The organism is Streptomyces sp. GMY02, assembly GCF_019056675.1.
In the GTDB taxonomy this organism is placed as follows: Bacteria; Actinomycetota; Actinomycetes; order Streptomycetales; family Streptomycetaceae; genus Streptomyces; species Streptomyces odonnellii.
Genome location: NZ_CP077658.1, coordinates 3,972,670 through 4,030,340 on the forward strand (window position 1 = coordinate 3,972,670; position 57,671 = coordinate 4,030,340).

Sequence of the window (57,671 nt, forward strand, 5' to 3'; positions counted from 1 at the left end):
GTGCTTGGCGATGTTCGTCAGAGCCTCCGCCACGACGAAATAGGTGGTCGCCTCGACGGAGGCGGCGCACCGTTCGGGTACGTCGACATCGATACGGCAGGGCACCGCGCAGTTCGCGGCCAGCCCGGAGAGAGCCCCGGCCAGCCCTCGGTCGTCCAGGACCGGAGGCAGGATGCTGCGCGAGACGCTGCGCAGTTCGGCCAGCGCCTGTTCGGCGGCGGACTGGGCGCGTTCGAGGATTTCGTCGGCGCGCGACGGGTCGCGGGCCATCTGGCGGCGGGCGGCGCCGAGCAGGACGGTCACCGAGACGAGCCGGTTCTGTGTGCCGTCGTGGAGCGCGCGCTCGATACGGCGCAGTTCGGTGGCGTGGGCGTCCAGGGCGGCGGCGCGGGTGGCGGTCAGTTCCGCGACGCGGAGCGACAGGTCGGTGTCGGGGCCCGCCGCGAGGAGACGCCGTCCGGGGCCCGCCTGAAGCCGTGCCATGCCGGGGGCCAGGCCCAGGAGGATGGCGATCCAGCCCACCCCGAGCAGGGTCACGGCGAGGGCGTCCGGCCAGGAGTGCGCGGAGCCGAAACCGAGGGACGTGGCGGTCGCGTTCCGGGGCATGAGCCGCCAGTACAGCGGAAAGGCCGTGTCGCGTACGGCCATGACCGGCAGCAGTACGCCGAGCAGCCCCAGGAGCAGCCCAGAAGTGGCGTGCCGGCCCAGCCAGCGCAGTTCGCGGCGGGTGGTGGCGTCGACGAGTGCGAGCCGCAGCCGTGTGGGCGGGGGTTCCGGGGCGATGACCTCGGGGCCCCGGCGGGCGAGCCGTGCGCGTTCCCGGCCGGCCAGGGCGTGCAGCGCGCGCAGCACGAGCGGCGCCAGGAGCAGGCCCACGCCGACGAGTGAGGCCACGGCCGTCACCGCCAGCAGGAACAGGACGCCGAGTGCCATGGCGGCGGTACCGAGTCCGCCGGCGAGTTGTGCGAGCGCGGCGCCGGAGGCTCTCAGCGTCCGTACGGCGGTGTGTACGGCGTTGTGTACGGCGGTGTCGTTGAGGCCGTCGGCCGCGGTTCCGGCGCCGGTCTCGGCTGGGGTCCTGGTCCCGGTCTCGGCTGCGGTCTCGGTCTCGGCTGGGGTCCCGGTCTTGGCTCCGGCTGGGGCCCCGGTTCCGGCTGCCGCTGCGGTGTCCTGCTGCGTCGCCATCCGCCCTGCCATGCGCTCTCCCTCTGGTCGCGAACGACCTTAGGCGTACGGGCGTTCGCCGTGGGCCCAGGGGTCGGGAAGTACGGCCCGGAGGGCGCGGGGCCGGCGGAGGCGGGCAGCGGGGGTAAGGCGTACCCGGGCTCGGGGGTAAGGCGCGCTGGGGCTCGGGGGTACAGCCTGCTGTACCCCGGATAGGGCGGTCCACGGGATCGTCCAAGGGTGGTCACGCTCCGTAACGTCGGTGACGACAACAGCGGCGATCCCCGCAGGAGGAAGTCCCCATGGCGCACACCGATCCGTACCGCCTCACCACCGCCCCCACCCCTACCCCGACCGCCACGGCCGGAGGCACGAGCGGCGTCACCCGCGGCGACGTCGTCCGTACGCTGCTGTGGACGGTGGTGGTGATCAGCGCGGTCGCCAACACCGTGGCCTCGTACGGCGGCGTCAGCACCTGGGTGCATCTGTCCTGCGGCACCGTCACCCTGCTCGCCGCGTCGACCCTGGTCGTGCGCAGTCTGCGAGGCCGTCGATGAGGCTGCGAAGCAGGTCGCAAACATCGATGGAGCCGGTGCGGTCGACGCAGCCGATGTCGTCGCTACGCCAGGGGCAGTCGGTGAGTACGTCCGCCGTCGGTGTCGCGCAGCGGACGCCCGCCATCGCGCTGGGTCGCGTCAGCAAAACGTACGAGGGTGGCGTACGGGCCCTCGACGACGTGTCGTTGACCGTGGAGCACGGCACGTTCCTCGCCGTGATGGGGCCGTCGGGTTCCGGCAAGAGCACGCTGATGCACTGCGCCGCCGGGCTCGACTCCCCGACGTCGGGCAGTGTCCGTATCGACGGCCAGGAGATTGCCGGGCTGAACGAGACCCGCCGCACCGAACTGCGCCGGGAGCGCGTCGGTTTCGTGTTCCAGGCGTACAACCTGATCCCCTCGCTCTCCGTCGCGGACAACATCACACTGCCGCTGCGGCTGGCCGGGCGGCGCCCGGACCGGGCCTGGCTGGACACACTGGTCGGGCGGGTCGGGCTGGGCGACCGGCTCGGCCACCGCCCGGCCGAACTCTCCGGCGGCCAGCAGCAACGGGCCGCTGTCGTACGGGCGTTGGCTGCACAGCCGGCCGTCGTGTTCGCCGACGAGCCGACCGGCGCGCTCGATCTGCGGAGTGCACACCAGGTGCTCGACCTGCTCCGCGGCCTCGTCGACGAGTTGCGCCAGACGGTGGTGATGGTCACCCACGACCCGGCCGCCGCGGCCCGCGCGCACCGCGCGCTGGTGATGGCCGACGGCCGGGTGGTCGAGGCCCTGGAGGCGCCGACCGCGCCTCAACTGGCCGACCACCTGGTCGCGTTGGGGGAGCGGTAGACCATGCTGCATCTCGCTCTGCGGATGACCGCGCACCGGATCACCGCGCTGCTCGCCGTGGCGTGCGCGGTCCTGGGCGGCGCCGTGCTGATCACCGCCACCGGTGTGCTGGCCGAGTCCGGGCTGCGCTCCCAGTTGCCGCCCGGCCGGCTCGGCGGCGCGGACGTCGTGGTCGCGGCCGACCAGGAGTACCACCGGGAGGCGGACCTGCCGATCCCGCTGCCCGAGCGCGCCACGGTCCCGGCGCGGCTCACGGACCGGTTGGCCGCGCTGCCGGGCGTGACGGCGGCGGTCGGCGACATCGGGTTCCCGGCCGCGCTCGTGGACGCGCGGGGACGGATCGTACCGTCGGCGGACGGCGACCCCGCGTCGGCCGGGCACGGCTGGTCCTCGACGAAACTGCTGGCGGATCCGCGTATCGAGGGCCGCGCGCCGTCGGGTCCCGGCGAGGTCGCCGTGGACGCCGCGACGGGCCTGAACGTGGGTGACCGCGTACGGGTCGTCGCCAACGGCCGCCCCGCCGCGCCCTATCGAGTCTCGGCGCTGGTCGGGACGACGGACGCGGACGCGGATGCGGGTGCTGGCGCGGGCACGGGCGCAGACGCGGGCACGGATGCGGGCTCGGACCCAGACATGGACCCGGGCTCGGGCGCGGACCCAGGCGCGGATACGAGCTCGGCCCCAGGCACGGCCCCGGGTACGAGCGCGGGCGCGGCCCCGGGTACGAGCGCGGGCGCGGGCGTGTTCTTCGCGGACGAGACCGCCGTACGACTCTCCGGTCGCGCGCGCCAGGCCGGCCACGACAGCCGCGCGAACCACGAAGGAGGTACGTCCCCGGCCGCCGGCCCGCGCGCCGGAACCGTCGACCTGATCGGCCTCACGACCGAACCCGGCGCCGAGGAACAGGTCGCCTCCGCGGTCCGCGGCCAGGTGGCGGGCACCGGGCTGAAGGTCCTCACGGGCGCGGACCGGGGCGAGACCGTGTCACCCGGGGTGGGCTCGGCCCGCTCCCTCCTCGTCCTGCTGTCGGGTTCGCTCGCCGGAATCGTCCTGCTGATCACCGGATTCGTCACCACGGGCGCGCTCGGCGTGTCGATCGCCGGGCAGCGCCGCGATCTGGCGCTGATGCGGGCCGTCGGCGCGACGCCGAAGCAGATACGGCACCTGGCCGCCGCCCAGTCCACGGTCGTCGCGGCCGTGGCCCTGGTGCCGGGCGTGGCCGTCGGCTATCTGCTGGCCGGGCAGTTCCGGGGCATGCTGGTGGACCGTGGTGTCCTGCCCTCCCAACTCCCCCTCACCATAAGTCCGTTGCCCGCCCTCGCCACCGTCCTCCTCATGGCGGCGGCGGTGCGGATCTCGGCCCGGTGCGCGGCCTGGCGTACATCTCGTATGCCGGCCACCGAGGCGGTCGCCGAGTCACGCAGCGAGCCGCGGAAACCGTCCCGGGCACGCACCCGTGCCGGACTGCTGCTGATCGTCGCCGCGTGCGTGATGTCGGCCGCGCCACTGCTGCAACGCACCCTCATCGGCGCCTCGGCCACCTCCATCGCGGGCATCCTCGCCGCGATCGGTCTGGCCCTGGCCGGCCCGGCGCTGGTCAAGGGCGTGGGCGAAGCGGCCGTACGACGGCTGCGCCCCGGCGTGTCCGCTCCGACCTGGCTGGCCCTGGCCAACGTACGGGCGTACGCGCAGCGCGTCACCGGGGTGGTCAGCCCGCTGGCGATGGCGGTCGTGTTCGTCCTGACGTACACGCTCGCGCAGACCACCGTGATGGCCGCGACCTCGCACGACACGGACGCCGGCACCCTCGCCCGGCACCGGCTGAGCGCGCCGGGCCTCGGCGGCCTGCCGACCGGCACGCTGTCCGACGTACGGGACCTGCCGGGCGTACGGGCGGCGGCACCCGTCAGTACGACCACGGTGGCGTGGCCCCAGAAGCAGTTCGGCGACACGGCGACCGAGTCCGCCTCCGCGATGATCCTGACACCGGCCGCCGCGGACGTCCTCGACCTCGGCGTACGGGAAGGCAGCCTGACGCGTCTCACCGGGGCCACGGTCGCCGTCAGCAGCGAGATCGCGCGCTGGCGCGGATCGGGAACGGGCCAGCGGGTACGGCTGATCCTCGGCGACGGCGCGCAGGTCGACGCCCGGGTCGTCGCCGTGTACGACCGCGGGCTCGGCTTCGGCCCGTTGGTCCTCTCGCGCGACCTGGCCTCGGGGCACACCACGGCGGGACTGGACCAGAGCGTCCTGGTCCGCACGGACGGTACGGCCGCCGCGGAACGGGCGCTGAGCACACTGGCGGCCTCGCGTCCGGGCCTGGCGCTGTCGGCCACGGCGCCGGCGCCGGGATCCGACGCGGAGTCCGGCGGGACCGGGGGCTCAGGCACCCCGCCCGAGGTGTGGATCAATCTGGCCGTCATCGTGGTGCTGCTCGCCTATCTCCTGCTGAGCATCGCCAACAAGCTCGTCGCCGCCACCGCCCAGCGCCGCACCGAGATCGCCGCCCTGCGCCTGGTCGGCACGACACCACGTCAGATCCGCGCGATGATGCGCCGCGAGGCCGCCGTGATAGCCACCGCCGCGCTCACCACGGGCCTGCTGCTGTCCGCCGTCCCGCTGGCCCTGCTGGGCCAGGGCTTCCTGGACCGCCCCTGGCCGTCGGGCCCCACCTGGCTGCTGCCCGCGACCGCGCTCACGGTCGTCGCCATGTCCTTCCTCACCATCGAACTGCCCACCCGCCAGGCCCTGCGCAGAGCACCGGCGGAAGCGGTCCGGACGGGGGCGTGAGGTATGCGGCCCGCAGAGAGCACCTGGAGGTTGGCGGTGCTCTCAGGTGGGGTTGGCCCGCTCCCACGCATCTCGGATCTCCGCACGGATACGCCCACGGTCGGGCACTTCATAACCGTTGGCGCGTGCCCATTGCCGGATGGTGTCAGTGGCGACAGGTTGCCTGGCCGGGGCCTGCGGGGGCGTCCAGGAGGCAGGGTCCGAAGGGGTGAAGCTTGTCGCCTGCTCCAGGAGGTCCTTGGGGAACGCGGGGACGGCTGTGCCTCCGCTCAGAACGGACGTGAGAAATCCGGTCAGAGTGCCCTCGAAGGTGAACCAACGGGGCCCGCGTGCTTCGTTCACGGCGATGCGCCAGGTGTCGGGGGCGTCCTGCGGCTCGCTGATCCAGAAGAGGTGTTCCCCGTTGTCCGTGACACCGATGGCGAAAAGGTTCCGGGGATCGTACGGGACGGGATGGGTGCCCTGGTCATAGTCCCGCTGGAGCTGCGCGCGGATCCTGCCCGGCATCGGTCCGGTGAGGTCGACAAATTCGGTGCGGCCGCAGGGGTGGTAGATGTGGATGTAGCCGGAGAAGACCCCGGGGCCGTAAACGGCCGCGAGCCGCTTGTAGTCCTCGGGGAGCCGCACGCCGAGGCCGGCCTCCACTCCGTCCCAGTCGACGGGGCGAGGCGGGCTCTGAGGGGGCGGGCAGAGCTGGGTCAGTGCGGCGATGTCAGTCACTGGATTCCTCTGCGGCGTCGCTCTTGCTGGGCAGCGTGTTCAGGGTTTTCGAGCAGTATGTCGAGACTGAAGTCGCGTTGGCTGACGACAGTGGGCGAACCGTCGGGCCTGCGGGCGAAGGCGATGCGGTTGGCGTTACGGTCCTCGATCGCGGTCAGCCAGTGGGCGGTCGAGGCACGGTACGGGCTGCCGGTGAACGACCGGATCAGCCCAGTACGGGTGTCGGTCACGGTGTACGTCGTCTCGTCCGCGTACTGGCCACCATGAGCGAGGGCCAGGCGCGGGCCCTCCAGCGGCAGGACCGGCTCGCCGCCGGGCTGCGGGAGGCGAGGGTAGAAGAAGAAGGGAGCCGTCCTCGCGGGCCCACACGGCGCCGGCACCGACCGGGTCGAGCTCGATGCGTTCGTCGAGCGTAGAGGCCCAAGTGCGGCCGAACCACTGGCCGTAGCGATATGTGGAGAGGTGGGTGCGGGTGAGGATGAGCGGCAGCACGCCGGGCAGCGAGATGTCCTTGTGCTGCAGTGTCATTTCGCCTGTCACAACATCGACCGGATCGTTCTTGCACGTCTTCTTGGTCAGCGGAATGCTGTGTCGGCGTGGGTCGTCCCCAACACCACGGAGCGAGTCCGGTCGGGTGCGTGTGGATGTGCTGTCGCCGCGGCGGGCAGTACGACTCGTCGGGCCACCGGTACCGCTGTCGTCGGCGCGCTCCCGGGCGAGGCGGGCGCGGATGTCGTCGGCGTTGTTCCTGTGGTCGTCGGATATCCGGCGGACGGCCTGGGGGAGGGTCTGGCCGACGTGGTCGCCCATGGTCCTGACGGCCTTTTCCAGCGCGTCCATGGCCTTGTCAGCCAGCGGATCGATGACTTCGGCTATGGAGTCCCGGCCACGGTTACGGCCGTGAGCCGTCCTGGCTTCGGTTAGCTTGCTGGCAGTCCTTCCATGGATGCTGACGCTGACGCCGTTGAGCTGAGTCGAGGCGAAGTCGTGCTCGGCGTGCTCGATATGGAAACCGGGACCACCCGCGCCACCTCCGCCGCCCGCTGAAGCCAGATGCATGGCGTCCTTCGAGCCCTGCACGCCCTCCCGGAAACCGTCCGTACCGGCCTGCCGCGCCTGGCCGAGGTCGACACCGTCCTGAAGCCCCATGGCCGTGGCACCGAGCTGGACCACCAGATCGGCGGCCAGGTTCTCCAGGGCCGCGACAGCCGGTTCGGTCATCGCCGCGACGATGTAACCGACCGCCTCGTCCGCCGCCTCCTTGATCAGCCGCCTCACAACCTCCTGCGTCGCCCGTATCGCGGCGGCACCGAACAGCGCCGACAGACCACCCGTGACCGGGATCAGCGACAGCGCGATCCCCGCCTCGGCCGCCAGATAGCCGAGCTGAACAATTGCCGCGCCCTTCATCACCTCGATCGCCGTGGCCGCCGTGTCCAGCGCACCCGCGATCGTCCGCGCCGCCGAGGCGATGTCGCTGATGTGCTTGTCCTTGACCTTCCCCCAATGCCCGTTCAGCGCATCGAGAGCCTCCCCGTGCCCGGACGAGATCAGGCGCTGCACATGGTTGTTCGCAAGTTGCCCGTCATCCTCCAGATCCTCCGCGAACTCTCGCAGAGCATCGGCCATGTCCCGGTAGGCGTCCTCATCGACGTTCGGCCAGGACACACCGATCAGATCCAGCAGAACGTCGGCCCACTCCGGCACCGTGACAGCCACGACCCTCAACCCCCCGTACATACGCCCGCGTTCACAGAATGCGCATGCAAAGACATTGTCATGGGCGCGCCGAACGGATCAAGGCCGCACCGACGGCCGACCACTGACACCGGCCAACACCCGACGGCCGACTGAACACAACAACATGCAAGGCCAGCGGGCTCGGACCTCTTCTGCTATCCGGGCCGCCCTGCCCTCCGTGCGCAAGCTCCGCAACCAACTGCCTGGCCCATCGGCCCCCAGCAGCCCAGTTCCGATCGAGGCATCATCCGAGTCCGGCAAGTTGGTCCACAACGAAGTTCATGTGCTGGATGTGTCCGACCTGCATCCACTTCTCGGCGTTCCCCGAGCCATCAGGCCCATCGCCATGAGCACTTGCGTGCAACCAGCGTTCGCCTTCGCTGCCGTGAATGCCGTCAGGCGCGCGGAAGGAGTCGGACTCCACGATCCAGCGCGCCCCGGCACGGGCACGGGAGACGTGCCCGGGGCCTCGCGTTGGAACCTGGGCGACGAGAAATGTGTCCGGTGCGGTGTAACGCAGGAGGCCCCAGCCTGGGCCACGATGCCGGACTGCGGCCATGTTGGCGCTGAAGACATGTTCCACGGAATAGTCGCCATAGATCACCCTGGACGAAAGGGCCGGGCGGGCATCGCGTACCGAACGGTAGAGATCCCAGTCATGGCGCCGGATGATGCGCCTGGGCTGGGTAGCGAGGTTCTCAAGAACGCGCGGGAAGGAACCGGACGTCAGGACGACCGTACGCCAGGGCACCAGGGGGCCGAGCAGGTCGAGAGCCATAAGGGCCGTCTTGCCGGCTTCAACAGGGTCATGGGCCGGACCCACGTCCAGGAGGAGATCCAATTGAGAGGGCGGCAGTCGGAGTCGTTCGATCAAAGCCAGCAACTGCGTCGAGCGGGGTTCGTCCGGTGGGTTGTCGAGCAGGACACGTATCCCGAGTCCTCGACCACTGAGGAAGGCAAGATCGGCGGCGTGGCGCTGGTGCCGGATATCCCGTTCCGGTCCGGTGATCAGACGTAAGCGGCTTGATGTCATCAGATTCCACAGACCGGTCGCGGAGGCGTCGACAAGGCGCTCCACGTGGGTGGCGTCCACCCAGCCGCCGTGGTCTCCCGTCGCCGCAACGAGGCCGTCGATGCGCGGCGTGAGCCATGTGTGAAGCCCTACCTGGCCGGCTTCCGGATCCGGGACGGGATGCAGTCCTCTTGCGCGCTCGGGCCCCAGACGTGGCACAACCGTCCAGAGCGGCGCGATCCGCTGTCGCACGCGACGATCCAGCCGCGTGTAAGCGGTCCGGGCTGCCCGTGTCGTAGGCAGCACGGGTACATAAAGTGGTTCGCCCATCGCGGCCCCCGTCGATCCCACAGCGTCGCCGTATGTCCCCTTACCGAAGGGTGAGACGCGTCACTTGGGACCGAAAGAGCACGATTCGAGCCACGGGCGTTATCAGGTCACCGCCGGGGACGAACTCTCAGGAGTCACAGGAGGGCGGGGCTGCAACCTGTCGTCGGGAGAGGGCCAGCCTGCGTCGCTCGCACGGACAGTCTGGCTTCTCCGTTCCAGGTGTCGAACTCCAGGAACTCGCATGAGACGCGCTGTCCGACCTTGAACGACGCCCGAAGCCGCTTCGAAACGCCGCCAGGACAACTCGGGGACCGTAATGAACCCGGCACCGGGGAAGACCGGATGGCAGGGACTGTCCTCCAGCGCCCACAACACACCGAACCGCTCGATCGCCGCGACCGTGCCGGAAAGGATCTCACCGCGGTGGAGCGACTTCAGGAACGTCCACAGTTCTGGGTTCTCGGTGGCGGCCATCGACAGCCGGACTCGGCCCTCATCCAGATCAACAGCAACCACCCCGGCCGTACTGCGAAGGCGACCAGGCGGCTCTCTGCGGACAGTTGGATGAACCATCTCAAGCCTTCAACTTCTCAATTCGCGACGCTGCGCGCGCAACGCGCGGGCTGTTGCGATCGTGTCGGGATGTCGAGGACCGAGTGTCTTGGTGCGGAATGCCAGGGTCTCTTCGTACTGCTCGCATGCCTTCGTTGGCTCGCCGGCCCTGCTGAGGGCCTGGGCCAGGAGATGGGTCGTAACAAGGGTGTGCGGGTGGCCGGGGCCGAGGAGATCGCTCTGTGCCTTGGCGATCTTTTCGATCCACTCGACAAGGCCGGGGCCGTGAAAGGACCGTTCGCGAAGCAGAGCGATGAAGGCCGAGATACGAAACGCGAGACGCTGATCCGGGATGGCCTCGGCGAGTGGCCGTAGCTCTTCCAGACGGTCGATACGGCAAGCGGCCAGCGCCCAGCGGGCGGCGCTGGCGATGGTGTCGGGGTGGTGGGGACCCTGCACAAACCGTCTGACTCGGAAAGCGGTCGCACCGTACCGGCGGGCCCGCGCGGTGTCGCCGAGCCGCCAGGAAGCTTGCGAGAGCAGATCGACGGCCCTCAACCGCAGATCCCACGGAACGTCCCGCGTACGCTTCCAGTCCGACCGAAGTGCCAGCAAACGGTCCCGAGCCTCGGCGGCGCGGCCTTGCTCCACGAGAAAGTCGCAGGCGGCGAGCAGTGCGTAGCGGCCCGGGGAAGTGGTCAGAAATTTTGGGTCGATGGACTGAAGGGCGTCCACGCTCGCCTCCCAGCACGGCCAGTCCTCCCAACGGGCAACGCCTCTGCTGGCGGGCACCGTGCCGAGCAGCATCGACTCGGCCACGCGCATGGCCCGTTCGAACTCGGCCGACGACATGGCGTGGCGCACCAACTGGCAAGTGAGCCAGACGACGTGAACTTCACCTTTGACGACCCGGACGAACTCGCGCTGTTCCAGATCCCTGAGCATCGCATCAAAGCGGTAGAGCGGCACACGCCGTTCGGACGGCAGTTCGTTGAGGGCGGAACGCCACCTGCGTCGATGTGGCTGGGTGTTGAGGAGCGAGATAGGGAAAGACACGCCGTCCATCAGGGCAAGTGCGCCCAGAACGTCACCGTGCGAGAGCAGATCGTCCGGTGGCAGGGCGTCCATGGCCCTGCGCATCTCGGTCACCAGCGAGGAGTGATAGTCGTCAGGCTTGCCGGCTCCGAACATGACAGGGGCGTGGTTCTTCACCTGATGGAGGAGGACCTCGGCCGTGACACCTGGTACGTACCAGTGGAGCAGGCATGTGAGCGCCAGGGGGAGATCACCCAGGTGCTCGGCCAACCGGTCGGCCTCTCCTCTGGACAGCCCCGTCAGATTGGAGGTGAGGAACCGGACCGACTCCTCGCGGGCGAAGGGCCCGACCGTCACCACCTTCGCCAGATGCCGCCAGCTGTCGGCTGCGGCACGGGAGACGACGACGAGTTGAGCACCGCTGTTCAGCAGGCTGTCGGGAAGGGACTCGGGGCCAGGAACGTCGTCGAGGAGCAGCAGCACCGGTGGGCGCAGATGGGGGACGAACTCGCTGGATACCGCATCGAGTTGCTGTAAGAGCTCACCAGTGACCGGCAGGACTTCCCCGAAGTGGTCGGCGCACTGGCGGGACACCTCTCGCATGACGAGGTGTGACTTGCCGACGGCGTTGGGGCCGTTCACAACCACGATGCGGTAGCGGTTCAGGCCCCGGACGACTTCGTCCGAGAGATACGGGCGGCTGACCGGAACGATTTGACCCGTCGGTCTCCACGACGACTTGCCGGCCTCGCCCTCTGGATGAGTCACTCAACTTGCCTCTCGTGCGTTCGGCTGCCGCCGGGGGTCAACTGGGTCATGCCGCTTCGGTCTCCGGTCGTCCCGATGAACGGCCCGGTCCCGGGTGGGGTTACGTCATCGCACGTCCGCGTGCCAACGCTCGTCGGTACTCAGGTGATCGAGGCCGACCCACTCCTGTGCCAGCCGCTCACCGCGCACCATGAGGTCGACAGCCTGGTCACGGTGTCGGGGGTCGAGCCAGGAGGCCAGCTCCTGAGCTTTCGCCGCCGATACCTTTGCCTCCTTGGGCGGGCAGCGGCCCGGTTCGCCCAACCGGAACAGCGCGTCGTACAACTCGACGGCGGGGCGGATCGGCGGCAGGTGAGAGTCACGTTTACCGGCATTGACTGGAATCCTCAAGCCGCTGACGTCGAGGTCCCCGAAGTAGACGATGTCGGATATCTCGTCTTCCGGGGTGATGCTGCCGATGGATTTCTGGAAGGTGCCGCCGATACCCCAGGCAACATGCCCGATCCGATGGTCGATGCGCTGAAGCATATGGGAGATCGACCAGTAGGTGGTGGAGTTCTCGACGACCAGAAGCCTGCGCCCCTCGCCGGGACTGTGGTAGCCGCTGTCCTCCTCCAATGGAACCGAATCGTATTCCTTGGTGAGCAACGGTGGATCCACATCGAAGGCGTTGATTATCTTTAGCAGCGTCGAACGGTCCGAGAAAAGGGGTTTCGCGTTCAATCCGTCGAAGACCTTCTCCGCCGGATGCTTTGGCTGCTGGAAATGGCGATCGCTTCCGAAGATCTTCAGGGCCCGCTCACGCAGCGGGACAGGTGTGCCCTTGTCTCCTCTGAGCAGCCAGGTGTTCAGTGCCGTATACGCCCTGCGGATGTGGTCAGTGGTGTGGGGCAAAGCCCAATAACCCTCGACACATGCGAGTTCTTCACACAAGGGAGGCATCGGCAGAATGGGCCTCACGGCGGAGGCGATGGGTGCCAGCGTGATGCTCATCGGCAGCGGTACCCGCTCACCATCCGTTCTGGGTGAGCGCTTCATATGGCCGGCCCCGGCCAATTGCCGCAAGTACTCCGAGAGTACACGGTTCGGAAGTTCCTTCTCCTTTCCGGGCGGCGGTGCCATACGGCGAAACGCCTCCTTCACATCCGCGATCGGTATGGTTTTCTTGGTAGTTCTCTTCCACTTGCGGTCGAGAGCCTGGTTGTGGAGCAGAGAGAGGAGTTCAAAGGCCTCCTCGCTCGGAGTCGCACCGGGCGCCTGAAGGTCATTCGCTGTCATCTGCACCGTCGTCTTTGGCGTAATAACGGGTCGCCGAGATCTGGGGACCACCGGTTTCTGGCAGCGATTCGTCCAGGTAGCGCCCGAAGACCTCCCCCACGGACAGGTACTTGCGTCGGGCGCGGAGGTCGGCGTCATTGCGCAGCCTGACCACCAGGGGAAACGTGTCCAGCGCCGTGGTGTCGAACAGACCTGTGGTGTACACGAGCTGGACGCCCAGCGCCCGGGCCACGGACTGCTGAAGCCGCAGCAGGTAGGTGGCCGAGGCACGGCCGATCGGGTTGTCGAGGAAGAGCACGCCGGAGTGCTGATTGCCCACACGGCCGCGATCATTGGCGCGCAGTGCCGCCATGGTGCAGTACAGAATGATCGCGGTGGTGAGGATCTGGCCGCCGGAGAACACCGCCCGGATGTCGGACACGGGAACCCGCTGGGTGCGCAGTACGGCGTCGGGCTTGAGGATCGTCACCTTGAATCCGCTCGGCGCTCCGGCCGCCGCCACCCCTCGAAGGATCAGGGAGATGCCGTCCCGTTTGGGCTCCCGGCCCGCCGCGACGGCTTCCATGGTGCTCTTTGCCATGTCGTCCACGATCTGGCCCATGCGGTCCAGCAGAGCCTCTTCGCCGATCTCCTTGAATCGGATCCTGAGGAACCTCTGGCCGGACCAGTCACCGAGTCCCTTCGGCAGCCGCGAAAGCCGCTCGGCCCGCCGCAGTGTGTCCAGTGCATCGGCGACCTGCTGGGCCAACTGCTGGACGATCGCCTTTCGATGGCGGTCGATCGTGTCCAGGTCATCAGTGAGCGACCGGACGCGTCCGCGCATGGCACCGGCCCACTCAGTGGCGCGCTTGGGCAGATCGGACCGCTCGCTTTCGAGAATGATCTGTCGGCTCTTCGTTTCCAGCGGCAGGAACGCTTCCCGGCCCGCATGCCGGACCAGCCGGTCGGAGTACCGGCGTTCGTCGTCCTCCGCCGCTGCCTTCCGTTTACGGGCGTCCTCGTGCTCCGCACGGGCCGCCTGATGCTCCGCCCTGGCGGCGGACAGATCGCCCTCGAACGGTTCGGGATCAACCAGTTCGGCGGGCTCGAATGCGGAAAACTCCTCCCACCCCAGCATGAGTTGTTCAAACCCCTGGTGTGAAACCTGTGCGTCTGCCAAGGACTCCTTCAATCGCCTGCCGTGCCCGTCCAGGTCCTGCACCACACGCCAGGCTTCTTCGCGCGCCTGCTTCGCTTCTTCCACGAGCCGTAGACCGTGGCCGAGATGACGTGGCTTCTCGAACGGCGTCAGGTCGGCCACGGCAACGGGAGCGGCGAACTTCTCGAACTCCTCCTTCCGGCCGGCCGCCCGTGCGCTCAATTCGGCAGCCCGGCTCCGCAGCTCCGGTGCCGCCTGCTCGGCGAGCCTGCGTGCCAGCTCGCGGGAGGCGGTGTCAGAGCCTTCCGGCCCGTCCAGCAGTTGTCGAGCCAGCTCGACCACAGCGTCCGGATGCTCCGCGAGTTCGGTAGCGATCTGGGTGGCGCCGCCCTCGGCCTGTTGCAGATCGGCGAGCAGCTTGTCCCCGACCGACGCCCGCAGGTATGCCTCGGCCGCGTTCGCATAGCCGCGTCGCAGCACCTCCAGCGGTACGCCCGGCTGTTCCGGTGCCACCGGTTCCGCATCCGCGGGCAGACCGGCCAGTTCCTCTCCGAGCCGGCTGGCGGAGGCTCGTAGCCCGTCCGTCTCACGCAGCAGACCGCCCGCCTGTTCGCGACCGTGCCCGGCTTTCTCCGCAGCGTGATGGGCCCTCTCCTGCTCACGTTCGCCGGCTTCCCGGTGCAGGACTGCGGTGGCCTCCCATCCGGGGACCCTCGACTCCCGATCGGCGAGCCCGCGGAGACGGTGGACACGTTCGTCGAGTCCCCGCTGGGCGGCTCGTACCGGTTCGGCCTCCTCCAGGACGGCCGTACGGCTCTCCCTCAGCGCCTCACGTACCGCGCGCCGCTCCTCGGCTTCGCGTTCGCCGTCTTCGACCAGTTGCCGCTGGGTCTCCAGCCGTTCCCGGAGTTCGGCCAGGCGGCCTGGAGGGAATTCCCTGCGCCACTCCTGGAGCCGCGCCGCCAGCGTGGCAGCGGAACTCCGCCGTTCGGTGAGTTCCGTCAGGCGTTCCCCGCGCCGGTGGTGGCGCTGTCTGACCAGTCGGCGTTCCGCGTCGGCGGCCCGCTCGTCGTACAGCGCCGGGTGCGGTGGGACGACGAAGTCGACACCGCTGACGGTGGGGTGCTCCTGGGCCACGGCTTTGGTGGTGCCCACCGCCAGGAAGCCGCTCGGGTGCGGTTCCCGGCTGCTGATCAGTTCGCGCGCCGCGTCGAGCTGCGCCGGATTGTTGAGCAGGACACCGCCGACGAGCTGCGGTACCCGCTCGACGAGAGCACGGCGGCGGTCCATGTCCGGGATGGCCGCAAGGTACTCCCAGCCGGTCCAAGCGGTGATTCCGCCCTCCGCGAGGATCTCCTTGACCTGCACCGCCTCTGGAGAGGCGGGCAGCAGCTCGGTGCTCTCCAGGGCGATGCGGGCGCGCTCGTCCTGTGCCTCGGCCACCCGCAGATCCGTGATCTCCGCGACCGCCTTGTCGTGCACCTCGGTCAGCCCGGCCCGAAGCGCCTCCGCAGCGGTTTCCAGGTCTCCGGGCCCGTGCCCGAGCAGGTCCACGAAGGCGGGATCGGCGCTCAGCGCGTCCTTGCGGGCGGCCGCCGCTCCGCAGTCCTGCTCGGCGGTATCGAGCACCCGGTGCAGTACGGCCACACTCGCTTCCGATTCCCGGACGGCTTGCGCGGCACGCTGCTGCTCGTCTTCGAGCCGCTTGGCCTCGGCCTCCAGCACGGCGAGCCGGCTCGCGTTCTCCTCGGCAGCGGTGGTCGCCTCCTTCAGCGCAGTCCCCGCAGAGGTGTCCGGTGGGAGCAGTCCGTTCCGGACTGCGATCGCAACCGCGTCACGTACCTCGCGCACGTGCTGCTCGGCCGTCTCGGCCTCCTTCAGCCAGCCGATCGAGCGGGCCAGGGCTTCGTTGTGCTCCGTCTGGTGGTCTTCGGCCCGAGCGGCGACTTCTCCGGCTTTCGCCTCGGTCTGCGCTGCCTTGTCGAGCAGGTCCTTTACGGCGTCGCGGAGTGCGCCCACGAGCCGGGCCGCCGCCTGATCCCGGGCTGCCAGTGCGGGCCGAGCGGCTTCCTCTGCGGCCTCCACCACTGCGCGGAGGCTGCCCAGCCGCTGCTCCGCCGTGAGCTGCCGCAGGATCGCGGGGGTGATCTTCCAGGCTGCCGCCGCAGCCTCAGCCCGCTGGGCGTCGGTCTCGGCGCGCCGGTACTCCGAGGCCGCTTCCTCCCAGCGGAGCTGCGCCACCAGACGCTCCAACTCGACCGTGACCGCAGACAGCCGGGTGTGTTCGGCGTGCCGTTTGGCGCGCTCGACCGCGAGTTGCCCGGTCTCCTCCTGGATCTGGAGGACGGAGGCGGCCTCGGCCTCGGCGCGGGCACGCAGACGGCGTAGCAGAATGGCCATGCTCCGGGCAGCGGCCGTCCTCCGGCTGCGGGCCTGGTCGGCGCTCCCGTGTGCCGCAGCGAGCGGCTCAAGGATGTCCAGCGCACCCTGAACGAAGTCCTGTTCGAGGAGCAGTTCGGTACGACGGCTGAGCCGCTCTGCGTAAGTGTCCACCAGGTCCGCGAGCTCCTTGGCAGGGCCGGCCGGCAGGACAGCGCTGAGCAGGAAGTTCACAAAGGCCATGTCACTGGTGAAGGAGAACGCCTCGGCCGCCTCGCCCTCGTCGGCGTTCATGCTGCGCTGGTACCGGAACAGCTCCGGGTCGAGGCTCAGTTCGACAAGGCGCTCGGTCCATGCGCCCTGCCGCGCGAAATCGAAGTATTCCAGGGCGGGATCGGCGGCGTTGGCCTTCGCCAGCTCGGTCAGGTACGCGGCCTGCCTGAGGTAGTGATTGCTGGTGGAGAAGGGGAGGTTCTCCAGGCCCAGGGCGGCGGTGGGACGGAAGTGATACCAGTGTTCGATCAGATTCCGGGGATCGGTGGACTCCCGCTGGTCCTTCCACTCCGACACCTTGCCGGTGATCAGTCTTCGGCCGCTGCGGGCGTGCGTCCATTCCAGGACCACATGCGCTGTGTCCTTGGGGAGGACGAAGCGCTCCAGAACACCGCCGCCGGTCGCACCGACGACCTGTCTCCGTCCCGGCAGGACCACCGAGAAGATCAACTTGATGAGCACGGATTTGCCGCCGCCGTTCTCCAGGAAGAGGACAGTCGCAGGCGAAGGACGCCGTGCCGGTGCTCCCGCGCCGAACTGGGGCATCTCGCCGCCGGAGACGGGCCGGCCAACCGCGCTGAAGTCGAGAAGGACGTTCTGGTACCGAGCCCCCGCCGGACCGACGGACTGCAGCAGTACCCGGGACAGCTCATACATCGGTGCCGGCTTTCGGTACGTCGTTGGGCTCGGAAGCCCGTGCACCGGGAAGGCCGACCCGCAGCGTCCCCGCAGGGTCGGTGATCGGAGGGACGACGCCGAGACTCAACAGTTCCCTGAAAGCGGTAGTGGAGGCGAGTTCACGGACCTGCACCTGATATCGGGGCGTGGTGCGGTAGACCGCCTCCTCGGCGTCGACGTCCTCAACCATCGTCAGGAGACCCTGGTCCATGAGGAAGCGCAGCGCACGAGACGTCATCGCTCTGGTCGAATTGGAGGCAGCGCGCTTGTCCTTGGTCTCGGAGGTCTCCGGCCGACGGGCGTAGGCGCGCCAGGCCCGCTCCAGCTCCGGTGTGCCGGAGGGGGCATCCTCGGCGCTCTCGTTCTGCGCCGCCCGACGCTGAAGTTTGCGGCAGATCTCCCGTACGGTCTCGTCCACCAGGCCCGTCTTCACGCGGCCGATGTAGCCGTCGTCCGCCAGGTCGGCAGGGCGGGGAAAGGCCAGAGCGGCCACCGCAAGATGGATGATTCCGTGCATCACCTTCTCGCCGTCGCCGCGATGCCGTGACGTACGCGCATAGTCCTCGATCTTTGTCTCGAAGGCCGATCCCTCCAGGGCCGTCAGCACCGCACCGGTCGCCGCGCTGACCTTGACCATGTGGAGGCCCAGGCTGAACGCGATCCGGTCGGTCAGGAACTGGAAGCCGTCATCCTCGCGATAGCGGCGGACGAGGCCCTCGTACTCGTGGTCCTGAGAAGGGTGCAGGCGCGGGCGCATGCCGAAGGCCACAAGCTGAGCAGCGCCCTCCGCGTCGGAGACGGTGAAGGTGTCGCTCATTCGGCAGCTTCCTCGGGAGAGCGGCCGGCCCGGCCGTCGTCGGTGTCGTCGGGGGGCGAGGTGATGGGTACGGAGTGGAGCAGCAGATCGTCGCCGCCGAAACGGGCGAGGTCGAGCAGGTCTCCGTTACGCACCCCGATGAGGACATGCGAGTCACCGTGCTCGATACGTTCGCCCACCACCGGGCTGAACGCGTTGACCGCACGGTGCAGGAGCAGTGCGGCCGTGCTGGGCGCCGTCAGTCCCGCTTCGGCCAGCAGAGCGCTCATCGGCCGTGGCGCATCGCGCAGATCGAGCAGCGCATCAGTGACCGCCCAGTCCTCCACGGTGAACGGGGGTCGTTCCTCCGCTTCCGTCAGGACCGGTTCCGGGATCTCCTCGCCCAGCCGCTCACGTTCGGATGCCGGTTTGAGCAGCCGGGCGATCAGGGACGGCAGGCCGAGCAGAGCGGGGGGTTCGGGTACGACGGCGGCGCGGAAGAAGCCAGCGCCGACGGACAACGCGTCACGGACGGGGAGTCCCAGAACCGGCGTAAGCACCTGTCCGTGCAGATCGAGTACGGCACGTCGGGGCAGTTCGGCGAACTGTTGCCGGTCCTGTTCCTCACGGAAGAGGGAACGGGCCGTGAGCAGCCTCTTCTGCAACTGCATATGGCGGCGGATGCAGTCACGGACGATGCTGACCAGCTCCGCGGCCCGTTGCTTCTGAATCGGTTCGTCGGACTTGTCCCGCGCCTCGCTGATGTTCCTCAGGATGCGGTGCTCGAAGTCGTACCGCTCCTCGATGTGCACCAGTGCGTCCGCAAGGAGCTTCGGTACCTCGTGCTCCCAGTCCACCGCGCGGACGTCTCGCGTCGTGGCATCCAGCAGTTGGCGCAGCATCTCCCCGTACTGAACCGTTCGGTAACGGGCCTGCTCGGCCGCAAGTTTGGCCTCGGCGAGTCTGCCGCGCTTGATCAGGCTGCCGAGTTTCACCTCTGCGGCGATCTGTGCCGACTCCACGTCCGTGTCCAGCGCGCCGACCAGGACGTTGATCGCCTCGTCCGTGGCACGAAGATAGATCTTTCCTTCCGGGCCCGCCCGCTCGACCAGCAAATTGAACTCGAACGAGTAACGCCGGTAGATGCCGTGCTCGTCGACCGACCCATAGGTCTCGCTGAAACTCCGGTCCACCGTGCCGACGTTGATCAGCCGCTGCAGTACGTGCCGGGCCACCTTCCGGTGTTCCTCGGCCGAACGGTCCGGCGCTTGCAGTACGACGAACCGCTCGACCTGGTCAAGAACCTTGTCCTGGCTCGCACCGGAGTCGAAGTCCATCGAGATGGTGACCTGGTCGATGGTGTGCAGGGCGATCTCGGCCAGTTGATAGACCTCCGCCTTCACCCAGCGCAAACTGCCCTTGTTCTCATCCAAAGCCTGCAGAGGGGCTGTGCAGGCGAGTGCCTTTGCCCGGCGCGCCAGTCCCTCATCGGGAAGGTTGGCGGGAGTGGCTTCTCGACTGTCGTACACGGGACGTAACGCTAGTCACCTCGTCGGGCCAGTGGTACGGAACGGGCCAATTGCACCTGAGCGGCGAAGTACGCGCTCGGTGACGCTGCATCGCGACGGCACCACGGCGATGACCGTGGCCGCCAGGAGCGGCGCCCAGCGCCGTGCGACTGGGACTGGGACCGGGATGGAACAACTCGGCTGGTGGAACGACTCAAGGAGTTGGAAGCGCCGGAGGATGACGGCTGAATAGCGATTGACGACTTGCGTCGACAGCCATCGGGGCAGGGGGCAGGGCATCGCCGCAAGGCTGTCGTGTGACTGGTAAGGCTCAGTTCGAACATCCGGCTGGCTGAGGGCTGGGGCGCGGATGCCGGGTCGGTACAACGTCCCGGGCGGTTCACCGGAAGAGGTGTCGATATGGCGCTTGTGCCGGAATTCCTGGCAGTGAGCACCACCGGGTCGCCAGCCATGTGAATCCACAGATCGGCTCCGGTGATCCCCGCGCATGCGGGGCTGGTCCCATCGCCGTGCAGGCCGCGTGGTGCAGCACCGTGTGATCCCCGCGCGTACGGGGCTGGTCTCTTGATGACGCTGGACGCCGACCTGCCGTGGATGTGATCCCGGCGTACGCGGAATTCGCGCCCCGTCAGCCGTCGGATTCGTCAGGTGCGGGCGCGTATCCGCCCATCCGCGGTGGGGAATCTTCGCGAGAGCAACACATGGAATACGCACCGCCTCCCGCAGGCGCCGTTACGTTGAAGGCCGCTCGATCCTGAGTGCGAACTTGATCCGGTCGCCGGAGTCCCTGGTGGCGCAGTCAGCACAGAAAAGATCGCGGATGGACTACTGCTCCTCGTGCCGTCGGACGCTCAACGGGGCTCTCGTGTGCCCCGGGTGTGGCGCGTACGCTCCGGATATCGCGCCGCCCGGGCATCAGGGCCAGGACTCGGCGCCGGCGGCCGTGACGACTTCGGAGGCGTGGCGCGGGCGGGGCTTCCCGGTCGCGGCGGACTACTTCGGTCCCACGTCGCGGCTCGGTGCCGAGTCGGCGGCCCACTCCGAGATACCCGAATACACGGCCGCAGGCGCGGGCGCTGGCGCGGCGGACGATTGGGACGACGAGCCGGCCGACAGCTCCGAGTATGCGGCCTCAGCCGCCTCAGCAGTCCCGGTCGCTTCATCCGCCTCCGCCGTCCCCGCCACCGAGGGCCGTGCGGCCCGGCGGCGGGAGCTGGCCCGTTGGAAGAAGCAGCGGCGACGGGCCGTGGTCGCGTCGACGGTCGCGCTCGTCGGAGGCGGGCTGACGCTCGCCATACTGCCGTCCCGGCCCTCCACCGGCCATGACGCGCAGGCGGCCGCGGCGCCCGAGCCCCATGCCGCGGCCACGACCCTGGGTGACGCCACCGAAACCGACTCGTCGACCGTACGGCAGCGCACCGGCGATCCGCAGGGCTCTGCCACGCCGACTCAGCAGCCCGCGATCAGCAGCCCGCCGCGGAACGCCACCACCGTAGTGACCACCACGGCTACGAAGGCCCTCCGGCTGACCAGCGTCGCCGCCCGCCCCACGGCGACAACGAGCCCGCAGGCGCGGACCGTACCCGCGACGAGCGTGACGAACGACGAGACGCCCGCCACCGCCGATCCCACGCCGCCCCCGGAGCAGACGACCACACCCCCGCCGTCGACCCCGCCCACCGACGACTCCACCCCGGAAACCCCGCCCTCCAGCTCCCCCGCCGGCCACGGAAAAACCGGACGACAAGCTCTGCCTGCTCGTCATCTGCCTCGGCTGATCAGCCGAACCGCTGACATGTTCGTACGACGAGCAGCAGAGCATGCGATCGTGCCGTATGCGCCAACCGCCGCCGTCACCTACGAACGTTGCCTGGTCGGACGGCGTTCGAGGTGGGCCACGACTCCGGTGTAGAAGCGCTCCACGGCATCGTCGACGCTTCGGATGAAACCCGAGTCGGCGTTGCCACGTGTGCTGCCCATGCTTCTGAGGAGCGACAGCCGGAATCCGGTGATCGTCGCGCCGTCGCGCGGGAGGATGTCAGCCGGTTCGGGACGGAGGCGTTCCAGCGTGCCGCGCGGGCCGGCACCAGCGGTTTCCACCAGCGTCTCGACGTGCAAGTCGGCCGGGGATTCGGCGAGTTGGCGGATCAGGCGCTTGGCCCAGGAGAGGGGGTAACCCTGCTCAGGCGCCGGGACGTCCATCGAGGTCCGCAGCTTGCCGGTGCGCAGATCGGCGGCGACGGACAGGGTGCCGGGCGTACCGTCGATCCGGAGTTCGGCGTGCAGCCGCCCGTCCTCGCAGAGACGGTCGGCGAGGGCGACGCGGCGCGTCTGCGGGTCGGTGCCGCGCTTGGCGCGCTGTACGGGCAGGACCTTCTGGCCCAGCTCACCGCCGAGCCGCAGGCAGACCTGTCGTACGAGTCGTTCCCAGCTCTCGACCACCTGCACGGCACGGGGGTCGCCCTGGCAGAGCGTCTCCTCGTCGATTCCCTTGCGTACGGGCACCCAGGCGGGCCCCATGTTCTGGAAACCGTGGCAGCCGGAATTCTCGTGCTGGAGGTAGTGCAGAAGCTCCAGGAGCAGCCACGCGTGAGCGGCGTTGCCGACGCCCTCGTGCCGGATCAGCATCTGTGCCTGGTGTGCGACCTCCGCCCAGGACAGGTGCCACAGCCCCACCTTGTGCTTGCGCCGGCCGTCGGTCTTGACGTCCACCGGGTGCCTGCCGTCCGGCGCCACATCGTTGGACAGGGTGATCACGGCCTCGTAACCGCGCCGGGCCGCGATGTCCATGTAGTCCTGCACTTGCGCGGCCTTGAGCGCGTTGCCGTTCGTCTTCGTCTCGACCAGGGCCGTCCACAGCTTCCCGGCGCGCTCGACACGGATGACGCCGTCGGGGCGCTTGGGCGTGTCCCCGTGCGGCAGCGAGACCTCGGTGAAGGTCTCCGTACGGCCGGCCGGCGCGCCGAACCCCGCGGTGAGCCTGCGACCGAACTCCGGCACCTGCGCCATCACCGAGAGCAGTACGGAGGTCGCGCGCGTCTCCCGCTCCCGATCGCTCTTGAGGGACGGCACGGGGAAGAGCCGGGCCTGCTGCCACGCGTCGTTCTCGGCGAGGGACTTCCCGGTGGACTTGGGGAGTACGACCTTCTTCTTGGCGGTACGGGGACGCCTCGGCGGGGGCACGGCGAGCCCTGCTGTTGGTACGGGCTGGGGTGCGGCCGGTGGTACGGGCTGTGCCGGGAGCGATACGGGGAGCGCGGTCACGGGCTCCTCCGTAACAGGAGCACGAGCCGGAGCAGGAGCAGGAGCAGGAACCGGCGTAGCGGAAACTGCGGCCGAGGGCACGGACTCGGACTCAGCCGCGTCGGCCTCGGCCGCGTCGGACTCGCGCGCGTCGTCCACGTCATCCGCATCGTCCACATCGATGCCGAAATCCGTCGCCAGTCCCGCCAGGCCGCTCTCGTACCCCTGCCCCACGGCCCGGAACTTCCATGTCTCGCCCCGCCGGTACAACTCACCGAAGATAAAGGCGCTCTCCGTCCCGGCATCGTCGATGGAGAAGGTGAGAAGGGGTTCGCCGGTGCGGTCGGCGAGCGTGACGCGCAGCTCGTCCAGATCTCCGAACCGCGCGCCGCCGTATCTGCTGGCCGCCAGAACGACCCGTTCCACATCCGCCGGCATGGCGCTCAGATCCAGGGTGATCCGGTCCTCGCTGCCGTCGGCCGTGGGCGTCTTGCCCAGTAACTGCAACACTGCCGTCGGCCGACGCGGGGTTGTTGTAGAAGAAGAAGTCCGCGTCACCACGCACCTTCCCGTTCCCGCCCACCAGCAGCAGGGACACATCCGCGTCCCCGTCCCCCGTCGCGCTGCGCCAGGCCAGACTCAGAACGACGGAAGCGGTGTCCTCGCTCAGGGTGTCCAGTCCGACATTGGCGCCCTTGACCATCTCCAGCATGCGGCCCCCCAGCCACGCGACGGCGCCCGGGCCGCGCTGCGCTGGTCCGACCGGTCTCGCGATGTCATTCAATGTGATCCGTACCGCACTCTCCGTGTGCGAGGTTGAACCTTAGCGTGTGATGCACACGGCCAGCGCGCCGATGCGGAGATCAAGTGCAGCTTTCCGGGATATTCCGTGAGTGAGAGGTGTTCGGTACGGGCTCTCGTGTATGTACGCACCGACTCCCGCGCGGCCCTCAGGCCTGGCCCGTTGTCGTTGTCGCGTGTGGGGTGGTTGTGCTCCAGCTTGCGAGGAGGCGGAGGGCCTCGTCGGAGGGGGAGCCTGGTTCGGCGTGGTAGACGACCAGGATCTGTTCGTCGTCGTCGGGGAGGGACATGCCCTCGAACGAGAGGGTCAGCGGGCCGACGAGCGGGTGGCGGAGCCGCTTCACGCCGTGGCTCTTCTCCTTCACGTCGTGGGTGGCCCAGAGGCGGCGGAATTCGTCGCTCTTCACCGACAGTTCGCCGATGAGCGCGGACAGTTCCGGGTCGTCCGGGTGGCAGCCCGCGTACAGGCGTAGCGAGCTGACCAGGTCGGATGCCTTGGAGTCCCAGTCGACGAAGAGGTCGCGGTAGGCGGGCGAGAGGAAGACCAGGCGCGCCCAGTTCCGCTCGCGGAGCGGCAGCTCGCCCCAGTCGCCGAAGACCGCCGCGGCCATCCGGTTCCAGGCGAGGACCTCGGAGCGGCGGCCGCTGACGTAGGCGGGGACGCCCTCCATCACTTCCAGGAGCTGACGCAGGCCCGGCCGTACGTGCTGCGGGCGGGTGGCGGTCTGGCGCTTCTTGTGGTGCTTGGGGCTGGCGAGATGGTTGAGGTGGGCGCGTTCCGCGGCGGTGAGCCGGAGGGCGCGCGCGATCGCGTCGAGTACCTCCGCCGACACATTGCGCCCATTGCCCTGCTCAAGGCGGGTGTAGTACGCGACGGACACCCCTGCGAGCTGTGCCAGCTCCTCGCGCCGGAGGCCCGGTACGCGCCGGTGCCTGCCGAAGTCGGGCAGGCCCACGTCCTCGGGCTTGAGCCTGGCCCGCCTCGTACGCAGGAACTCGACCAGCTCGGCCCGGCGGTCGAGGGGCTCGGCGGTACCGACGGGGGCCGCGACCTCCGCCGCACCTGCCGGGACCCCAGCCGCACGCGCCGTACCTGCCGGGACCCCCGCCGTACCCGCCGTACCTGCCCGGACCCCCGGCGCGCCTGCCGTACGTGCCCTACCCGTCGTATCGCTGAAGGCCGCAGCGGAAGCCGCGCCCGTGGCCGTACCGCCCGAAACGTCGGTGGCCGCGCCCGCAGCGCCGAATGCGTTCGCCCGATCGTCCATGCCATCCAGTATTGCTGGGTGCTCCTGGTCGTACGCCCGGAAGCCTGACCCCGCCAGTGGTACCCCCGCCAGTAGTACGACCACTGAACGTATGCAAACCGGTGGACTGGGTAATCCCCCGCGCCCGCACCACGCTGGTCGGCATGCCCGGACCAGTCGGTCCCGGGCGCGGAATGATCTTTCTAGGAGACCCCCCAGGCATGACCACCGTTGCCGCATACGCCGCTCCCGCCGCCAAGGCTCCGCTGGAGCGCACCACGATCGAACGCCGTCCGGTGGGTGAGTTCGATGTGCTGATCGACATCCACTTCGCCGGCATCTGCCACTCGGACATCCACCAGACCCGCGACGGCTGGGGCGAGGGCATATTCCCCATGGTTCCCGGCCACGAGATCACCGGCATCGTCGCCGAGGTCGGTTCCGGAGTCACCAGGTTCGCCGTCGGCGACCGCGTGGGCGTCGGCTGCATGGTCGACTCCTGCCGCGAGTGCGAGAACTGCCGCGCCGGCCTGGAGCAGTACTGCCTCCGGGGCAACGTCGGCACGTACAACGCCCTCGACAAGAACGGCGACCCCACCTACGGCGGCTACTCCGCCCAGGTCGTCGTCGACGAGAACTTCACCCTCCGCATCCCGGACGGCCTCTCGCTCGATGTCGCCGCGCCGCTGCTCTGCGCGGGCATCACGACCTACTCCCCGCTGCACCACTGGAACGCCGGCCCCGGCAAGAAGGTCGCGGTCGTCGGCATGGGCGGCCTCGGACACATGGGCGTCAAGATCGCTCACGCGCTGGGAGCCGAGGTGACCGTACTCAGTCAGTCGCTGCGCAAGAAGGACGACGGGCTACGCCTCGGCTCCGACCACTACTACGCGACCAGCGACCCGAAGACCTTCGAGGAACTGCGCGGCACCTTCGACATCATCCTCTCGACGGTCTCCGCGCCCATCGATCTCGACGCGTTCCTGTCCCTGCTCAGGACGGACGGCGCACTGCTGAACGTGGGCGCGCCGGAGGAGCCCGTCTCGCTCAACCTCTTCTCCCTGCTGGGCGGCCGCAAGACCCTGGCCGGCTCGGGCATCGGCGGAATCCGCGAAACCCAGGAAATGCTGGACTTCTGCGCCGAGCACGGCCTGGGCGCGGAGATCGAACTGATCGAGGCGAGCCAGATCAACGAGGCGTACGAGCGGGTGCTGGACAGCGATGTGCGGTACCGGTTCGTGATCGACGTCGCGACGATCTGAGCGGGCGCGGAGTGGGCGCTGTACGGGCGCGGAGCGGGCGCTGCACGAGTGTGGATTTCTCCGCTGCCGAGTGCCGTCGGGTCAGGGCAGCCCCCTTGGCCCGACGGCACTCGGCAGCCCCCTGCAAGGTTTTCGCAAGGGTGCGGCAGGCGTTCCGTCCCGGTCGGCGGAAAAGGCCTCTGACGGAGGAACAATCCGCAGAGAATCACGGGGGACACCATGTCTGCGCTTGGCTCATCGGATACGACCGGACAGCAACCATCCGCGAGATCACGTCAGTGGCTGACGCTCGCGGGACGCAAGAAAGTGCTGGCCATTGCCCATACCCTCACCTACGTGAAGCGGCTCCTCGACGTCCTGTCGCTGCTGGAGGCCGACTTCCGTGTGCAAGTGGTCTTCACTGTGCCGCCGCATGTCTTCGGCGACGAAGTACCCCGCTACCTGGCGCAGTTGGGAAGCCCCTTGCTGCCCTGGGAGGAAGCGAAACGTCTGAGGTTCGATCTGGCGCTGGCCGCGGGTCCGCAGGGTGTCGCGGATGTGAGCGCACCGCTCATCGCGCTGCCGCACGGAGCCAATTACGTGAAGCGCATCGTCGGAGCCGGGGAGGCCGAGGCCGGTGTGGCGGGGCTGCGCCGGAGGGACATCATGCCGGACGGAAAGACACTGCCCGCGGCACTCGTCGTACCGCATCGCGACGAGCTGCGCGAGCTGGCGCGGTCCTGCCCGGAGGCTCTGCCCGTCGCGCACGTGATCGGAGATCCGGCCCACGACCGGATCACGGCGAGCCTGCCGCTGCGCGACGCGTACCGCAGGGCGCTCGGGCTCACGGACGGGCGGGAACTGGTGGTATTCGCTTCGACCTGGGGGCCGGGCTCGTCCTTCGGGCGGATCGAGGCGCTGGTTCCGCGGTTGATCGGCGAACTGCCGGCCGACCGGTACCGGACGGCGGTCCTCGTCCACCCCAATGTGTGGTCGGGACACGGCCCCTGGCAGATTCGCGCGTGGCTGGCGGAGTGCAGCAGGCGGGGGATCGCGATCGTGCCTCCCGAGGCCGACTGGCGGAGCGTACTGATCGCCGCGCATCGGCTCCTCGGTGACCACGGATCGGTGACGCTGTACGGGACGCTCACCGGAGCCCCGATACTGCTGACCGGCTCGCCCGCGGAGGAAATCAATCCCATGTCTCCGGCCGCCGCGCTCGCCATGACGGCACCCACGCTCTCCCCTGCCCATCCGCTCGTGAGCCAGCTCGACTACGCGGCGGCCGAGTACCGCGAGGAGGAGTACGCCGCCATCGCCTCCCGTATCACTTCGGAACCGGGGGGCTTCAACCGACGGATGCGACGGCTGATGTACGAGGTGCTCGGGCTGGGGCAGCCCGCCCATGAGCCGCTGACCGTACCGCTGCCGATGCCTCCCCCGCTGAAGGCGTGGACCGCCGCGTCAGCGCGAGGGGCGGAGTCGGCGTGAACCGCTTCGCCGGTACCGGACTCCGGAGACACGGGGACGAAGGTTCCGGTGCGCGGACCCGGTAACTCGACGGTCCGCCGGGTCACTCCGAAGTGACACCCTCCTGCGAAGGACCGGCCGGAGGCCTCTCCAGGCTCTCCAGCCGGTCCCTCATCCGGTCCGCGTCGGCCGGGCTGGTGACCTCGTGCAGCGCCAGCGCCCGCGTATAGGCATCCACAGCCATGATCATGTCACCGTGTTCCCGGGCACTCTCACCGAGCATCTCCAGCGTCCTGGCCTGCCAGTGGAGCGACCCGGACCGGGTGAACACCGCCAGTGCCTCACCGAGTTGGGCCGCACCCGGCGCGTACTCGCCCGCGCACACCCGGGCACGGCCCAGGAACGCGAGCGCACGCGCGGTGTCGTGCGGGTCCTTCACCGCCGTGAGCGTGTCGCGGGCCCGGGTGAAGTACGCGACGGCTCGCTGCGGTTCGTCCACCGCGAGTGCGATCTCGCCCAGTACGACCTGTGACAGCGCCACACCCCTGAGATATCCGCAGCTCTCCCACGCGGCGATGGCCCTCGTCAGATGAGGAACGGCCGCGTCCAGCCGACCGGCGTTGCGGCAGCAGGCACCCAGGCCGTGCAGTGCCTGTCCTTCGTCCCGCACATCCCCCGCCGCCCGCGCCGCCCGAAGCGATTCCTCGTACCACACGATCGCGTCATCGATCCGGCCCGCGGCGTCCAGGCCGATGGCTCCGGAGTTGAGCATCTGGCGCTCCGCCGTACTGTTGCCGGCCCGCCGGGCAGCGGCGAGCCCGATCTCATGAGCCTCGATCCAGAGGTCGTAGTGGCGCCGGCGCAGGAACAGGGGCCAGGCGGCGTCGACGAGCTGCCAGGCGCAGTCGTCCCACCCGCTGTCCGAGGCGATGCGCACGAAGGCCATCAGATCCAGCCGGTGTCCGTCCAGCCACGCGAGTGCGCCCGCGTCGTCCGAGAAAGGAAGCGGCAGGTCCGATGGATAGAGATAGTCCCTCGGTAACGTGAACTGCGCCGGAGTGAGCCGTTCCTCCGCCGCGGTCACGGTCGCCAGGAACCAGTCGCACACCCGCCGCAGCGTCTCCGTCCGCGCGGATTCGCTCTCGTCCCGGGCGGCGCGGTCGCGCGCGTGGGCGCGTACGAGATCGTGGAAGCGGCAGACGTCAGGGCCGATGTCCTCGACGAGGTTGGCTTCGATCAGCTCGTCCAGCGGACCTTCCGCCGACCCGACGGACACCCCGCACGCCGCCGCCGCGGTCCGGACGTCGAACGTCCCCACCGGAAGCAGGCCGAGCCGCCGGTACAGGCGTGCGGCATCGGCTGTGAGCACGGTGTACGAAGCGTCCAGAGCGTTGCGCACCGCGGCTTCCCCTTCGATTTCGAGTACGGTCAGCGGTCCGGCGTCCCGCGCGAGCGCGTCCGCCAGTGTCCTGAGGGACTGGCGTGGGCGCGCTGCCAGGCGCGCGGACGCCAGGCACAGTGCCAGGGGCAGACCCGCGCAGAGAGCCACCACCTCGCGCGCCGCGCGGAGTTCGCCGGCGGTACGCCGGCTGCCCACCCCGTGCGCGAGCAGTTCCAGACTCGCGGCCGGGTCCAGCACTCCGAGCGGGCGGAACACCGCGCCGTCGACACCGAGTCCGGTCAGCCGCCGTCGGCTGGTCACCACGACCAGGCCGTCCGGACCGCCGGGCAGCAGTGGACGGACCTGGGCTGCGGTGAACGCGTTGTCCAGCATCACCGCCATCCGCAGGCCGGCGGTCACGGAGCGCCAGAGCGAGGCCTGCTCGGCCAGGTCCGCGGGGACCGATACGACGCCGAGCGCTCGCAGGAACTGCCCAAGGATTTCCGTGGGCGTGGCCGGGCCCGCGGCCTCCGCCGGTCCGGTGGCCGACACCGTACCGGCGGGCTCCGTCCCGAGGTTCACATGCCCCCGGAGATCGGCGTACATCTGCCCGTCGGGAAACTCTTCGCCCACCGAGTGCAGCCACTTGGACACCAGCGTCGTCTTGCCCACCCCTGCCGGACCGCTGACCACCACAAGCAGTTGCGAGGATCCCGGCTTCTGTACGAGGAGCCGGTCCAGGCCCCCCAACTCGCTCTCCCTCCCGGCGAAGTGGCCGGGTACGGACCGGAGCTGCCGGGGTACCGACGGACGGAACGCCGGAGACGGGGAGGCGGGGACGGGCGCGGCATGAATGTGTATGCCGCCCTGTACATCGCGTGCCTGCACCGTCGGGCCGTACAACTGGGCAGCGCCGTCAATGGTGTTCCCGTGGCCGCCGCTCGTGCCGGTCACCGCCCGGGGCTGGACCGCCGGCCGCGGCGAGCTCCTGGCCAACCGGACGAGTCCCGCCATCAGGGGCGGTCTCGTACGGGCCGCCTCGGTCAGCGCGTCGGCGAGCAGTCTGCGGAACAGGGAATCGCCCGGCGCCGCGGCTGCCCGCCGCCACACCTCGGACTCAACGCTCCCCGCAGAGGTTTCCGCGCCAATCAGCGCTGAAAGCTCCTGCCGGACACGCCGGCCGTCGCCGTCCGGCTCCTGGGTGAAAGCGCGCGCGAGCACGTTCATCACCTCGGCGGCCGTAACCGGATCCATGGGCCCCCCGCTGGTCAACCACCGTATGCGCGAACGCTGTTGTCGCCGCCCCTCGATTCCTCTGATTCCTCGTCTCTATTTCACTACCCAGTCCATAGTCAGAAGAAGACATCAGTCGATCACGCAAGAGAACAGATCAGCCAGTTTCACCCATGGCCGACTGGCGGCCCTCCTGGGAGCGTGACATCCTCATCAAAAATATGAAGGACCAGCAGCGGGAGGGCGCTGGTGGACTTCCAGATTCTGGGTCCGGTCGAAATCAGCAATGACGGGCACCCGCTGAACTTGGGGTCCGACAAATTGCGCTGTTTGATCGCAGCGCTCGCGCTCCACGCAGGACGCCCCATTGCCCTGGATACGCTCGTCGATTACCTATGGGACGACGATCCTCCGCCCAAGGCGCGTCAGAACACGCACACATACGTCTCGCGTGCCCGTCGGCATCTGCGCCGCGCCGGGGAGGCCCCCGACGCACCCTGGATCAGCCACCGGGCCCATACGTACACCCTGGACGCCGATCCGGACTCGATCGACTGGCACCGCTGCCGGCGCCTCTACGCGGAGGCGCGCGCCGCGTCCCACGTCGGCGACGACGAAACGGCCCTGGCCCGGCTCGCCCGGGCGGAAGGCCTGTGGAAGGGCGAGGCACTCGCCGGGCTGCCCGGCACCTGGGCGGAGAGAGAGCGCAGAACGCTGTCGGAGAAGCGCCTCGAAGCCACCGTCTCCGGCATCGCCGCGTCGTTGCGGCTCGGCCGCTTCACCGAGCTGATCAGCGAGTTGTCGGCACTCGTCGACCAGCATCCGGCCGACGAAGGCCTCATCGGACATCTCATGGTCGCGTGCTACGGCAGTGGCAGGTACGCCGACGCGCTGCGGGTCCACCAGCAGGCGCGTCAGTCACTGCGGGCGGAATTCGGCTCGAACCCGGGCGCCGACCTGGATCGTATCCACCGCGGCATTCTCGACCGCGTTCCGGTGGACGATCTGATTCCGGGCTCGGTACGGGGCCGTACGCGGGACTCGGGGCCGCGCGGTTCCGCCGCCCGGGACACCGGACCACCCGCTCCGGCGTCCCGCCCGACAGCGCGCCCCATGGCGCCCCGGAACCTTCCGCGGCAGACGCCCCTCGTCGGGAGACGTGAGGAACTGCGGCTCCTCAGCGCGGCGATCGACACGGCCGCCGGAAACAGATCCCTTGTCACACTGGAAACAGTGTCCGGAATGGCCGGAGTGGGGAAGACCGCCATAGCGGTCCACGCGGCGAACCAGTTCGCCGAGCACTTTCCGGACGGGCAGTTGTATGTGGACTTACGAGGACATTCCACAGTTCAGGAACCGTTGACCGCGGAGGCGGCGCTCGCCCTGCTGCTTCGCCTCATCGGTATCCCCGCCGCGGCGATCCCCAGAGACCTGGAGGAGCGCACGGCCTTGTGGCGGACCATGCTCGCGGACCGCCGTTCCATCATCGTGCTGGACGACGCGGCCAATCCCGATCAGGTCCGGCCGCTCCTGCCCGGCGACTCGGCGTCTCTCACCATCGTGACCAGCCGCCGCCATCTGGCGGGCCTGCCGGACGCCCATCCGGTGCCGCTGGACGCGCTGCCTCCCGGCGACGCGATCGCGCTGTTCCGGAAGTTCGCGGGCGAGGAACGCACACAGGACATAAGAGAGATCGCCGGAATCGTACGCCTCTGCGGCTATCTGCCGCTGGCCATCGAGCTGGTCGCCAACCGCTTCCGGACCCGGTCGTCCTGGACCCTGGCCACCCTCGGCGAACGGCTCGCGCGCAGCCCCGGCCGGCTCGGCCAGATCACGGACGGTTACAACTCCATGGGGCGAGCATTCGATGTCTCCTACCAGACGTTGAGCGCGGGGCAGCGCACCGCGTTCCGCCGGCTGGGCCTCCATCCGGGAACGGAGTTCGGAGCAGAGGCGGCCGCGGCGCTGCTGGATCTGCCCGCTGCGGAGACCGAGCGGCTACTGGAGGAGTTGTTGACATGCCATCTGATCCTGGAGCCGACTCCCAACCGGTACAGAATGCACGACCTGCTCGCCGAATACGCCCGCTCGCTGGCCGGGTCCGAGGACAGCGAGGAGGACCGCGGTGCGGCTCTGCACCGCTTGACCGACTTCTACATCGAGGCCGCGGACCAGGCCGACCACCTCGCGTATCCGCGCCGGCTGCGGCTGACGGCGCGCGACGACGAGTCGGCGGTGCGCCCGCGCCACGCCGACGAGGCGAGAGCATGGTTCACCACGGAGCGGGGCAATCTGCTGGCCGTCGAGCAGTACGCCCGTACACACGGCTCACCGGACCGAGCCGCCCGGCTCGGGCATGTGCTGGCGGCGTTCCTTGACGCGGAGTGCCACTGGTCGGACCTGAGTGTCATCGCCCGGCACACCGCCGACCACTGGAGCCGCACCGGAAACCAGCGGGCGCTCTGCCAGATCCTCGTGTACCTGAGCGAGACCCACGCCAACACGGCGCACTACCCGGAGGCGGCGGAGACCGGCGAGCAGGCCCTCGCCATCGCCCGCGCGACACGCGACTCCAGAGCGGAGGCGGAGGCGCTGCGTGTGCTGGGGGTACTGCAATGGCATATCGGCGAGAACCGGAAGGCGCTGGCGTTGCTGGAGGACTCCTTCGCAATCAAGGCCGCTTCGGGGGATGTCTGGGAAACCGCCCGGGCTCACAATAACGTCGCGATGATGCTGCCGGCCCTGGAAGAGTACGATCAGGCCCGGAAGCGTTTTCAGATGGCCGCAGAGGGGTTCAGAAAAGCGGGCGACAAGAGAAGCCTCGGAAAAGCTCTGAGCAATCTGGGCGACTTGTATCTGCATTTCGGAGAAATACAGGAAGCACGTCGGTCGCTCGAAGAAGCACTGACACTTCTGGAGAGTACGGGAAACCTGTACGAGAAGGCCACCGTGCGAACAAATCTGGCCGACTTCCTCACGAAAATCGGCGACAGCAGGGCCGCTTTGCCATTATACAGAGATTCCCTCGATGGATTTCGTTCTCTCGGCGACAGGAAGAGCCAGGCGAACGTCCTCATCGGACTGGGCGAGTCGTACCGCGTCGCAGGTGACCAGCAAGAAGCCGCCGCTTGCTATCGAGACGCATATAAAATCGCCCACAAAATTGGTGCGGCGCACGAGGCAAGTCTCGCGCTCCAGGGGCTGACGAGGACAGCCCCCTCTTCGAGCAGCCAACGGGGCGCCACCGACCACCCGTGATTTCCCGGTACGACGACGGGCACGGCGTACCGGCAGCGAAATTGGTCTGGGCCAATTGAGAACCTTGACGTTTTGGCTGTCGCCCAGCTATCCAGTAGCCTGATCGCGCAACGCTGATCGAAGTTCGACAGGAAGACATGCGCGTGGTGAAGAAGGCCCTATCAGCCATGACGATCGCGGCAGCCCTGACCCTCGCCGGATCAGGGGCGGCAATGGCAGCGGCCAAGGATTCAACACCGGCACCGACATCGAGCATGTCCCGAGGCCTCGGGGAGAGCATATACATGCCGATATACATGCCGATATAGTCAGGGCTGAAAACGGGGGCGGTATTCACCGCCCCCTCTTTTTTGGTGCCGTCACTCCCGCGGGTCGAGTTGACTGTCGAGCCGGTCGACCAGCTCGTCGCGGCCGACATCAGGACGCGTCGTGGCGCCGGCGCTTTCTGCTGCTGCGGGCCTTCAGGGCGTACCTGGTCAAGGGGCGTATGGGCCATGGCGGGTTGGGGACCTGGAGTGCCCGAGCGAGTGGGGGGTCCAGTAGGGCCGCGGCTGCCAGGGGGGCGAGGCGGGACAGGAAAGCGGGGAGGCGGGACGAGAGGAGGGCGCGGCTGGCCGAGTGCCAGAGGGCGCGGCCGGCTTCGGTGGGGGCGAAGTGGGCGGTTTCGTAGGCGGTCATCCAGCGTTCCACGGCCGGCAGGTCGTCGCCCCGCAGGTCCGGCAGGTCCGGCAGGTCCAGTGCGGACGCCAGGGCTCGGTGGAAGGCGTACGCGGCGGCGCGTTCCTCGTCCGTCACGCGGCGGTGGCCGTGGGCGTCGATGAAGCGCAGCGGGCATACGGTGAAGCAGGCCAGCACATAGTGCATCAACTCCGGGGTGATGCCCGGGCGGGTGTGGACCCGGCGCAGGTCCGCCACAATGCGGCGGCCGTTCTCGCTGTCCACGCCCTCCCCGATCAGCGCGAACATCGCCACGCCCGTCGCCTTCGCCCGTGCCCTCGGTTCGTCGGTCATCCGGCCCGTGGCGTACAGCACCCGCGCGATGTCCGGGATCCCGAAGGTCCGGATGAAACCCAGGCTGAGTCCGGCCTTCGCTTCCTCCGGCATGGTCTCCAGGACCAGACGGGCGTACGCGCCGTAGCCGGTGCCAGCCGCCCACGGGCCCTGTGTCCCGGCTTGTGCCCTTGTGCCTCCGGCTGCCTCCCGCGGGCCCGTCGTCGTACCGTCCCGCATTCCGCCGTCCCTCATCCCGTCGCCACCGCCAGTGCCTCGTCCGTCAGCGGCGCGTACAAGTAGCCCGCCACCCGCACCAGGTGCGCTCGTTCGTCGACCGGTTCCGTGTCCAGGCCCGGGAGGGGGGTCTGGTTCTCGCGGGGGCGGGGCTCGGTTCCGGTGTTCAGGGCCGCGACCGCGGAGCGGAGAGCCGTCGCCACGGTCAGGGCCGCGCGGTCCGCGGCGTCCAGGCCCGCCCGTTCGGCGACCGTCGCCGCCGCCGTGACCGTCTCGGGGGCGATCCAGGGGCGGAGGGTGAGCTGGCCGTCTCGGATCTCCAGGCCGCGGCGGGCGGTGCGCCACTCCAGGTCGCGGAACGCGAGGCGTTCGGTCCAGGCGGACGGCGGGTCCTCCAGGGCGAGGCGGCGGTCCGCGCCGTACACCAGGTCCCACAGCGGGCGCAGCGCCTGGTAGTCGCGGCGCCTGCGGGTCCAGGCGGCGACGGCCGGGCCCGCGAAACCGGCCGTGATCAGCATCGCGCCGAGCGCCGCGAAGACCGGGCCGAGGGCGGTGCTCAGCCATTCCGTACCGGTCACGCCCGCGAACGCCGCCCCGATCGCGATGAGTTTGCACACCACATAGCCGCAGGCCACATAGCCGCCGAGGGCGATCAGCCGGATGCCGCGGCGCAGCCAGCCGTACGGGAGCCGGGAGGCGTGTCCGTAACACACCCGGCTGATGTCGGTCAGCGCGAAGCCGAACAGCACCTGGTAAATGACCAGGAACACCGCGATCTGCGGGATCGTCGCGAAGGTGGTGTCGAAGGTGAGCGGGGACTCCGGGCTGTCGGCGCCGCCGGTGAAGAAGAGGACGGCCATCACCGGGGCCAGTACCGCGAACACCGCGAGGCGCCGCCGTACATGACGCCAGGTGTCGCCCGCCGCGTCCCACACCCGCGCGTTGGCGCGCTGTTTCGGCGGGGTCCACATCCGCGCCAGTACGACGGCCCCGGCGGAGAAGCTCGTAATGCCCAGATAGACCAGGAGAGTTGAGAGATTGCCGAGGCCGGTGACGCTGTCGATCAGCCGGTACAGCACCGGCGAGGCCAGCACGAACGCGGTCGACGGCGCCGCGATCGTCAGCGCGACGACCAGCAGACCGGGGGACGGATCGCGGCGCCACGCCCGGAACTTGAGGATCGCCACGACCCAGCCCATCGTACCGATGCCGAGGTAGACGGCGTTGAACGGCGCCTCGGGTATGTCAGACATGCCGCCCCCGCCGCCCTTGCCGCCCCCGTCGTCCGTACCGCTCGCGCTGTCCGTACCGCTCCCGCTGCTCGCGCTGCTCCCGCCGTCCCCGCCGGTCCGTGCGTATGTCAGACATGCTGGCCTTTACGGTTCTCCAGCGCGGGCGCGAGCTGCGACGTCGTACCGTCCCCCGGCGCCAGCAGCAGGGTGCGGGTCAGCTCGGCGCCCAGGATCTCCGCCTCCTCCTCGGCCGCCCCGTCGTAGTGGGAGCGGCCCAGGACCAGGCGGAGCATGTCGGCGTCGATGGTGGGCAGTTCGACATGGGCGGCGTCCTCGTCCTCGGCCGGGGGCTCGCCGAGATGCCCGCACAGAAGATGGGCGAGTTCATGGCAGATGATGTGCGCCTGGTGCAGGCCGGAGGTCTCCTGCTCGAAGTGGATGATGTCCTCGTCCGCGCGCCGCTCGACGAACCCGGACGGCTCACCCAGCCGCATCCGCCGCGGCACCAGCCGGACTTCGCGGCCGGAGCGCTCGGCGACCGCCGCGCACAGCTCCTCCACCGTGCTCATCCGAGGAAGATCGAGCTGCCGGACCATGGCCCGCATCCGGCGGCGGGTACGTCCAAGATCTCGCACGTTCTCCCCATCAGCCGTCCGCCAGTGCCCCAACGGCGTCAGCCGGTCGTCGGTCACGCCTCGGGACCGTCCGGACCGTCGGGACTGTTGGGCAGTCCGACCGCCCTGCGCAGTTGTTCCACCACGGTCAGAGCCGCGTCCTGCATCTCCGGGGGCAGTCCGGCCGCCCGCATCGCGATGCGCTCCACCCGGGCGTCCCGAAGTGCCTCGATCTTACGCAAGTCACGCTCGACGGCGCGGGCGGTGGCGGAATCGGTGAAGTAATTCAGCGGGATCCCGAAGAACTTGGCGATCTTCACTGCGTTCTCCAGGCTGGGTTTCTGGGTGCCTTTGCGGAGATTCCCGATGTACGTACCGCTCAGGCCGGTGCCCTCGGCGATCTCGGAGTCGCGCCAGGGACGGCCGAGATCCTTTGGGTAGATGACCGAAATCACGCGCCGGAAGCGGGCGGCGAAGTCCAGCGCGTCCGAATCCTCCGGGCCGAGGTCCGAGTCCGGTGAGTCCGGGCCGACGTCTGAAGGGTCCGGGCCCCGTGAATCCCGGCCGACGTCCGGATCCGATGAGACCGGTACGGCGTCGTCCGCACCCGCACCCGGCGCACCCGTGCCCGTGCCCGTGCCCGCGTCCATACCCGACCCCCGTCCGACGGCTCTCCCCCTTCACCAGGTCCAAGAGCTGATGCTTCCGAGCGTGGAGAATCGGTGGCCATGAGCCGGATCATAGGACCCTTCGGCCAACGAAGGGGATCCCCGCCGCCAGCGCGATTTACACGATCGTGTCGAGTGAGCCGGTCAAAAGACTCATCCAGCGAGAAAATACCGCCAATCATTCATCAAGCAATCAACTTTAGTTGACTTACGCTCAGGTCAAGTACAGGATCGAGACGCTGGGGATGCACCTCTTGGCCGTTTCTCGACGGCACCCGGCTACGCAGGGCGCTGGGCGCCGCTGCCCCACGGGGGTGGGCAACAGTGCCCGGCGCCATAGGCCTCAGGGTCATGTGTGCCGGGACGCGGTCGGGGGGAGGAGCGGGGCGGCTCCTCCCCCCGACCGGCAGTGCGGGTGCGTGCCGGGTGAGGCCGTGCGGGTGCCCGACCGGCAGTGCGGGTGCCGGATCGGCTACGTGCCTATCGCTTACGTGCCGATCGCTTACGCGCGGGTCAGTTACGTAACAGCCCCCCGCCTCACGTCAGCCTCACCTGCTTCTTCGCCGACGTACTCGACACGAAGTTCCCGTTCCCGGAGTACGACGCCGTCACCGTCGCCGTCCCCTTCACCTTCGGCAGCGTGACCGAGAAGCTGATCACGCCCTTCTTCGCAGCCGTCAGACTCACCTTGGTGGTCGTCGTCGTACCGCCCACCTTCGCCGTCACCGTGATCGTCCCGGTCGGGTAATCCGCGGCGCTGTGCCCGCCGACCACGACCTTGACCGTCTCCGACTTCCCGCGAGCCAGCGTGGTCTTCGACAGCGTCAGCGAGGTCGTCGTCTTCGCCTTGACGACCGTGAGCTTCTGCGTCACGACATCGCTGGGCTCGACGAGATCGGTACCCAGATACCGCACGGACACGGTGTGCGTGCCGACCGCCAGGGACGCGGGGAGCTTGAACGTACCCGCCCCGCTCGCCCCGACCTTCGCGGTCAGCGAGCCCGTACCGTACGAGACGCTCACCGTGCCGTTCGTCGCCCCGGCCACCGAGAAGACGCCGGACACGGCGTGCCCGTAGTCGGCGGACTTCGACAGCAGGGCCATGGCGATGGCGCTGCGGCCCTTCGTCAGTACCAACTGCACCGGTGCCGAGGACGAGACGTCCGCGGTCCCGGTGCCGCCGAAGGCCGCGGTGAAGGTGTGCGTACCGGCCTTGAAGCCGGCCGGGATCCGCAGGGACGCCGCCCCGCCGGAGACCTTGGCCGTACCGAGGACGGTGGTGCCGTCCCGGAAGGTGACCGTACCGCCGTCGGTTACCGCGCCCGTTGCCGCGGCTCCCGCTCCCGTGACCGTCGCCTTCAGCGTGACCGACTGGCTGATCTTCGGCGCGGCCGGGTCGAGGGTGAGCGCGGTCGAGGTGGTCGCCAGGACGGTGACGCCCGCCGTGCCCGTGAAGCCGGAGCCCGCGCCCGCCGCGCTGATCACGGCCTTTCCGTACGGCTGGTCCGCCGGGAGGGCGGCCTGGAACGAGACCGTACCGTCGCTCGCCGCGACCGCGCTGCCCAGCGCCACCGGGCCGCCTGCCGCAGAACCACCCGTCACCGGGCCGCCTGCCGCGGAACCACCCGCCACCGCGCCGAGCGTGAACGCCACGCTCTCACCGTCGCGGTAGCCGCTCCCGGTGACCGTGACCGTCGCCCCGGGCTCGGGTGTGGCGTCGCTGACGGTCAGCGTGCCCGGCCGGGAGAGCGCCGCGTACTCGGCGCAGACATCGCCCTGGACACCGACCGCGGGCACGGCGGTCGCGGGCTCGGCCACCCCGTCGTCCTCGCGGACCGCGATGGTGCCGAAGTCCTGGGCGCCGAGGACCGCGTTGCTGGAGTTGGACACCCCGAGCTTGTACGAGGTGCTGGGCGTCGCCCCGGCGGCGGTGTCGCCGGTCACCGGAATGTCGACCACCTGGCAGGTCTCGCCGGGCGCGAAGGTGACCTTCTGCATGGCGAGTCCGACCTTGCCGGTCGCGGAACCGACCACCGTGGCGTACGCGGTGACCGGCGCGGCGCTCGTACGCGACAGATAGACCGCGGCCTGGACCGCGCCCGGACCGTTGCCCTCCTCGGTCTTCGTCGACGCGATGTTGACGGTCGGACGGGCCTGCGGGCTCGCCGTACCGACGCTCTTGTCGGCGAAGGCCAGGTCGGAGAGATACACCCCGCCGCTCGCGGTGGTGTCCGCGCCGACCGCGCCGGTGAAGGTGACCTTGGTGATGTGCTTCAGGTCGAGCCCGGCCTCGGCCAGGGTCGCCGTGTCCACCGCCACCTGCTGGAGCACGATCTTGCCCAACTGCGACGCGCCGCTGGCCGGCATCCTGGTCACACCCCACGTGTTGAGGGCGGAGACCAGGCTGCTCCAGGTGTGCCCGGCGGAGTCGGTGACGCTCAGCGTCATGTCCGTACCGGTGGTGACGCTCTCGTCGGGCGACATGGCGACGGTCATCTCGTCGTACGCCGACACATTCTGCTGGGCGGACGACAGGGTCACACCGAGCGCGCCGGTCGTGGCCGTCCAGGTGAGATGCGTCATGACATTGAGCGGGACGTTCGGCGCGAAGGAGGCCGGAGTCCAGTGCGGGAGCTGCTGGTTGGTGAGGGTGCTGCCGGGGTTGGTGCACAGCGGGTACGGCTGGGGAACCGTACGCCCCGACTTGCTCGCGCAGATCGTGGCCGTCGCCGTCGACGTCGTACCGATCAGCGGGCTGGTGGTCTTGAACGCGGTGATGTCGCGGCGCGTGGAGGACGGCTGCTGTGCCACCGTACGGACGTCCCCCGCGAAGGCGGCCACCGAGGGCGGGGTGAGCTGCGAGCCGTCGAACAGGCCCTGGAACTGGGTCCTGCCGCGCAGGGTCAGCTCGAAGAACCCGGAGATGTAGGCCGCGCCGAGCTGGTACTGCTGCTCGGCGGTCATCCGGAGGTTCTTCCCGGAGGCCAGGGCGGCGGGGCTCGTACCGCACACCGGGTCGGCGGTGTTCGACCAGTCGTCGGAGCCGCCCGGGGAGGGCGGTGTCCACTGCGAGTTGAAGAAGTTGTGGTCCGCGCCCATGACCCAGAGGTTGGAGCGCAGCACATTGTCGGAGAACGCGTCGCGCGAGTCCGCGTAGAAGTGCTGTCCCTGCTGGTCGGAGACGTCGCCGTCGCAGTACGGCAGGATCGTGGTGGTGACCACGTCGGGCAGGGTCGTACGGGTGAAGTCGACCGGGGCCAGCGGGAGTACGGACTTGATCTTCCACGGGTCCGGCAGGGCCGCGTTGAGGGCGGCCGCCGAGACGACGCCCTCGCCGCCGCGCGAGTGGCCCATCAGCCCGATCGAGCCGAAGTCCATGGTGCCGACGAGCTGGGACGCCGTGATGGCCGAGCCGGGGTAGGTGGCCTTGCCGGCGGTCAGCGCCTGCTCCAGGGTGACGTCCTGATCCGTCACCGCGTCGTGGTACGAGACGGGCTCGCCGGCGTTGGCCTTCTTCAGCATGGCCAGTGTGTCGAGAACGAGCTGGCCGCGGCTGGCGGCGCCGTTGTCGGGCGAGAGCTGGTTGTCGTTGGCGTTGATCGCGTTCGCGGAGATCGACACGACGGTGACACCGTCGGCGGCGAGGGCCTCGGCCGCCGCGTCGTACCCGGCGAAGCTGGGGATCGGCGCCGTACCGGGCGCACAGGGCCAGCCGCTCGCGCCGCGCAGGGTGGTGAGGTTGTAACAGGAGCTGTGGCGGCCGTGCAGGAAGACCGCCACGGGGTGCGGCTTGCCGTCGGTGGGCAGATAGATACGGCCCTGGAACTCGCCGCGTATACCGCCGATGTCGGCGAGCGGGATGGACTGCGCGCCGAAGTTGTAGTCGGCGATGGTGTACGAACCGGTGCCGATGGTCGTCGGGTCGTCGGGGGTGGTGCCCTCCGGCCCTTCTTCCTCGCCCGCGAGCTTCTTGGCCTCGTTGGCCTCGGTGAGCTTGCGCGCCTTGGCCTGCGCGGAGGGCGAGACGAGGGCGGTGGGCCCGGTGGCGGTGCTGTCGCCACCGCTGGACCACTGCCAGTCGATCTTCTCGGCGTCGGCGACGGATGCGTCGGTCGTCGCGACGGTGAGGGTACGCCCGTCGGCGGACTCGGCGGCCGGACCCAGATCCGTACCGTCCGCGAGGAGTTCGGGCAGGTCGTCCTTGACGGGGAGGGGGGCGTCGAGCTTGAGGGATACGAGGTAGCCGCCGGCGGCGCGGGTGACGGTCCAGCCGTCGCCGGAGCGGACGACGGGGGAGTCGTCGGTGGCGGGGGCGGCGAGGGCGGTTGGCGCAAGGGACACCGAGACAGCGCTGAGCGCCACCAGCCCCGCGACCGCGGCGAGCGGACGCAGACGCGTCCGCACGGGTCTTGTTATATCCACTCTTCGTATGTGCACGGGTGCCTGACCTCACTTTCGAGCGCGCGGACGACAGCCGTCCACGCGAGGCGCGTCGCGTCGGGGGACGCGAGGCGCTCGACTGATCGAGAGCCGGGCAAACGTTCACATCTGAACTATCTGAATTGGGCAATGAAACCCAGAAGTTTCCCACTTTTGATCTCGGTGTCATGGAAAACGGATTGAACGATGACGTACCGGATATGTCGGCCGAGGGGTCTGACCTGGGCGTTTGCGGAACGCGTAACACGGGGCCGGAGGGCAGTCCGAGGGATGGACAGGGTGCTCCGAGGGGTGGACGGACGGGCCGGGGCGGGCGGCTCGGGGCGGGACGGGCGGCGCGGGGCGGGGCGCCGGTCGTACGCCTCGTACCACTGCTCGCGCTACCAGCGCACGGGAAGCCGGTGGAGGCCGCGGAGCAGGCTCGGACGCCATTCGGGTACGGCGGTGCCGTCGAGGGCGAGGTCCGGGAAGCGGTGCAGCAGCGCGGGCAGCGCGATGGAGGCTTCGAGCCTGGCCAGGGGCGCACCGAGGCAGTGGTGAATGCCATGGCTGAAGGCGAGTTGCGCGCGGTTGGCGACCGGGTCGCGACGGATGTCGAACCGGTCGGGGTCGGCGAAACGCGCCGGATCACGGTTGGCGGCGGCCAGCGATATGACGACGCGCTCACCCTTCGGTATGCGGGTGCCGGCGAGGGTGAGGGTCTCGGCGGTGTAGCGGTACGCGGCGATCTGCACGGGCGGTTCGTAACGGAGGGTCTCCTCGATGACTCCTTTGAGCAGGGCGGGATCGGCACGGAGGGCGGCGAGTTGGCCGGGGTGGGTGAGGAGGAGATGGACGGCGCTGGAGATGAGGTTGACGGTGGTCTCGTGCCCGGCGACGAGCAACAGGAAGGCCATGCCGAGGAGTTCGTCGGGAGCGAGGTGGTCACCGTCGCGGTCGTGTGTACGGACGAGGTCGTACAGAAGATCACCGCCGACAGCGGCCGAGTGACGCTTGTCCTCGACAAGGCCGGTGAGGTACGCGGTCATGGCACCCGCGGCGGCGGCCGCGGCCTCCGCGTCGTCAAAGGCGACGATCTTGCCGGACCAGTCATGAAAGGCATCGCGATCGGCGACGGGGACGCCGAGGAGTTCGCAGATGACGGTGATGGGGAGGGGGAAGGCGTAGGAGGTGACGAGATCGGCGTGGCGGGCGGCGTCCGAGCTGGGGCCGGGGGCGGCGGTGCCGGGTCCGGGTCCGGCGGGGGCGGCCGGGGCGGCGGGGGCCATGTCGTCGAGGAGCCCGGTCGCGATCTCCTGGATCCGCGGCCGCAGCTCAGCGATCCGCCGCGCGGTGAACTGCCGCGAAACGAGCGCGCGAAGCCGAGTGTGATCAGGCGGATCGACCTGAAGCATGTTGCGCCCGATGGCATAACCGCCGTCGCTGTCGTACGAGACGGAGTGCCGCACATCATTCCGCAACCGCGAGTCCCCCAACGCGGCGCGAACGGCGTCGTATCCCAGCACCATCCACACGTCTTCCCCGGCCGGCATCCGCAACCGCCGCACGGGTCCCTCGGCACGGAGCTTGCGATAGGCGGGATAGGGATCGGCGAAGAAGTCGGGCGCGGCGGAGGTGAGTTCAACAATCTGATCGGCACGCATGGCGCCTCCAAGCCAACTGGGGACACATCCCCGTTTCACAGAAGGGCCCGACCCTACCAAGAAACGGGGACACCTCCACGCTTAGGGGGTGGCAGAAGTGGTCCCCGCACACGCGGGGCCGGTCCTCCAGCACGCCTCCCGCCGCGGGGTTGCGCCAACTCAAGGCGCCCGCCCCCGGACTGACCCCGGCACGGCTGTCAGCCGCGCCGACCGGAGGCGACGGCTATGGGCTGGATCACAGTTGAGGTTGACCTTGGGGCAGGGTGGAGGCTCGTCGCATCGGCACGACGCCGACCCGGGCACAACCGATGTGAGGGAGCAACATGTTCACCAGCCTTTCCGGCCAGGGACAGGATCGTCCGGAACTGCGGAAGTCGATCGAGGAGTTGGTCGAGTCCGGTTTCCTCGGGGTTCAGCTCCGGGTGAACGACGAGCAGGGCGAGTGGGTCGGCAGCGCCGGCGTGCGCGAGCTGGGTCAGCGCGCCGAGCCGCTGGTCAACGGGCACTTCCGCATCGGCAGCAGTACCAAGAACTTCGTCGCCGCCTCGGTGCTCCTGCTGGTGGCCGAGGGCAGGATCGGCCTGGACGCCCCGGCCGATGACTACCTGCCCGAGTTCGGGCTCGACCGGCGGATCACGGTGCGGATGCTGCTGCAGCACACCAGCGGGATCTTCAACCACACCGGCGAGCTCTACGAGGACGGGACGATCGTGCCGGGTGTTCCCTGGCAGGGCAAGGAGTGGGTGGAAGGCCGCTTCAAGACCTACCTGCCCGAAGAGCTGGTGCGGTTGTCGTTGTCCAAGCCGACACGGTTCGCGCCCGGCACGGGCTGGAGCTACGCCAACACCAACTACGTGCTGGCCCGGCTGGTGGTCGAGAAGGTCACCGGCCGTTCGTTCGCCGAGGAGTTGCAGCGGTTGATCCTGGGGCCGCTGGGGATGCCCGGCACCGTGGTGCCGGGCACCTCGCCGGAGATCCCCGAGCCGCACAACCACAGCTACTACCGCTACGAGGACGCCGGGCAGGAGCGGACGGTCGATGTCACCCGTCAGAACCCGTCCTGGATCGGAGCCGGTGGTGACATGATCTCGACCACCGGAGACCTGCACACGTACTTCTCCGCGCTGATGGGCGGCACGCTCCTGCCGACCGAACTGCTGGCCGAAATGCGCACGCCGGAGGCGACGGTCGGCTACGGCCTGGGGGTGTTCGCGCACGAAACAGACAGCGGCACCGTCTTCCATCACAACGGCGCCACGATGGGCTCGGCGGCGCTGATGTACAGCACAGCCGACGGGACCAAAACCCTGACCGCCGGGCTGACCTGGGTGGACGACGCCGGCCTGGCGATAGCGCCGGCATTCCGGACCGCCCAACAGCGACTCGTCGCCGAGGTGTTCTGCGGCAAACTGGGCTGATGAGGAACGGAGTCACGATCGGGCAGGCGGCGGCGTTCGTCGGCGTCACGCTGAAGACGGTGCGGCACTACCACAAGCTCGGCCTGGTCGCGGAGCCGGAACGGGACAGCTCCGGCTATCGGCGGTACGGATCCGGAGAGCTGCTGCAACTGGTGCAGGTACGGACGCTGGCCGCCGCGGGCGTGCCGCTGGCAGAGATCGGGCCCATGCTCGACGCCGATGCCGCGCGGTTCGGCGCCGCGCTCGCCGATGTCGAGCGGCAGCTCACCGAACGCATCGATGAGCTGTTCGCCCGCCGCGACACGCTGCACCGGCTCGCCGACGGCGACCGGGCCCTGCTGCCCGAGCGCGCTTGCGCGATTCTGGACCGGATGCCCGGCCTCGGCTTCAGCCCCGACTACGTGGCCGCACAACGCGAGGCCCTGGTGCTGGCCCAGGCGCTGGTGCCGCAGGGCTTCGACGGCTTCCTGAGCCAGCTCGAACACGGCCTCGACGATCCCGAGTACGTCGACCTGGCCAAGCGCGGCCGGGAGGCTGAGAGCTGGGAACCGGACGACCCGAGGATCGAGGAACTCGCGACCGCCATGGCCGGCCACTACCTCGCCAATCCCGGGCTGCAAGGGGATCACACCAGTCTGCGGGCATGGGCCAAGGCTTCGGCCCAGTACAAGTTGATCAACAACCACCGCGAGGACCAAGCGCCGGTCGCGGCCCGGCTGACTGCGCTCACCGAGGCCAAGCTCCGCGCCGCAGGCGTACCCATGCCGCACCGATGACGGAATCCTCGACGAGTTCCGCGCCGCCGGAATGCCCGGCTTCGAGCGATACGCCCTCGCCCGCGCCCGGATCGTGCTCGACCGGCTCGACGGAGTCATCGCTCGGATCCTGGCCGACAAGGCCCGGCTCGACGCCGATCAAGCCTTCAGGGAGGCCGGCGAATGGCTCGATGCCTACGCCAGCGTCGTCTCTTCGCCCAGGTCGAGGCAGTGGCCCGGCGGTCCGGGCATGGCGCGGTGCTGGACGCGTGGGGTGAGGACTTGGACCTGATGCGACCGCAGTAGGAGCACACCGCAGGAACCAGGGGCTGGGCGTCTGTTGTCAGAATCCTCGGCGCTCGTCCAGGCGGTTATCGAGGCGTCCACCGAAGACTCTGCGCCGTGCTTCCGCGCGCTTCAGGTAGGCCGCATGTTCCGCGTCCAGGTCCACGATCGTGAACTCAAGCAATTCCATGATCAGTTGGCCTGCCAGCACCCAGTTGAGCTGCCGGCTCTCGAACGCCACGCCGCCCGCGTCGTAGGCCACTGGGAATAGCCCGCCGGGCTGGTACAACGCTCCGTGGACCCCCGCCACGACGAACGTCCGCACCCGCAGCGCGACATAGCGTTTCCGCAAGTGGGGACACGCCCCGACCGAAGTGACCGCGCACGGTACGCACAGGGGCGGGTGGGTGGTGACGTAGCCGGGCTTGTGCAGCTCCGGGTAGTCCGCGTCCTCGCCGACCACCCACAGCGTGCCGTCGTCGGTACGGTCGGAGGGCCCGCCGCAGATCTGGCACAGGAGTTTCCGCATCGCGTGGCGCTGGCGCAGGAAGTGCACGTTCCCGAACTCCGGCCGCCCCTTCCCCGGACTCAGCCCCACCCGCTTCCACAGCACGCCCAGGTCATCACGCTCGTACGGCCCTTCGTCGGCGTACGCGATACCGCCGCCCCGGACGACCAACGTGCCCTGCGGCCGGTGCTCCGACGACCAGCAGGCGATGTACGGAACGACCGGAGGCTTCCCGACCGGCGCGGTCACGAGCCGTCCCGCTCGACGGGCCGTACGAGCGGCACCGACAACGACGCCCAGACCACCTTCCCCGGCCCAACCCGCTCAGCCACACCCCACTCATTCGCCAACGCCTCCACGAGCAGCAGCCCCCGCCCGTCCGACGCCTCCGGATCCGCCGTACGCGGCCGCGGCCGGTCCGGCGAACCGTCGTGCACCTCGATCCGTAACCCGCCCGAACTGCGGAAGTAGCGCGTCTCGATGACCTGCTCCGGCGTCACCCTGGCATGCAAACCGGCATTGCTCAGCAGCTCGGACAGAATCAGAACAGCCGAGTCCTCCAGCACGGACAGCCCCCAATCCGCCAACGCCTTACGCAACTCCAACCGCGCCAGCCCCACACACCGCGGATCCCGACTCCACCGCAGCACAACACCGCAGCCTGTTGGGGTCAGTTGATCGCATAACGTGAGCACGGACTGCGCCAGACAGTGCACGTACCGCCCCGGGCCGAGCAGTCCGGGTCCGGCGGTCAGGCGCCGCCGGGCCTCCTCGACGCCCGCTTCGGCGAGGCGTCCGAGACGAGCCTCCGCCTCGGGAATCAGGAGCGCCAAGTGGCCGCGCAATCGGCGCGCGGCCGTCTCCAGCTCCCCGTCCGACAACCGGGTTTCCGAGGCGATCACACCCCGAGCTGTGTCCATCATGGTGGCGAAGTCGAGGGGTGGCAGTGACTCGGGCTCGGGCGGTGCAGGTTCATCGGCGTTGATTCCCATGGGTCGCTCCCTGGCGGAAAGGGCTTGGGATTCCACCGTCTCCTCTCGGCCGGGCGTCGGGAAAGGAAAGTCCCAGGAAGGCTTACTTCACGGGAAGGGGAAACTTCTCTACACAGCGAGTCTGCACCCTCGCTACGGTGACACAGGTCATTTCCAGGGAGACTTGATGACCCATCACCAGCCCAACTTCACACTCCGGTTACTCATGGGTGAGTACGGCTTCACCCGCGAAGGGCTTGCCGAAGAGGTCAACGACACCGCCGAAGAGATCTTTGGCGAACCCGGCCGATGTTCCGCGCGCCTGGTGGGGCATTGGCTGAGCGGGAGAATCACCTGGCCGCGAGATCGTAGCCGCATGCCGCTGGAAGCCGTCTTCGGTCGGCCCGCCGGCGAACTGGGATTCAAGGCTCCCGCCGTAGGTGCACCTGGGGTTACTGTTCGCAGGTCAAAGCAAGCCTCGTCCAACTCCCCGGACTCTCCCGTGCACCGTCGCAAGTTCGTGCTCAGCCTGACCGGTACGCTGCTCGCGCTTCCCACCCTTCCAGAGGCCGGCCGACTCGGCCTGGCGGATGTGGAACGCGTTCGAAGCGCCGCTGTACGGCTACACCAGTTCGACGACCTCCACGGAGGCGCCGAACTGTCCAAGGCCGCAGCCCATTACATTGATCACGTCGAGAGTGCGGCACGACGCTGCACCTACGGTGACCGAGTCCAGACCGGCCTCTACAGCGCGCTTGGGGAAGTCGCAACCAGTGCGGGCTGGTTCGCCTTTGATGACGGACAGCAAAGGACTGCTCGTCATTGGTGGGATTCAGGACTGCGCTACGCCCTGCTTGCGAATGACAAGAGACTCCAGGCACGGATCTGGTCATCCATGTCGCATCAGGCGAGCGTGCTGGGGCACGGAGGCGAGGCCGTGGCCATCGCTCGCGTGGCACTCGCGGAGACACGCGGGCGGCGGGACGGGCAGCTCTCCGCTCTTCTGCATACTCGCGTTGCCCGCGGTCACGCCGTACAGGGTCAAAGCGGCCGATGCGCACGTTCAATGCTCCGGGCCGAGCAGGAGTTTGAACGTCTGCCCGACCAACCACAACGTTGGCTGAGCTTCTTCAACGCCGGCGAGATCTCAAGCACGGCCGCGCTTTGTTTGATCGACCTGGGCCAGCCCTCCAAAGCTGTGGACGCTGCCCTCGACGCGCTGGCCGTAGTGCAGTCGACGCCGCTGAGGCGGAACGAGCTGGCGGCGCATGTCCGTCTTGGCAGGAGCCTGGTGGCAGCAGGCGAGTTGGAAGCGGCCGTTGCATCGGGGGAAAAGGCACTCGATCTCGTGCCCAAGGTGAGCAGTCCCCGGATCAGCGCGGGTCTGCGGCAACTCCGTGACGACTTGCTCGACCGCAGCCCCGTAAGGGCCGCGGAATTCTCCGAACGCTATAAGGCGGTGGCCACATGTCCGTAGATCTGCTGACGATCAGCTACTACACCCGAGCGCGGCTTCCCCAGATCCGCAGCACCATCCTGGATGTGTACGCCGACGTCTATGCGGACGACATCAGAAGTGATCCGTTCTTCTCCATAGAACGCTTTGAAGAGCGCTTGGAGGCGCACACATCTGCGCCAGGGTGGGGCTGCGCCGTTGCCGAGGTTGGCGACCAAGTTGCGGGCTTCACCTACGGGTTCACGGCACGCGACGACGACACTACGTTCAAGCTGTGCGAAAACATGCTGCGGCAGGAGTGGCGCAAGCGGGGAATTTCCCGGCTGATGCACGACGAGCTGATGAGCCACCGCCAAGAACAAAGGTCCCAATTGCTGGTCCGCCGTGAGCGTCCCCGCCTCCGGGCCATGTACGAAACCTGGAGTTACGAACACGCAGGCGAGAAGCTCCCCTTCCCCGACTCACCGCTGTACGACGTGATGGTGCTCGAACTGCACTGACGTTGCCATGCTCTCAGGGTGGGGCGGGACGGATTGCACGGATTAGGGAGAAATAGGAGCCATGCCGGTTTCCCTGAAACTACGCGAGAACAGCCTACCGGCCGAATAAAACCCCAGCTCAGGAAGTATGGTCCCCGCACACGCGGGGTCGTCCGAGCAACTCGCCGAAGCTGAAACCGTGCAGGCCGTCGTCCCCGCGCCCGCGGAGCTTCCCCCGCCCCCGCAGTCGCCGGGGCCCCGCCCCGCACCCCCGCCCCCTGCGCAAAGCGTTGACGGGGTGGCATGGGCATGTAAGTCTGCGGAATGGGAGCGCTCCCAGCGTTCGATCCGGTCCTGCCCGAACCGTCACCCGCACTCCGCATCCGGAGGTTCCTCGTCATGCCCACCCCCATGTTCAGAAGCCGCCCAGCCCTGCGTCGGGCGCTCGTTGGGCTCCTCGGCTGTGCCCTTGCCGCCGGCTCGCTGCTCGGTGGGAGCGCCCAAGCCGCCCCCAGCCCCACCGGCCCCGCCGGCGCCAGCCCCGCCCGCGCCGAAGCCCAAGCCGCCGCCTCCATCCGTCTCAACCAGCACGGCTACCTCCCCGACGGGCCCAAGCGCGCCACCGTCGTTTCCTCCTCCGGCAGCCCCACGCCCTGGCAATTACGCTCCAGCAGCGGCGCCGTGCTCGCGTCCGGGGTCAGCGCGCCCCGTGGTGGCGACACCGCGTCCGGGGAGTCCACCCATACCGTCGACTTCTCCTCGTACACCGGGACCGGCACCGGGCTCACGCTCGCCGTCGACGGGCAGGGGGCGAGTCATCCGTTCGACATCTCCGCCGGGCTCTACAACACCCTCCGCTCCGACGCCATGTCGTTCTTCTACCAGCAGCGCAGCGGCATCGCCATCGACGCCTCGCTCGCCGGAGGCGCCGCCTACGCCCGCCCCGCCGGGCATCTCGGCGTAGCACCCAACAAGGGTGACACCAGCGTGCCCTGCCAGGCCGGGGTCTGTGACTACAGCCGGGATGTACGCGGCGGGTGGTACGACGCCGGCGACCACGGGAAGTACGTCGTCAATGGCGGGCTCGCCACCTGGCTGCTCGTCAATTCCTTCGAGCGGGCCAAGCGCGCCGGGACCGATGGCGCCCTCGGGGACTCCACCCTCCGGATCCCCGAGCGCGGCAATGGCGTGCCCGATGTGCTCGACGAGGCCCGCTGGGAGATGGAGTTCCTGATGCGGATGCAGGTGCCGGAGGGGCGGCCGCTTGCCGGGATGGCGTTCCACAAGATCCATGACGCGAACTGGACCGGGCTGCCCATGCGGCCCGAACTCGACAGCCAGCAGCGCGAGTTGCACCGTCCCTCCACCGCCGCCACCCTCAATCTCGCCGCCACGGCCGCCCAGTGCGCCCGCGTCTACGCGCCGTACGACGCCGCCTTCGCCGCCCGCTGCCTCGACTCCGCACGCCGCGCCTGGACCGCCGCCCGCGCCAACCCGGCCGTCATCGCGCCGGATTCGGACGGCAACGGTGGCGGGGCGTACGGCGACGCCACCGTCAGCGACGAGTTCTACTGGGCCGGCGCCGAGCTGTACGCGACGACCGGCGAGGCCGCGTACCGCGACGTCGTCACCGCCTCCTCCTGGCACACCTCGCCCGGCGCCTTCACCTCCTTCGGCTTCGGCTGGGCCGACACCGCCGCCCTCGGCCGGATCGTCCTCGCCACCGTCCCCACCGGTCTGCCCGCCGGCGAGACCACTCGCCTGCGCGCCTCGGTCACGGCCGCGGCCGACAGCCACCTGAGCACCATGTCCGGCCAGGGATACGCCGTACCGCTCCCCTCCACCGCGTACGTCTGGGGCTCCAACGGCCAGGTCGCCAACAACGGCATCGTCATGGCCGTCGCGTACGGACTGACCGGCCAGCAGCGCTACCGCGCCGGCAGCATCGAGACGCTCGACTATCTGCTGGGGCGGAACGCGCTCGGTCAGTCGTACGTCACCGGGTACGGCGAGCAGGCATCCCGCAACCAGCACCACCGCTTCTGGGCCAACCAGTACGACGCCTCGTTCCCCAACCCGCCCGCCGGGTCCATCGCCGGCGGGCCCAACGCCGCGCTCCAGGACCCGGTCGCGGAGGAGGAGTTGGCCGGCTGCAAGCCCGCGGCCTGCTACATCGACGACATCGGCTCGTACTCGACCAACGAAGTGGCGGTCAACTGGAACGCGCCGCTGGCCTGGCTCACCCAGTTCGCCGCCGAAACCTCCGGCGACGACGGTGACGGTGACGGCGGGGACGGCGGGGACCCCGGTACGCCGGCCGCCGGCTGCGCGGTGACGTACGGGATCGACAGCGCGTGGAACAACGGGTTCACCGCCACCGTGACCGTCAAGAACACCTCCACCACCCCGGTCGACGGCTGGACGCTCGGCTGGTCGTACCCGGGCGGGCAGCGGGTGACCGGCGCCTGGAACGCCACGGTCACCCAGAGCGGTACGGCCGTCACCGCCAAGGACGCCGGCTGGAACAGGACGATCGCGCCCGGGAGTTCGGTGAGCTTCGGCTTCCAGGCCACCTTCACGGGGACCAATCCCGCGCCGGCCGGCTTCACCCTGAACGCGGCCACCTGCGCCTGACCGCCGCCCGACCCCCGGCCGGCCCTCACCCGGTCCCCGCCCGACCTGTGCCCGACCTGCGCCAATAGCTGCGCCCGCAGCCGCCACGGTCCCCTTCGGCCGTGGCGGCTCAGCGGGTACGGTCCGGACCCCGCCAGTCCGGTCCCGCGCCACTCCGTCTCCCGCCACTCCGTCTCCCGCCGGTCCGTCCCCCGCCGGTCCCGTCCCCCGCCGGTACGATCAGCCACCGGAACGGTCGAGCGACCAGTCAAGCGATCAGCAGAAGGCGGCGAAACCCGGTGGCAGCGAGCGAGCGGAGAGCGGCGCCGCTCAGGAGTGATGCCCGGCGCAACCGCGCCCTCCTCACCGAAGCCGCCCGCGAGGTCTTCGCCGAACAGGGCCTGGACGCCCCCCTCGACGAGATCGCCCGCCGCGCCGGCGTCGGAAACGCCACGCTGTACCGGCACTTCCCCGACCGGGGCGCGCTCGTCGAGGCCGTCTTCCACGACACCCTCGCCGCGACCGCCCGCGCCGGTGAGCAGGCGCGGCAGTACGAGGACGCCTGGGCCGGCCTCACCGCGTACTTCGACTCGGTCTTCGCGGGCCTGGCCGCCGACCGCGGCGCCAACGACCTGATGACCACCGGGATTCCGGGCGTGCCCTCGCTGGACACGCTGCACACCGAGAACCGGGAGACGGTCCGCCTTCTGGTACTGCGGGCCCAGCGGCAGGGCACGATGCGCGCGGACCTGACGACGGAGGATGTGCTCTTCGTCCTGGCCGCGCTCGGCCGTACCGTACCGGCCCTCGCGGCCACCGCCCCCGAAGCCTGGCGCCGCTATCTGGCCCTCACCCTCAACGGCCTTCACGCCACGTCGCCCATGTCTCCCACACCGCCCACTCCCCCGGCTCCCTCCACACCGTCCGCTCCCCTCGCGGCCCCGCCCCTCACCCCCACCGAACTCACCGAAGTCCTCAGAGACCTGGGCCCCCACCGCACGCACTGAAACCCGCTGACACTCGCTGACGCCCGCCGGCCCGGAAGCCACAATGGGGGCCGGACCGGGTGAAAGGAGCAGGGGTGACAGGGCACGCGATACCCGAGGAATATCTGGCGGGGTATGCGGAGAACCTCGCTGCCGTCGCCGCCACCGGCCGCCGGCTCACCCGGGACGAACTCCTCGCCCGCAGGGAACTGGGACGCCGGGCCGCCGAAGCCGGCTTCGGACTGCGCGCGCTGGTGGGCGCGCACCTCGCCGAGGCGCGGCTGCGATGGCCCACTGCCGGTCAAAACACAGGCACGGGCTCCAGCACCGACACAGGCACGGTCCCCAGCACCAGCACCGGACCCAGCGCCGACACCAGCACCAGCACCAGCCTCCGTATCCTCGCCGCCGTCGAACAGGCCGTCGACGCCTTCGCCGAAGGGTACGAGCGGGCCCAGCGGCTGGCCGTACGCCAAGAGGTGGGCGCCCGGCGGGAGTTCGTGGACGATCTGCTGTACGGGCGGAGCGATCCGGGCCGGCTGGCCGAGCGCGCCGAGCGGTTCGGGCTGCGGCTCTCGTACGCGCATGCCGTGGCCGTCGCCGAGGGCTCCGTACCGTACGACGAGGAGGAGCCCGTACCGCGCGCGGTGGAGCAGTCGCTGATCGGGCGGTTCGGGGACCGGAGTGTGCTGCTCACCACCAAGGACGGGCGGCTGGTGTGTGTCGCGCCCGGCGACCAGGGGGAGGTGCTGGCGTACTTCGCCGAGCAGGCGTTCGCCGCCACGGACGGCGGGCGGGTCGCGATCGGGCGCCCGCAGCAGGGAGTCGGCGGGGTGGTGCAGTCGTACGAGGAGGCCCTCAACGTCCTTGATCTGGCGGCCCGGCTCGATATGGACGCCCCTGTCCTGCGCGCCGCCGACCTGCTGGTCTATCCAGTGCTCACCCGCGACCGGCAGGCCATGACCGAACTCGTCCTCGGCACGCTCGGACCGCTGGAGGCCGCCCGGGGCGGGGCCCGGCCGCTGCTCGAAACGCTCACCGCGTACTTCGACGCGGGGTGCGTGGCCGCGGAGGCCGCGCGGCGGCTGTCGCTGAGCGTGCGGGCCCTGACGTACCGGCTGGAACGGATCCACCAGCTCACCGGCGCCGACCCCGCCGACCCGATGCACCGCTACACCTTGCAGACGGCGGTGATCGGGGCGAGATTGCTGGACTGGCCCGCGAAGCCGTTCTGAAACCATTCCGGGTTCAGGCGCGTGAAGGTAAGTACGGCCGACGGCCGACGGCAGCCGCTGACAGCCGACGGACGGTGGCAGCCGGTGGCCGGTGGGCAACCGGTGGCCGGTGGCAGGTGGGCAACCGGTGGCAATCGTCGGACGGTGGCCTGAAACAACCTGCTGCGAACAGTCTGCTGTCGGCATAAAGAACGCGTTAAGACTGCCGGGTTCCGGCAATGCGCACGGTCGTCCATTGATGGGAACATGGGGCCCTGCCCGAGGGGGACCACGGGGGATTCCGGGGGCAGGGGGGAGGGGGTCCGATGACCGTGTTTCTGGGTCTCGGCATCGCGGGGATCGTACTGCTCGTCCTGTCATTGATCTTCGACGGGATTCTCGAAGGGCTCTTCGGCGGTATCTCGCTGCTGAACGGGCTGTTCGACGGGCTGCTTTCGCTGCCGGTGATCGCCGGGTTCGTCTCGATGCTCGGATTCACCGCGGCGATCGTGGAGGGCAGTACGGATCTCGGCACGGCACCGGCGGTCGTCGCGGGGGCGGCGGCCGGTGCCGGGGCGGCCTGGCTGACCTGGAAGTTCAGCAAGGCGCTGATGCGGGACGACCAGACCGTGGCGACACCGCGGGGGGACGATCTCGTGGGCACCGCGGGCACGGTCGTCACGGCGATCCCGGCCGGCGGATACGGGGAAGTGCTGCTGCGGCTCGGCGGCCAGACGGTGAAGTACGCCGCGAAGGGCGAGGAGCCGGTGGAGCGCGGAGCCGAGATCTGGGTGGAGGCGACGTTGTCGTCAAGTTCGGTGTCGGTACGCCGAGTTCAGCGCTGACCGGTCCGCGGGGACCGGGACCTCCGGTACGGGGACCGGGACCCCCGGTACGGGGACCGGGACCCGCCGCACGGATGTCCGTCGCACGCCGTACGGATATCCCTGGCACGCCGTACGGATCCCCGGCAGGCCGCATCGGCTTGTACGCCGCAGGGACATCCCTTGCGAATCGTTTCGAACTGCCGTCCCTCGGGGGGACGAAGGAGAGGGCATCATGAGTCCAGTCGTCATCGCCGTGCTCGGGGTCGTCGTACTCGCCGTCCTGCTGGCACTGGCCGTCATCACGCGGTACAAGGTCGCCGGGCCCAGCCAGGCGTTCATCGTCACCGGCCGGCGCGGCAAGCGGTCGACGGATCCGGCGACCGGCCGGGTGTCCGTGGACACCAGCGGCCAGAAGGTCGTGGTCGGCGGCGGGGTGTTCGTCGTGCCGTTCGTCCAGCAGCGGTTCACGCTCGACCTGTCCAGCCGGCACATTCCGGTCGCCGTGCGCGGCGCCGTCACCCTGCGCGGGGTGAAGGCGAACCTGGACGGGGTCGCGATCGTCAAGGTCGGCGGCACGGAGGACTCGATCCGGGCCGCGGCGCAGCGGTTCCTCAGGCAGCAGGGCGGGATCGTCGGGTTCACCCAGGAAGTGCTCTCCGGTGCGCTGCGTTCGATCGTCGGCCGGATGTCGGTGGAGGACATCATCCGGGACCGGGCGGCCTTCGCCGGACAGGTCGCGGAGGAGGCGGAGGCGAGCCTGGCCGGGCAGGGTCTGATGCTCGACGCGTTCCAGATCCAGGACATCACCACCGAGGGTTCGTATCTGGAGGACCTCGGGCGCCCCGAGGCCGCGCGCGCCAAGCAGGAGGCGGACATCGCGGAGGCGGTGGCGCGGCGGGCGGCCGAGCAGGCGCGGCTCAAGGCCGAGGAGGAGATCGCGATCGCGCAGCGTACGTTCGCGCTGAAGCAGGCCGAGATCAAGGCCGAGACGGACGAGGCGGCGGCGCGGGCGGCGGCAGCGGGGCCGCTGGCGCGGGCGGCGCGCGAACAGGACGTGCTCGCCGAGCAGGAGAAGGTGGCGCAGCGGCAGGCCGCGCTGACCGACCGCGAACTCGACACCAAGGTCCGCAAGCCCGCGGACGCGGCGCGCTACCAGGCCGAGCAGGAGGCCGAGGCCCGTCGTATCGCCCTGGTCAAGCAGGCCGAGGCCGACGCCGAACGCTCGCGGCTCACCGGTGAGGGCGAGAAGGCACGGCGCGCTGCGCTCGCGGCGGCGGTACGGATCGAGGGCGAGGCGGAGGCCGCGGCGATCGGTGCGAGGGGTGCGGCGGAGGCGGACGCCATGCACAAGAAGGCGGACGCGTTCGCGCGGTACGGGGACGCGGCGGTGCTCCAGATGCTGGTCGAGGTGCTGCCGACGGTGGTCTCGAAGGCGTCCGAACCGCTGAGCGCGGTCGACAAGATGACGGTGATCTCGACGGACGGCGCGAGCCGGCTCTCCCGTACGGTCGCGGACAATGTCGCGCAGGGCGTCGAACTGCTCAGCTCCACCACGGGAGTTGACCTGGCGACACTGCTGAAGGGCCTGGCGGCGGGCCGGACGGAAGCGGGGGCGACGACGGGCGGGAGCGACGGCGCCACCGGGGCGGCTCCGGCCAACGGGCAGGTGGAGATCACGGATTGACGCGCTGGAGCGAGGGGGGAGGGGCCCGGTCGGCGGGGGGAGCCGACCGGGCCCCTCTGCGTGTGGGTACGGTTCGCGATCCGGCACCCCACCCCCAACGCCAACCCCCATTCCCGACCCCCGACCTCCGCCCCCAAGCCCGCCCCCCGGGCCCGCCACTGGAGACGCTTCTGCAAGTCGATCTCCGCCTTTTGGCTCGCATCAGCAAGCCATATACACACTCTTGGCTCGCATCCGAGATTCCCCGTCGCGGCGGCTGGGCATCACCCCTGGTGGCCATCGCCTCCGGAGGGGGAATCCCATGACCCGGCCCAGCCACAGCCCCGATCCGACCCCCAGCGCCAGCCCGAGCACCAGCGCCAACGGCAACGCCAGCACCAGCACCAGCACCAGCACCAGCAGCCCATCGTCGTCCGCCGTCGCCCTGCTGCTCGCCGGCGAGGTCGAGCGGCCCGTCTCACTGACCGTCGCGGATCTGCGCGAGCGATGGGAGCAGCACCGTGCGGACGTGGTGTTCCACTGCGCCACCAGCGGGCCCCGGCACCATGTCTTCGAGGGCCCGCTGCTGCGGGAGGTCGTCGACACGGCGAAGCCGGCCTTCGACGCGCGGCGGCGCAAGGACCGTTCGCGCTTTCTGCTCGCCGTGACCGGCGGGGACGGGCACCATACGGTGCTGTCCTGGGCGGAGTTGGACGCCGACTTCGGCAACGTACCCGTCCTGCTCGCGACCACCATGGACGGGGAGCGGCTGGACACGGCGGGCAGTCAGCTCGTCGTGCCCTCGGACCACTGCGGGGCGCGCTACATCAGCGCGATCACCAACGTCTGGGTCGGCGGCATCGCCGGCAGAGACGGCGGCCGCCCCGGAACGCCGCCCCTCACCGTCACCGCTGCCGACACCACCGCCCTCTCCCCCGCCGACACGACCGCCGTCGCCACTGCCGTCGCCGCTCAGCCGCCGACCCGCGCGACCCCCACGTAGAACGAGCTGTGCGCGTCCTCCGGCGCCGGGGTGTCCTTGTACCAGTTCGGGGCCGTCACCAGCCCCGGTTCCACCATCTCAAGACCCTCGAAGAACCGTTCCACCTCGGCCCGGCTCCGCAGCCGCAGCGAGATCCCGCCCTTCCCGTACGTATCGTTCACATGGCCCACCAGCTTGTCCGGCTGGAAGTCGGCCGTACCGTGCGAGAACAGCAGCAGACTCCCCG

General features: G+C 69.5%; 35 protein-coding genes and 5 pseudogenes (2 of these 40 only partly in view). 18 read left to right on the plus strand and 22 right to left on the minus strand.

All coding sequences use genetic code 11. The features are described from left to right. Positions 1–1,197, minus strand: partial view of a sensor histidine kinase gene (locus tag KQY30_RS16645; RefSeq protein ID WP_254407168.1) — the 5' portion only. Its footprint begins 216 nt before the window's first position; only the first 1,197 of its 1,413 coding nucleotides appear in the window; it begins with the start codon at positions 1,195–1,197; the stop codon falls past the left edge of the window. 269 nt (positions 1,198–1,466) lie between these two features. Between KQY30_RS16645 and KQY30_RS16650 the strand changes: the two genes are divergently transcribed. Genes KQY30_RS16650 through KQY30_RS16660 form a run of 3 tightly spaced genes read left to right on the plus strand, consistent with a single transcriptional unit; the run spans position 1,467 to position 5,341 of the window. Continuing rightward, positions 1,467–1,721: a hypothetical protein gene (locus KQY30_RS16650; protein ID WP_217307502.1), complete on the plus strand. Its 255-nt coding sequence runs from the start codon at positions 1,467–1,469 to the stop codon at positions 1,719–1,721. A 53-nt stretch (positions 1,722–1,774) separates the two neighbouring features. Next, complete coding sequence (locus KQY30_RS16655; RefSeq protein WP_217311105.1) at positions 1,775–2,551, plus strand: ABC transporter ATP-binding protein; 777 nt, start codon at positions 1,775–1,777, stop codon at positions 2,549–2,551. A 3-nt stretch (positions 2,552–2,554) separates the two neighbouring features. Then, complete coding sequence (locus KQY30_RS16660) at positions 2,555–5,341, plus strand: FtsX-like permease family protein (protein WP_217307503.1); 2,787 nt, start codon at positions 2,555–2,557, stop codon at positions 5,339–5,341. Positions 5,342–5,383: 42 nt separating this feature from the next. On the opposite strand, the gene KQY30_RS16665 is transcribed toward KQY30_RS16660, so the two are convergent. The 9 genes and pseudogenes from KQY30_RS16665 to KQY30_RS16700 all read right to left on the minus strand — a co-directional run bounded on the left by KQY30_RS16665 (position 5,384) and on the right by KQY30_RS16700 (position 19,473). Further along, complete coding sequence (locus tag KQY30_RS16665; RefSeq protein WP_254407169.1) at positions 5,384–6,061, minus strand: histone-like nucleoid-structuring protein Lsr2; 678 nt, start codon at positions 6,059–6,061, stop codon at positions 5,384–5,386. A gap of 80 nt (positions 6,062–6,141) precedes the next feature. Then, a pseudogene (locus KQY30_RS16670) lies at positions 6,142–7,780 on the minus strand (DUF6531 domain-containing protein); the annotation flags it as partial. A 265-nt stretch (positions 7,781–8,045) separates the two neighbouring features. Beyond that, the gene (locus KQY30_RS16675) at positions 8,046–9,143 is read right to left on the minus strand and encodes a beta family protein (RefSeq protein WP_217307505.1); all 1,098 of its coding nucleotides are present in this window, start codon (positions 9,141–9,143) and stop codon (positions 8,046–8,048) included. Between the two features lie 179 nt (positions 9,144–9,322). Further along, a pseudogene (locus KQY30_RS36480) lies at positions 9,323–9,716 on the minus strand (S1 RNA-binding domain-containing protein); the annotation flags it as partial. Positions 9,717–9,725: 9 nt separating this feature from the next. Continuing rightward, positions 9,726–11,372 (minus strand): tetratricopeptide repeat protein, encoded by a 1,647-nt coding sequence (locus KQY30_RS16680; protein WP_217307506.1) that lies wholly within the window; start codon positions 11,370–11,372, stop codon positions 9,726–9,728. A gap of 231 nt (positions 11,373–11,603) precedes the next feature. Further along, positions 11,604–12,776, minus strand: a complete 1,173-nt coding sequence (locus KQY30_RS16685; RefSeq protein WP_217307507.1) for a Wadjet anti-phage system protein JetD domain-containing protein — start codon at positions 12,774–12,776, stop codon at positions 11,604–11,606. Further along, positions 12,763–17,223: a hypothetical protein gene (locus KQY30_RS16690; protein ID WP_217307508.1), complete on the minus strand. Its 4,461-nt coding sequence runs from the start codon at positions 17,221–17,223 to the stop codon at positions 12,763–12,765. Before KQY30_RS16690 ends, KQY30_RS16685 begins: the two co-directional genes overlap by 14 nt. Then, a complete protein-coding gene (locus tag KQY30_RS16695; RefSeq protein ID WP_217307509.1) occupies positions 17,216–18,061 on the minus strand; it encodes a hypothetical protein in 846 nt (281 codons plus the stop codon). The genes KQY30_RS16690 and KQY30_RS16695 overlap by 8 nt, the downstream gene beginning before the upstream one ends. Further along, positions 18,058–19,473: a hypothetical protein gene (locus KQY30_RS16700; protein WP_254407170.1), complete on the minus strand. Its 1,416-nt coding sequence runs from the start codon at positions 19,471–19,473 to the stop codon at positions 18,058–18,060. Before KQY30_RS16700 ends, KQY30_RS16695 begins: the two co-directional genes overlap by 4 nt. A 1,039-nt stretch (positions 19,474–20,512) precedes the next feature. Between KQY30_RS16700 and KQY30_RS16705 the strand changes: the two genes are divergently transcribed. After that, the gene (locus KQY30_RS16705) at positions 20,513–21,481 is read left to right on the plus strand and encodes a hypothetical protein (RefSeq protein ID WP_217307511.1); all 969 of its coding nucleotides are present in this window, start codon (positions 20,513–20,515) and stop codon (positions 21,479–21,481) included. Here KQY30_RS16705 and KQY30_RS16710 read toward each other — a convergent pair. Both KQY30_RS16710 and KQY30_RS16715 read right to left on the minus strand, forming a co-directional pair. Further along, positions 21,427–23,515 (minus strand): annotated as a pseudogene (locus KQY30_RS16710) (TerD family protein). The gene KQY30_RS16705 and the pseudogene KQY30_RS16710 sit on opposite strands and share 55 nt — an antisense overlap. A 247-nt stretch (positions 23,516–23,762) precedes the next feature. Further along, a complete protein-coding gene (locus tag KQY30_RS16715; RefSeq protein WP_254407171.1) occupies positions 23,763–24,881 on the minus strand; it encodes a helix-turn-helix domain-containing protein in 1,119 nt (372 codons plus the stop codon). A gap of 200 nt (positions 24,882–25,081) precedes the next feature. Between KQY30_RS16715 and KQY30_RS16720 the strand changes: the two genes are divergently transcribed. Next, positions 25,082–26,122: an NAD(P)-dependent alcohol dehydrogenase gene (locus KQY30_RS16720; RefSeq protein ID WP_217307512.1), complete on the plus strand. Its 1,041-nt coding sequence runs from the start codon at positions 25,082–25,084 to the stop codon at positions 26,120–26,122. A 219-nt stretch (positions 26,123–26,341) separates the two neighbouring features. Further along, entirely contained in the window at positions 26,342–27,592 is a 1,251-nt protein-coding gene (locus KQY30_RS16725) for a hypothetical protein (protein WP_217307513.1), read from the plus strand. Positions 27,593–27,674: 82 nt separating this feature from the next. On the opposite strand, the gene KQY30_RS16730 is transcribed toward KQY30_RS16725, so the two are convergent. After that, positions 27,675–30,206, minus strand: coding sequence for a tetratricopeptide repeat protein (locus KQY30_RS16730; RefSeq protein WP_254407172.1), 2,532 nt, complete (start codon positions 30,204–30,206; stop codon positions 27,675–27,677). A gap of 309 nt (positions 30,207–30,515) precedes the next feature. Here KQY30_RS16730 and KQY30_RS16735 point away from each other — a divergent pair, with 309 nt between their 5' ends. Continuing rightward, entirely contained in the window at positions 30,516–33,443 is a 2,928-nt protein-coding gene (locus tag KQY30_RS16735; RefSeq protein ID WP_217307514.1) for a BTAD domain-containing putative transcriptional regulator, read from the plus strand. Between the two features lie 417 nt (positions 33,444–33,860). On the opposite strand, the gene KQY30_RS16740 is transcribed toward KQY30_RS16735, so the two are convergent. The 6 genes from KQY30_RS16740 to KQY30_RS16765 all read right to left on the minus strand — a co-directional run bounded on the left by KQY30_RS16740 (position 33,861) and on the right by KQY30_RS16765 (position 43,267). Continuing rightward, on the minus strand, positions 33,861–34,688 hold the full coding sequence (locus tag KQY30_RS16740; RefSeq protein ID WP_217307515.1) for an oxygenase MpaB family protein: 828 nt from the start codon (positions 34,686–34,688) through the stop codon (positions 33,861–33,863). Next, complete coding sequence (locus KQY30_RS37125) at positions 34,685–35,923, minus strand: MAB_1171c family putative transporter (protein ID WP_217307516.1); 1,239 nt, start codon at positions 35,921–35,923, stop codon at positions 34,685–34,687. The genes KQY30_RS16740 and KQY30_RS37125 overlap by 4 nt, the downstream gene beginning before the upstream one ends. A gap of 107 nt (positions 35,924–36,030) precedes the next feature. Further along, on the minus strand, positions 36,031–36,471 hold the full coding sequence (locus tag KQY30_RS16750; protein ID WP_217307517.1) for a hypothetical protein: 441 nt from the start codon (positions 36,469–36,471) through the stop codon (positions 36,031–36,033). 119 nt (positions 36,472–36,590) lie between these two features. After that, positions 36,591–37,166 carry a helix-turn-helix transcriptional regulator gene (locus KQY30_RS16755; RefSeq protein ID WP_217307518.1) on the minus strand — a complete coding sequence of 192 codons (576 nt, stop codon included), beginning with the start codon at positions 37,164–37,166 and terminating at the stop codon, positions 36,591–36,593. Between the two features lie 555 nt (positions 37,167–37,721). After that, entirely contained in the window at positions 37,722–41,588 is a 3,867-nt protein-coding gene (locus tag KQY30_RS16760; protein ID WP_217307519.1) for an Ig-like domain repeat protein, read from the minus strand. 416 nt (positions 41,589–42,004) lie between these two features. Further along, positions 42,005–43,267 (minus strand): cytochrome P450, encoded by a 1,263-nt coding sequence (locus tag KQY30_RS16765; RefSeq protein ID WP_217307520.1) that lies wholly within the window; start codon positions 43,265–43,267, stop codon positions 42,005–42,007. A gap of 323 nt (positions 43,268–43,590) precedes the next feature. On the opposite strand from KQY30_RS16765, the gene KQY30_RS16770 reads away from it, so the two are divergent. The 3 genes and pseudogenes from KQY30_RS16770 to KQY30_RS36495 all read left to right on the plus strand — a co-directional run. Further along, positions 43,591–44,685 carry a serine hydrolase gene (locus KQY30_RS16770; protein WP_217307521.1) on the plus strand — a complete coding sequence of 365 codons (1,095 nt, stop codon included), beginning with the start codon at positions 43,591–43,593 and terminating at the stop codon, positions 44,683–44,685. Then, on the plus strand, positions 44,685–45,461 hold the full coding sequence (locus tag KQY30_RS16775) for a MerR family transcriptional regulator (protein ID WP_217307522.1): 777 nt from the start codon (positions 44,685–44,687) through the stop codon (positions 45,459–45,461). Before KQY30_RS16770 ends, KQY30_RS16775 begins: the two co-directional genes overlap by 1 nt. 7 nt (positions 45,462–45,468) lie before the next feature. Next, positions 45,469–45,746, plus strand: a pseudogene (locus KQY30_RS36495) (hypothetical protein); the annotation flags it as partial. 37 nt (positions 45,747–45,783) lie between these two features. On the opposite strand, the gene KQY30_RS16780 reads toward KQY30_RS36495, so the two are convergent. Together KQY30_RS16780 and KQY30_RS16785 are read right to left on the minus strand one after the other, a co-directional pair. Next, the gene (locus KQY30_RS16780) at positions 45,784–46,482 is read right to left on the minus strand and encodes a hypothetical protein (protein WP_217307523.1); all 699 of its coding nucleotides are present in this window, start codon (positions 46,480–46,482) and stop codon (positions 45,784–45,786) included. Continuing rightward, positions 46,479–47,225 carry a DUF6415 family natural product biosynthesis protein gene (locus KQY30_RS16785; protein WP_254407174.1) on the minus strand — a complete coding sequence of 249 codons (747 nt, stop codon included), beginning with the start codon at positions 47,223–47,225 and terminating at the stop codon, positions 46,479–46,481. The genes KQY30_RS16780 and KQY30_RS16785 overlap by 4 nt, the downstream gene beginning before the upstream one ends. 166 nt (positions 47,226–47,391) lie before the next feature. Between KQY30_RS16785 and KQY30_RS16790 the strand changes: the two genes are divergently transcribed. The 8 genes and pseudogenes from KQY30_RS16790 to KQY30_RS16825 form a co-directional block, all read left to right on the plus strand. Then, complete coding sequence (locus KQY30_RS16790) at positions 47,392–48,681, plus strand: hypothetical protein (protein WP_217307524.1); 1,290 nt, start codon at positions 47,392–47,394, stop codon at positions 48,679–48,681. After that, entirely contained in the window at positions 48,672–49,160 is a 489-nt protein-coding gene (locus KQY30_RS16795) for a GNAT family N-acetyltransferase (protein WP_217307525.1), read from the plus strand. The genes KQY30_RS16790 and KQY30_RS16795 overlap by 10 nt, the downstream gene beginning before the upstream one ends. A 378-nt stretch (positions 49,161–49,538) precedes the next feature. Then, the gene (locus KQY30_RS16800; RefSeq protein WP_217307526.1) at positions 49,539–51,773 is read left to right on the plus strand and encodes a glycoside hydrolase family 9 protein; all 2,235 of its coding nucleotides are present in this window, start codon (positions 49,539–49,541) and stop codon (positions 51,771–51,773) included. A 278-nt stretch (positions 51,774–52,051) separates the two neighbouring features. After that, on the plus strand, positions 52,052–52,759 hold the full coding sequence (locus tag KQY30_RS16805) for a TetR/AcrR family transcriptional regulator (RefSeq protein ID WP_217307527.1): 708 nt from the start codon (positions 52,052–52,054) through the stop codon (positions 52,757–52,759). Positions 52,760–52,833: 74 nt separating this feature from the next. Beyond that, positions 52,834–53,973, plus strand: a complete 1,140-nt coding sequence (locus tag KQY30_RS16810; RefSeq protein WP_217307528.1) for a CdaR family transcriptional regulator — start codon at positions 52,834–52,836, stop codon at positions 53,971–53,973. 305 nt (positions 53,974–54,278) lie between these two features. Next, positions 54,279–54,797, plus strand: a complete 519-nt coding sequence (locus KQY30_RS16815; protein WP_217307529.1) for an NfeD family protein — start codon at positions 54,279–54,281, stop codon at positions 54,795–54,797. 214 nt (positions 54,798–55,011) lie between these two features. Next, positions 55,012–56,463: a flotillin family protein gene (locus KQY30_RS16820; protein WP_217307530.1), complete on the plus strand. Its 1,452-nt coding sequence runs from the start codon at positions 55,012–55,014 to the stop codon at positions 56,461–56,463. A 301-nt stretch (positions 56,464–56,764) separates the two neighbouring features. Then, positions 56,765–57,298, plus strand: a pseudogene (locus KQY30_RS16825) (molybdopterin-dependent oxidoreductase); the annotation flags it as partial. A 116-nt stretch (positions 57,299–57,414) separates the two neighbouring features. Here KQY30_RS16825 and KQY30_RS16830 read toward each other — a convergent pair. Next, positions 57,415–57,671: the 3' portion of an SAM-dependent methyltransferase gene (locus KQY30_RS16830; RefSeq protein ID WP_217307532.1), read on the minus strand. Its footprint extends 535 nt past the window's final position; 257 of the gene's 792 nt are visible here — the last part of the coding sequence; the start codon falls outside the window, past its right edge — the gene reads right to left on this strand; it ends in the stop codon at positions 57,415–57,417.

Bases quoted from the DNA above. Each gene is read 5' to 3' on its own strand.
- KQY30_RS16750 (WP_217307517.1), bottom strand. From the start codon at position 36,471: ATGAGCACGGTGGAGGAGCTGTGCGCGGCGGTCGCCGAGCGCTCCGGC.
- KQY30_RS16675 (WP_217307505.1), bottom strand. From the start codon at position 9,143: ATGGGCGAACCACTTTATGTACCCGTGCTGCCTACGACACGGGCAGCC.
- KQY30_RS16685 (WP_217307507.1), bottom strand. From the start codon at position 12,776: ATGACAGCGAATGACCTTCAGGCGCCCGGTGCGACTCCGAGCGAGGAG.
- KQY30_RS16695 (WP_217307509.1), bottom strand. From the start codon at position 18,061: ATGAGCGACACCTTCACCGTCTCCGACGCGGAGGGCGCTGCTCAGCTT.
- KQY30_RS16800 (WP_217307526.1), top strand. From the start codon at position 49,539: ATGCCCACCCCCATGTTCAGAAGCCGCCCAGCCCTGCGTCGGGCGCTC.
- KQY30_RS16795 (WP_217307525.1), top strand. From the start codon at position 48,672: ATGTCCGTAGATCTGCTGACGATCAGCTACTACACCCGAGCGCGGCTT.
- KQY30_RS37125 (WP_217307516.1), bottom strand. From the start codon at position 35,923: ATGTCTGACATACCCGAGGCGCCGTTCAACGCCGTCTACCTCGGCATC.
- KQY30_RS16690 (WP_217307508.1), bottom strand. From the start codon at position 17,223: ATGTATGAGCTGTCCCGGGTACTGCTGCAGTCCGTCGGTCCGGCGGGG.
- KQY30_RS16730 (WP_254407172.1), bottom strand. From the start codon at position 30,206: ATGGATCCGGTTACGGCCGCCGAGGTGATGAACGTGCTCGCGCGCGCT.
- KQY30_RS16820 (WP_217307530.1), top strand. From the start codon at position 55,012: ATGAGTCCAGTCGTCATCGCCGTGCTCGGGGTCGTCGTACTCGCCGTC.
- KQY30_RS16815 (WP_217307529.1), top strand. From the start codon at position 54,279: ATGACCGTGTTTCTGGGTCTCGGCATCGCGGGGATCGTACTGCTCGTC.
- KQY30_RS16755 (WP_217307518.1), bottom strand. From the start codon at position 37,166: ATGGACGCGGGCACGGGCACGGGCACGGGTGCGCCGGGTGCGGGTGCG.
- KQY30_RS16790 (WP_217307524.1), top strand. From the start codon at position 47,392: ATGACCCATCACCAGCCCAACTTCACACTCCGGTTACTCATGGGTGAG.
- KQY30_RS16770 (WP_217307521.1), top strand. From the start codon at position 43,591: ATGTTCACCAGCCTTTCCGGCCAGGGACAGGATCGTCCGGAACTGCGG.
- KQY30_RS16660 (WP_217307503.1), top strand. From the start codon at position 2,555: ATGCTGCATCTCGCTCTGCGGATGACCGCGCACCGGATCACCGCGCTG.
- KQY30_RS16715 (WP_254407171.1), bottom strand. From the start codon at position 24,881: ATGGACGATCGGGCGAACGCATTCGGCGCTGCGGGCGCGGCCACCGAC.
- KQY30_RS16740 (WP_217307515.1), bottom strand. From the start codon at position 34,688: ATGAGGGACGGCGGAATGCGGGACGGTACGACGACGGGCCCGCGGGAG.
- KQY30_RS16720 (WP_217307512.1), top strand. From the start codon at position 25,082: ATGACCACCGTTGCCGCATACGCCGCTCCCGCCGCCAAGGCTCCGCTG.
- KQY30_RS16655 (WP_217311105.1), top strand. From the start codon at position 1,775: ATGTCGTCGCTACGCCAGGGGCAGTCGGTGAGTACGTCCGCCGTCGGT.
- KQY30_RS16775 (WP_217307522.1), top strand. From the start codon at position 44,685: ATGAGGAACGGAGTCACGATCGGGCAGGCGGCGGCGTTCGTCGGCGTC.
- KQY30_RS16650 (WP_217307502.1), top strand. From the start codon at position 1,467: ATGGCGCACACCGATCCGTACCGCCTCACCACCGCCCCCACCCCTACC.
- KQY30_RS16765 (WP_217307520.1), bottom strand. From the start codon at position 43,267: ATGCGTGCCGATCAGATTGTTGAACTCACCTCCGCCGCGCCCGACTTC.
- KQY30_RS16785 (WP_254407174.1), bottom strand. From the start codon at position 47,225: ATGGGAATCAACGCCGATGAACCTGCACCGCCCGAGCCCGAGTCACTG.
- KQY30_RS16725 (WP_217307513.1), top strand. From the start codon at position 26,342: ATGTCTGCGCTTGGCTCATCGGATACGACCGGACAGCAACCATCCGCG.